51 protein-coding genes and 1 other RNA gene (2 of these 52 only partly in view) are annotated in these 57671 nt (G+C 55.2%); 22 read left to right on the top strand and 30 right to left on the bottom strand.

Annotated elements, in window-relative coordinates; genetic code table 11:
• On the top strand, positions 1-710 hold the 3' portion of the coding sequence (gene citG / locus ACMWJS_RS09445) for a triphosphoribosyl-dephospho-CoA synthase CitG (protein ID WP_414746982.1). 94 nt of this gene lie to the left of the window's left edge; the window shows 710 of its 804 coding nt (coding positions 95-804); the start codon falls outside the window, past its left edge; it ends in the stop codon at positions 708-710.
• An 80-nt stretch (positions 711-790) separates the two neighbouring features.
• Here citG and ACMWJS_RS09440 read toward each other — a convergent pair whose 3' ends face one another.
• From ACMWJS_RS09440 to mutY, 4 genes are all read right to left on the bottom strand, one after another.
• Positions 791-2047: a nucleoside permease gene (locus ACMWJS_RS09440; protein WP_008499767.1), complete on the bottom strand. Its 1257-nt coding sequence runs from the start codon at positions 2045-2047 to the stop codon at positions 791-793.
• A 218-nt stretch (positions 2048-2265) separates the two neighbouring features.
• Positions 2266-3342 carry a membrane-bound lytic murein transglycosylase MltC gene (mltC, locus tag ACMWJS_RS09435; RefSeq protein ID WP_414746981.1) on the bottom strand — a complete coding sequence of 359 codons (1077 nt, stop codon included), beginning with the start codon at positions 3340-3342 and terminating at the stop codon, positions 2266-2268.
• Positions 3343-3466: 124 nt separating this feature from the next.
• A complete protein-coding gene (locus ACMWJS_RS09430; RefSeq protein WP_008499765.1) occupies positions 3467-3739 on the bottom strand; it encodes an oxidative damage protection protein in 273 nt (90 codons plus the stop codon).
• A gap of 25 nt (positions 3740-3764) precedes the next feature.
• Positions 3765-4817, bottom strand: a complete 1053-nt coding sequence (gene mutY / locus ACMWJS_RS09425; protein WP_172644125.1) for an A/G-specific adenine glycosylase — start codon at positions 4815-4817, stop codon at positions 3765-3767.
• Between the two features lie 144 nt (positions 4818-4961).
• Between mutY and trmB the strand changes: the two genes are divergently transcribed.
• The 3 genes from trmB to ACMWJS_RS09410 are packed head-to-tail and all read left to right on the top strand — an operon-like array spanning position 4962 to position 6780.
• On the top strand, positions 4962-5681 hold the full coding sequence (trmB, locus tag ACMWJS_RS09420) for a tRNA (guanosine(46)-N7)-methyltransferase TrmB (protein ID WP_048224819.1): 720 nt from the start codon (positions 4962-4964) through the stop codon (positions 5679-5681).
• Complete coding sequence (locus ACMWJS_RS09415; RefSeq protein WP_003862421.1) at positions 5681-6007, top strand: YggL family protein; 327 nt, start codon at positions 5681-5683, stop codon at positions 6005-6007. Before trmB ends, ACMWJS_RS09415 begins: the two co-directional genes overlap by 1 nt.
• Positions 6008-6063: 56 nt before the next feature.
• The gene (locus tag ACMWJS_RS09410; protein WP_008499762.1) at positions 6064-6780 is read left to right on the top strand and encodes a DUF2884 domain-containing protein; all 717 of its coding nucleotides are present in this window, start codon (positions 6064-6066) and stop codon (positions 6778-6780) included.
• A gap of 82 nt (positions 6781-6862) precedes the next feature.
• Here the strand turns inward: ACMWJS_RS09410 and ACMWJS_RS09405 are convergent, their stop codons facing one another.
• The 6 genes from ACMWJS_RS09405 to ACMWJS_RS09380 form a co-directional block, all read right to left on the bottom strand.
• The gene (locus ACMWJS_RS09405) at positions 6863-7201 is read right to left on the bottom strand and encodes an endonuclease domain-containing protein (protein WP_414746980.1); all 339 of its coding nucleotides are present in this window, start codon (positions 7199-7201) and stop codon (positions 6863-6865) included.
• Positions 7202-7264: 63 nt separating this feature from the next.
• Positions 7265-8407 carry a radical SAM family heme chaperone HemW gene (gene hemW / locus ACMWJS_RS09400; protein WP_414746979.1) on the bottom strand — a complete coding sequence of 381 codons (1143 nt, stop codon included), beginning with the start codon at positions 8405-8407 and terminating at the stop codon, positions 7265-7267.
• Positions 8400-8993, bottom strand: a complete 594-nt coding sequence (locus tag ACMWJS_RS09395) for an XTP/dITP diphosphatase (RefSeq protein ID WP_414746978.1) — start codon at positions 8991-8993, stop codon at positions 8400-8402. The genes hemW and ACMWJS_RS09395 overlap by 8 nt, the downstream gene beginning before the upstream one ends.
• A 3-nt stretch (positions 8994-8996) precedes the next feature.
• Positions 8997-9293, bottom strand: a complete 297-nt coding sequence (gene yggU, locus ACMWJS_RS09390) for a DUF167 family protein YggU (protein WP_045909934.1) — start codon at positions 9291-9293, stop codon at positions 8997-8999.
• Positions 9290-9856, bottom strand: coding sequence for a YggT family protein (locus tag ACMWJS_RS09385; RefSeq protein WP_045909933.1), 567 nt, complete (start codon positions 9854-9856; stop codon positions 9290-9292). The genes yggU and ACMWJS_RS09385 overlap by 4 nt, the downstream gene beginning before the upstream one ends.
• A gap of 21 nt (positions 9857-9877) precedes the next feature.
• Positions 9878-10579 carry a YggS family pyridoxal phosphate-dependent enzyme gene (locus ACMWJS_RS09380; protein WP_045909932.1) on the bottom strand — a complete coding sequence of 234 codons (702 nt, stop codon included), beginning with the start codon at positions 10577-10579 and terminating at the stop codon, positions 9878-9880.
• Positions 10580-10596: 17 nt separating this feature from the next.
• Here ACMWJS_RS09380 and ACMWJS_RS09375 point away from each other — a divergent pair, with 17 nt between their 5' ends.
• A complete protein-coding gene (locus ACMWJS_RS09375; RefSeq protein WP_414746977.1) occupies positions 10597-11577 on the top strand; it encodes a type IV pilus twitching motility protein PilT in 981 nt (326 codons plus the stop codon).
• A gap of 10 nt (positions 11578-11587) precedes the next feature.
• Here the strand turns inward: ACMWJS_RS09375 and ruvX are convergent, their stop codons facing one another.
• The 8 genes from ruvX to metK all read right to left on the bottom strand — a co-directional run bounded on the left by ruvX (position 11588) and on the right by metK (position 18739).
• Positions 11588-12004, bottom strand: a complete 417-nt coding sequence (ruvX, locus tag ACMWJS_RS09370; RefSeq protein ID WP_021242076.1) for a Holliday junction resolvase RuvX — start codon at positions 12002-12004, stop codon at positions 11588-11590.
• Positions 12004-12564, bottom strand: coding sequence for a YqgE/AlgH family protein (locus tag ACMWJS_RS09365; protein WP_008499752.1), 561 nt, complete (start codon positions 12562-12564; stop codon positions 12004-12006). The genes ruvX and ACMWJS_RS09365 overlap by 1 nt, the downstream gene beginning before the upstream one ends.
• Positions 12565-12651: 87 nt before the next feature.
• Positions 12652-13599, bottom strand: a complete 948-nt coding sequence (gene gshB, locus ACMWJS_RS09360; protein WP_063622415.1) for a glutathione synthase — start codon at positions 13597-13599, stop codon at positions 12652-12654.
• 19 nt (positions 13600-13618) lie between these two features.
• Positions 13619-14350 (bottom strand): 16S rRNA (uracil(1498)-N(3))-methyltransferase, encoded by a 732-nt coding sequence (rsmE, locus tag ACMWJS_RS09355; RefSeq protein ID WP_021242075.1) that lies wholly within the window; start codon positions 14348-14350, stop codon positions 13619-13621.
• 52 nt (positions 14351-14402) lie between these two features.
• Positions 14403-15110, bottom strand: coding sequence for a deoxyribonuclease I (endA, locus tag ACMWJS_RS09350; RefSeq protein WP_325818875.1), 708 nt, complete (start codon positions 15108-15110; stop codon positions 14403-14405).
• Positions 15111-15204: 94 nt separating this feature from the next.
• Positions 15205-15702, bottom strand: coding sequence for a SprT family zinc-dependent metalloprotease (locus ACMWJS_RS09345; RefSeq protein WP_021242073.1), 498 nt, complete (start codon positions 15700-15702; stop codon positions 15205-15207).
• Between the two features lie 58 nt (positions 15703-15760).
• Complete coding sequence (gene galP, locus ACMWJS_RS09340; RefSeq protein ID WP_414746976.1) at positions 15761-17158, bottom strand: galactose/proton symporter; 1398 nt, start codon at positions 17156-17158, stop codon at positions 15761-15763.
• A 426-nt stretch (positions 17159-17584) separates the two neighbouring features.
• On the bottom strand, positions 17585-18739 hold the full coding sequence (gene metK / locus ACMWJS_RS09335) for a methionine adenosyltransferase (protein ID WP_014885184.1): 1155 nt from the start codon (positions 18737-18739) through the stop codon (positions 17585-17587).
• Between the two features lie 138 nt (positions 18740-18877).
• Here metK and ACMWJS_RS09330 point away from each other — a divergent pair, with 138 nt between their 5' ends.
• The 3 genes from ACMWJS_RS09330 (at position 18878) to speA (ending at position 21519) form a co-directional block, all read left to right on the top strand.
• A complete protein-coding gene (locus ACMWJS_RS09330; protein WP_045335271.1) occupies positions 18878-19048 on the top strand; it encodes a hypothetical protein in 171 nt (56 codons plus the stop codon).
• A gap of 354 nt (positions 19049-19402) precedes the next feature.
• Positions 19403-19534 carry an acid stress response protein YqgB gene (gene yqgB, locus ACMWJS_RS09325; RefSeq protein ID WP_127312443.1) on the top strand — a complete coding sequence of 44 codons (132 nt, stop codon included), beginning with the start codon at positions 19403-19405 and terminating at the stop codon, positions 19532-19534.
• Positions 19535-19542: 8 nt separating this feature from the next.
• Entirely contained in the window at positions 19543-21519 is a 1977-nt protein-coding gene (speA, locus tag ACMWJS_RS09320; protein WP_008499744.1) for a biosynthetic arginine decarboxylase, read from the top strand.
• 52 nt (positions 21520-21571) lie between these two features.
• Here speA and ACMWJS_RS09315 read toward each other — a convergent pair whose 3' ends face one another.
• The 6 genes from ACMWJS_RS09315 to ACMWJS_RS09290 all read right to left on the bottom strand — a co-directional run bounded on the left by ACMWJS_RS09315 (position 21572) and on the right by ACMWJS_RS09290 (position 36436).
• The gene (locus ACMWJS_RS09315; RefSeq protein WP_414746975.1) at positions 21572-29680 is read right to left on the bottom strand and encodes a hemagglutinin repeat-containing protein; all 8109 of its coding nucleotides are present in this window, start codon (positions 29678-29680) and stop codon (positions 21572-21574) included.
• A gap of 14 nt (positions 29681-29694) precedes the next feature.
• Entirely contained in the window at positions 29695-31428 is a 1734-nt protein-coding gene (locus tag ACMWJS_RS09310) for a ShlB/FhaC/HecB family hemolysin secretion/activation protein (RefSeq protein ID WP_262780186.1), read from the bottom strand.
• 17 nt (positions 31429-31445) lie between these two features.
• On the bottom strand, positions 31446-32357 hold the full coding sequence (locus ACMWJS_RS09305; RefSeq protein WP_262751894.1) for a fimbrial protein: 912 nt from the start codon (positions 32355-32357) through the stop codon (positions 31446-31448).
• Positions 32358-32462: 105 nt separating this feature from the next.
• Positions 32463-35045: a fimbria/pilus outer membrane usher protein gene (locus ACMWJS_RS09300; protein ID WP_414746974.1), complete on the bottom strand. Its 2583-nt coding sequence runs from the start codon at positions 35043-35045 to the stop codon at positions 32463-32465.
• A 32-nt stretch (positions 35046-35077) separates the two neighbouring features.
• The gene (locus ACMWJS_RS09295; RefSeq protein ID WP_048224790.1) at positions 35078-35812 is read right to left on the bottom strand and encodes a molecular chaperone; all 735 of its coding nucleotides are present in this window, start codon (positions 35810-35812) and stop codon (positions 35078-35080) included.
• A 63-nt stretch (positions 35813-35875) separates the two neighbouring features.
• Positions 35876-36436 (bottom strand): fimbrial protein, encoded by a 561-nt coding sequence (locus ACMWJS_RS09290; RefSeq protein ID WP_262751888.1) that lies wholly within the window; start codon positions 36434-36436, stop codon positions 35876-35878.
• 448 nt (positions 36437-36884) lie between these two features.
• Between ACMWJS_RS09290 and speB the strand changes: the two genes are divergently transcribed.
• Positions 36885-37805, top strand: coding sequence for an agmatinase (gene speB / locus ACMWJS_RS09285; protein WP_008499737.1), 921 nt, complete (start codon positions 36885-36887; stop codon positions 37803-37805).
• A 50-nt stretch (positions 37806-37855) separates the two neighbouring features.
• Here speB and ACMWJS_RS09280 read toward each other — a convergent pair whose 3' ends face one another.
• Together ACMWJS_RS09280 and ACMWJS_RS09275 are read right to left on the bottom strand one after the other, a co-directional pair.
• A complete protein-coding gene (locus ACMWJS_RS09280) occupies positions 37856-39124 on the bottom strand; it encodes an OprD family outer membrane porin (protein WP_334756067.1) in 1269 nt (422 codons plus the stop codon).
• Positions 39125-39333: 209 nt separating this feature from the next.
• On the bottom strand, positions 39334-40092 hold the full coding sequence (locus ACMWJS_RS09275) for a M48 family metallopeptidase (RefSeq protein WP_021242066.1): 759 nt from the start codon (positions 40090-40092) through the stop codon (positions 39334-39336).
• Between the two features lie 272 nt (positions 40093-40364).
• On the opposite strand from ACMWJS_RS09275, the gene tkt reads away from it, so the two are divergent.
• The 7 genes from tkt to ACMWJS_RS09240 all read left to right on the top strand — a co-directional run bounded on the left by tkt (position 40365) and on the right by ACMWJS_RS09240 (position 48732).
• Positions 40365-42356, top strand: a complete 1992-nt coding sequence (tkt, locus tag ACMWJS_RS09270) for a transketolase (RefSeq protein WP_414746973.1) — start codon at positions 40365-40367, stop codon at positions 42354-42356.
• Between the two features lie 325 nt (positions 42357-42681).
• The gene (gene epd / locus ACMWJS_RS09265; protein WP_045909922.1) at positions 42682-43701 is read left to right on the top strand and encodes an erythrose-4-phosphate dehydrogenase; all 1020 of its coding nucleotides are present in this window, start codon (positions 42682-42684) and stop codon (positions 43699-43701) included.
• 49 nt (positions 43702-43750) lie between these two features.
• On the top strand, positions 43751-44914 hold the full coding sequence (pgk, locus tag ACMWJS_RS09260; RefSeq protein ID WP_008499732.1) for a phosphoglycerate kinase: 1164 nt from the start codon (positions 43751-43753) through the stop codon (positions 44912-44914).
• A gap of 92 nt (positions 44915-45006) precedes the next feature.
• The gene (gene fbaA / locus ACMWJS_RS09255) at positions 45007-46086 is read left to right on the top strand and encodes a class II fructose-bisphosphate aldolase (protein ID WP_008499731.1); all 1080 of its coding nucleotides are present in this window, start codon (positions 45007-45009) and stop codon (positions 46084-46086) included.
• A 186-nt stretch (positions 46087-46272) separates the two neighbouring features.
• Positions 46273-47127: a small-conductance mechanosensitive channel MscS gene (locus tag ACMWJS_RS09250; protein WP_414746972.1), complete on the top strand. Its 855-nt coding sequence runs from the start codon at positions 46273-46275 to the stop codon at positions 47125-47127.
• Between the two features lie 145 nt (positions 47128-47272).
• The gene (gene argO / locus ACMWJS_RS09245) at positions 47273-47908 is read left to right on the top strand and encodes an arginine exporter ArgO (RefSeq protein WP_021242063.1); all 636 of its coding nucleotides are present in this window, start codon (positions 47273-47275) and stop codon (positions 47906-47908) included.
• Between the two features lie 92 nt (positions 47909-48000).
• Positions 48001-48732 carry an oxidative stress defense protein gene (locus tag ACMWJS_RS09240; protein WP_414746971.1) on the top strand — a complete coding sequence of 244 codons (732 nt, stop codon included), beginning with the start codon at positions 48001-48003 and terminating at the stop codon, positions 48730-48732.
• A gap of 44 nt (positions 48733-48776) precedes the next feature.
• Here ACMWJS_RS09240 and argP read toward each other — a convergent pair whose 3' ends face one another.
• Positions 48777-49670: a DNA-binding transcriptional regulator ArgP gene (gene argP, locus ACMWJS_RS09235; RefSeq protein WP_008499727.1), complete on the bottom strand. Its 894-nt coding sequence runs from the start codon at positions 49668-49670 to the stop codon at positions 48777-48779.
• Between the two features lie 127 nt (positions 49671-49797).
• Between argP and rpiA the strand changes: the two genes are divergently transcribed.
• Complete coding sequence (rpiA, locus tag ACMWJS_RS09230; RefSeq protein ID WP_014885151.1) at positions 49798-50457, top strand: ribose-5-phosphate isomerase RpiA; 660 nt, start codon at positions 49798-49800, stop codon at positions 50455-50457.
• Positions 50458-50723: 266 nt separating this feature from the next.
• The gene (gene serA / locus ACMWJS_RS09225; protein WP_021242062.1) at positions 50724-51956 is read left to right on the top strand and encodes a phosphoglycerate dehydrogenase; all 1233 of its coding nucleotides are present in this window, start codon (positions 50724-50726) and stop codon (positions 51954-51956) included.
• Between the two features lie 154 nt (positions 51957-52110).
• Here serA and ACMWJS_RS09220 read toward each other — a convergent pair whose 3' ends face one another.
• The 3 genes from ACMWJS_RS09220 to zapA all read right to left on the bottom strand — a co-directional run bounded on the left by ACMWJS_RS09220 (position 52111) and on the right by zapA (position 53286).
• Positions 52111-52707, bottom strand: coding sequence for a 5-formyltetrahydrofolate cyclo-ligase (locus tag ACMWJS_RS09220; protein ID WP_063622407.1), 597 nt, complete (start codon positions 52705-52707; stop codon positions 52111-52113).
• A gap of 24 nt (positions 52708-52731) precedes the next feature.
• Positions 52732-52915: non-coding RNA, 6S RNA (ssrS, locus tag ACMWJS_RS09215), on the bottom strand.
• A 41-nt stretch (positions 52916-52956) separates the two neighbouring features.
• Positions 52957-53286 (bottom strand): cell division protein ZapA, encoded by a 330-nt coding sequence (zapA, locus tag ACMWJS_RS09210; RefSeq protein ID WP_006811891.1) that lies wholly within the window; start codon positions 53284-53286, stop codon positions 52957-52959.
• 168 nt (positions 53287-53454) lie between these two features.
• On the opposite strand from zapA, the gene ACMWJS_RS09205 reads away from it, so the two are divergent.
• The 4 genes in view from ACMWJS_RS09205 to ubiI are tightly spaced (at most 31 nt apart) and all read left to right on the top strand, a layout consistent with a single transcriptional unit that may run on beyond the window.
• A complete protein-coding gene (locus tag ACMWJS_RS09205) occupies positions 53455-54033 on the top strand; it encodes a YecA family protein (RefSeq protein ID WP_024906571.1) in 579 nt (192 codons plus the stop codon).
• A gap of 31 nt (positions 54034-54064) precedes the next feature.
• On the top strand, positions 54065-55378 hold the full coding sequence (gene pepP / locus ACMWJS_RS09200; RefSeq protein WP_414747009.1) for a Xaa-Pro aminopeptidase: 1314 nt from the start codon (positions 54065-54067) through the stop codon (positions 55376-55378).
• On the top strand, positions 55375-56553 hold the full coding sequence (ubiH, locus tag ACMWJS_RS09195; RefSeq protein WP_048224774.1) for a 2-octaprenyl-6-methoxyphenyl hydroxylase: 1179 nt from the start codon (positions 55375-55377) through the stop codon (positions 56551-56553). The genes pepP and ubiH overlap by 4 nt, the downstream gene beginning before the upstream one ends.
• Before the next feature lie 12 nt (positions 56554-56565).
• Positions 56566-57671 carry the 5' portion of an FAD-dependent 2-octaprenylphenol hydroxylase gene (gene ubiI, locus ACMWJS_RS09190; protein ID WP_048029109.1) on the top strand. It continues 97 nt past the right edge of the window, so the window shows 1106 of its 1203 coding nt (coding positions 1-1106); the start codon lies at positions 56566-56568; its stop codon lies beyond the right edge, outside the window.

The raw sequence follows: 57671 nt of genomic DNA, 5'->3' as shown, positions 1-57671 counted from the left end.
CGGGGCTGGTGGACAGGCTCAACAACGGTTCCCATCGCGATATGGACCACGCGCTGTTTGTCCGCAGCATCGCGGCGATTACACCGTGGTTTTCGCGCTTTGCCGAGCTGGGCTGCGCGCATGCGGATAAACCCGCTGGCGAACAGCTACGGCTTCTCCGCCCTATGGGGCTGGCCTGCGAGCAGGCCATGTATGCCGCGACGAACGGGGTGAACACCAACAAAGGCGGGATTTTTGCCCTGGGTTTACTGTGCTTCGCCGCCGGGCGTGTGAAAAATATCTCCGCAGAGAGCCTCTGCTGTGAGGTGAGTAACATCTGCCGCGGGCTGGTGTCGCGGGAGCTGGCCGCACGCAGCGGACAGGCGACGGCGGGCGAGCGACAGTTCCAGCAGTACGGCTTAACCGGCGCGCGCGGTGAGGCGGAGAGCGGCTTTGCGACGGTGCGTAAGGCGCTGGCGCAGTGGAATGGACATTCACTTCACGGCCTGCTGTTACGCCTGATGGCCGTCAATCAGGACAGCAATCTGGTATCTCGCGGCGGCATGGAAGGGTTGCGCTATGTTCAGAGCTACGCGCGGGAACTGCTGGCTAACGGCTGGGATCGCGAGGTGTTGATCAGAATGGATAACGCACTGATTGAACGGAACCTGAGCCCGGGCGGCAGCGCGGATTTACTGTCGGTGGGGTGGGTGCTGTCTGCAATAAAATAGCCGGGTGGCGGCTTCGCCTTACCCGGCCTACGGTCTGGTTTTGTAGGCCCGGTAAGCGTTAGCGCCACCGGGCACAACAATCAATGCGCGATCGGCTGCGCACCGTGCGGTTCACGCACGTGCTTGTACTTGAACAGCGCGATGAACGCGAAGAACAGCACCAGCGAGTACGCCGCGAAGATCAGCCACACCGGCTGCCAGTTGGTGATGCCGTTGGTGGTGTACATCTCAACCACTTTACCGCTCACCACGCCGCCCAGAATACAGCCGAAGCCGTTGGTCATCATCAGGAACATACCCTGCGCGCTGGCGCGGATTTCAGGCTTCACTTCTTTTTCCACAAACACCGAACCGGAGATGTTGAAGAAGTCGAAGGCGCAGCCGTAAACAATCATCGACAGCACCAGCAGCACGGTACCGAACGGGCTTGGGTCGCCGTAGGCGAACAGACCGAAGCGCAACATCCACGCCGCGATACTGATCAGCATGACGTTCTTGATGCCGTAGCGGCTCAGGAAGAACGGGATGGTCAGGATGAACAGCGTCTCAGAGATCTGAGAGATGGACATCATCACCGACGCATGTTCAACGATAAAGCTGCCGGAGAACAGCGGATTGTTATCAAAGCTGTGCAGGAAGGTGTTGCCGAACATGTTGGTGATCTGCAGCTCCGCGCCCAGCAGCATGGAGAAGATAAAGAAGATCGCCATGCGTTTGTTTTTGAACAGCGCGAAGGCATCCAGGCCGAGCATGGTGCTCCAGCTCTGGTTTTTCTGCTGGTTAGACACCGGAATGGTTGGCAGCGTCAGGGTGAAGATCGCCAGCAGCACGGAGAGCGCCGCACCGATATAGAGCTGCATATGGCTCAGTTCGAAGCCCGCGAAGCTCACGCCCCACATCGCCATGATAAAGCCTATGGTGCCCCAGATACGGATTGGCGGGAAATCGGTCACGATATCCATATCCGCGGACTTCAGGCGGTAGTAGGAGATGGTGTTGATCAGCCCAAGCGTTGGCATATAGGCCAGCGAGTTGAGCAGAATCACCATGAACATCGCCCCCGGCGTGGTCACCTGGGCTGCCATAAACAGCGTCCCCGCGCCCACCAGATGGCAAAGCATGTACAGCCATTTGGCGCTTAGCCATTTATCCGCCACGATCCCCAGCAGCGTCGGCATGAAGACCGCCGCAATACCGAGCGAGCTGTATACGGCACCGATTGACGCACCATCGAACTTGAGCGTCACAAACATATAGGAGCCGAGTGTAGTCAGCCAGCTACCCCACAGGCAGAACTGCAGAAACGACAATATTTTAAGCTGCAGCTTAAGGTTCATGTTACTTTCCTCACAAGTGAGCGGGAGATATGTTGTTATAGGAACATTCAGGGTTGTTATTTGATGCAATTCTATCAGTTGGCAACGATATGTTTTGTTACCTCCCGCAAAAAAATGCAATCCACATTAATTTGCAGTTTGGATTGTGATGCAAATAACATTTTCGTATGGGTGGGGGGAAGCAGAACACCTTCTCCTTGCAGGAGAAGGTGTGTTGATTAGCGACGACGATAGTTTTTCTGCGCCGTATTCACCTTATACAGGTACCGGCGGGATTCCGCAGACGGGTGGCGGGTGGTGAGGGTGGAGTAAACATCCCCCGGCGCCATGCTGTTGATGATGTTCGCGGCCTGCACTTTGTCATTCGAGAAGACGCGCAGCACGCTGCCCGCGCCGCCGTTATAGGCGGTGATCACCGCATAGCGACGCGACGTTGGGTTATCGATACCGCCGAGATACACATTATTCAGCATCGCCAGATAGGCGGTGCCGGTATCAATGTTGCTCTGCGGGTCGAACAGATAGCTGCGGCTCGGCGTGCCGGATTTCCCCTGCGCGCGGAAGACGTCTTTACCGGCGCTGTGCTGCACCACCTGCATCAGCCCCAGGGCGTCGGAACGGCTTACCGCATACGGGTTAAACGAGGATTCGGTCTGCATAATCGCCAGGATCAGCGACTCATCCACGCCGTACTTACGCGAGGCCTGACGCACCATGCCCAGATACTTATGCGCACGCTTGTCGAGGTGGTTCGGGACGAGGTTGATGGTGACGCTGTAGATAATCTTCAGACCGTTAGAGCGGCTCTTCAGGCGCGTCTGCAGCAGGTAGTCGGCAAATTTCGTGGCGCGACCTTCCCAACGGATCGGCTGACCGGTCTGATCGACAACCTGACCGTACAGGAACGGCTCTTTCGAGATGGTGATATCGTCGGCATCGGAGTAAAGATCGATAGAGCCCGGATCGTCACCCATCAGCAGGGTTTTAATAATCGCCTGACGGAGTCGAGCCGCAGGGTCCGTGCCTGCAATGGTCTCAATCTTGATCGTCCCCTCATCAAAGTTGATGTGGCTACGGGTCAGATAGGCGTCGGTGTACTTAACGTAGTCCTTAGGTCCGGCAATAAGAACTTCGTTAAATCCCCATATATTCTCGATGTTATGGGCAAACTGCCCCATCAAAATGTCAAAACCGTTGGTGTCCTTGATCCAGGCCTCGTTGTAATCATCGCCTTTTTTTGACGAACACGAGACCAGCAACGGCGCAACAAGGGCTAGCGCTAAAAGTTTTTTCATCATTCCGGGAGTGCGTGTTGTGTTTGCCTGGTCGTTGCTGTTGCCCGGCGGCGCTATGCTTGCACGGGCCTACGGTTTTGTAGGCCGGGTAAGCGTAGCGCCACCCGGCAACAGCCGCTCGATATTATTTTTCCGGTGGCGTATAGCCTTCGATGTGCACGTCTTTACCTTCGAACAGGAAGCTCACCATCTCCTGCTCCAGCAGCTTGCGGTGTTCCGGGTTCATCATGCTGAGTTTCTTCTCGTTGATCAGCATGGTCTGCTTTTTCTGCCACTGTCCCCAGGCTTCTTTGGAGATTTCATTGTAGATGCGTTTACCCAGCTCGCCCGGATAAAGCTGGAAATCCTGGCCTTCAGCGTCACGCTGCAGGAAAGTACAAAAAATCGTTCTGGCCATACTCATTCCTCTTTTTTGACCGATGCTAAACCATTGCACCGGCACGTAATTGCTGTAACAGGCGCTCCACGGGAGCCGCCAGCCCGACTGATGGCGGTTGCGCTAAGTTATACCAGAGAGCGGTGCCTTCATCCATGCACGAGGCGAAGGAGGACACGGGAAGCCACATCGGCACAATATCCAGATGGAAATGGCTGAAGGTGTGGCGAAACGCGGTCAGCTGCGTCAGGTTATCGGCAGCAATCCCACGCTGTTTAAGCCATTCACGCAGCAAGTCTTCATCTTCAAACTGTGGGAAGCAGTATAGACCACCCCACAGACCGCTCGGCGGACGCTGGGCCAGGAAGACCTCGTCACCGTGCTGCATCAGCAGCATATAGCCGGTGCGCTCCGGCAGCGTCTGTTTGGGTTTCTTGCCTGGATACTGCGCCCAGGAATGGTTGGCATACGCCACGCAGAGATTATTCACCGGGCAGAGCTCGCATTTGGGTTTTGAGCGCGTGCAGACCATCGCGCCAAGATCCATCATCGCCTGGTTAAAACGCTCCACCCCTTTCGCCGGAGTGACCGCTTCACTGATTTCCCACAGGCGTTTTTCAACGTCCTTCTTCCCCGGCCAGCCGTCAACGGCATAGCAGCGTGCCAGCACGCGCTTTACGTTGCCGTCGAGGATCGGGAAATGCTTGCCTAAAGACAGAGAGAGAATAGCGCCTGCGGTTGAGCGTCCGACGCCGGGGAGATCGGCCACCTCGTCGAAGGTTTCCGGGAATTTCCCGTTGTGGCGCGTCGCAACCTGCTGAGCGGCTTTGTGAAGATTACGCGCGCGGGCGTAATAGCCAAGACCGGTCCACAGGTGCAGCACCTCGTCCAGCGGGGCGTTGGCCAGGTCGGTCACTGTCGGGAAGCGCGCCATAAAACGCTCGAAGTAAGGGATTACCGTGGCGACCTGCGTTTGTTGCAACATCACCTCGGAGAGCCATACTTTGTAAGGCGTTTTTTCAATTTGCCAGGGCAGGGTTTTGCGCCCGTATTTGTCGTACCAGTCCAGCACCTGGGCTGAAAATTGAGAGGCTTGCATGGTCATCGATTCGCATAATCAGGGACGCAGATTGCAGCACAGCGTCAATCTGCTGTAAACCGGATCTTTCCCATGCTTGCATAGAAGCCTTAACTTTGGATAATGCCCGTTTCCCGAACATTCTCACAAGCAGACAACTCTTTTATGAAAAACGACGTCATTTCACCGGAATTTGATGAAAACGGTCGCCCGCTGCGCCGTATTCGCAGCTTTGTCCGTCGTCAGGGCCGCCTGACAAAAGGTCAGCAACACGCGCTGGACAACTACTGGCCGGTGATGGGCGTTGAGTTCAGCGAGCAGCCTCTGGATTTTGCCGAGCTGTTTGGCCGCGACGCACCGATCACGCTGGAAATTGGCTTCGGTATGGGCGCCTCGCTGGTGACCATGGCGAAAGCGCGCCCGGAGCAGAACTTCCTCGGTATCGAAGTCCACTCCCCGGGCGTTGGTGCGTGTCTGGCAACGGCCCATGAAGAGGGCGTTGAGAACCTGCGCGTGATGTGTCACGACGCGGTGGAAGTGCTGCACAAAATGATTCCTGACAATTCTTTAACCATGGTTCAGCTCTTTTTCCCTGACCCGTGGCACAAAGCGCGTCATAATAAACGCCGTATCGTTCAGGCGCCGTTTGCCGAGCTGGTTAAAAGCAAGCTGAAGCTGGGCGGTGTCTTCCATATGGCGACCGACTGGGAACCGTATGCGGAACATATGCTGGAAGTGATGTCGTCGCTGGACGGTTACAAAAACCAGTCTGCGAGCAACGACTATGTACCGCGTCCGGAATCGCGTCCGGTAACGAAATTTGAACAGCGTGGCCATCGTCTTGGTCACGGTGTATGGGACTTAATGTTCGAGAGGGTGAAATAATGGCAAAGAATCGTAGCCGTCGTCTGCGTAAAAAGATGCACATCGAAGAATTCCAGGAAGTGGGCTTCTCCGTTGCGTGGCGTTTCCCGGAAGGCACCAGCGTTGAGCAGATCGATCAGGACGTGGATGCGTTCATCAACGAGGTGATCGAGCCAAACAAACTGGCCTTCGACGGTAGCGGCTATCTGGCCTGGGAAGGTCTGATCTGCACCCAGGAAGTGGGTAAATGCACCGAAGAACATCAGGCTCTGGTCCGTAAATGGCTTGAAGACCACAAGCTCGAAGATGTCCGCGTCAGCGAACTTTTCGACGTTTGGTGGGACTAATTAAGCAGTAAGGGGCCAGCATTAGCTGGCCCGTTTTGTCTGAGGGAGTGTTTAAGATGCGCAAAACGTTGCTGGCAGTTGCTTTAATGGCAACCGGATTCACCGCCCATGCGGATTATCAATGTAGCGTCACCCCGCGTGATGACGTGGTGTTAAGCCCGCAAACCGTGCAGGTCAAAGGCGAGAACGGTAATCTGGTGATTACGCCAGAAGGGAACGTCACCTATAACGGCAAGCAGTACAACCTGACTGCCGCACAGCGCGAGCAGGCGAAAGACTACCAGTCCGAATTGCGTACCGCGCTGCCGTGGATTAATGAAGGTGCCCTGACGCGCGTCGAAAAGAGCCGCGTGGCGCTAGATAAGATCATCACTAAAGAGGTGGGGGAGAGCAGCAACATGCGCACCCGCCTGACGAAGCTGGACAAGCAGCTTAAAGAACAGATGAACCGGATTATCGAGACGCGCTCCGACGGCCTGACGTTCCACTACAAGGCGATTGATCAGGTCCGTGCCGACGGGCAGCAGCTGGTGAACCAGGCGATGGGCGGCATCCTGCAGGACAGCATCAACGAGATGGGTGCCAAAGCGGTGCTGAAAGGCGGCGGTAACCCGCTGCAGGGCGTGCTGGGCAGTCTGGGCGGCCTGCAAACCTCCATTCAGAACGAGTGGAAAAACCAGGAAGATGATTTCCAGCAGTTCGGCAAAGACGTGTGTAAACGCGTGGTGTCGCTGGAAGACAGCCGGAAGGCGCTGGTGGGGACGCTGAAATAAGGTCTCTGCGCACTGGGCCCCTCACCCCGGCCCTCTCCCCATGGGAGAGGGTGTAATCGTTCCCTCTCCCTGTGGGAGAGGGTTAGGGTGAGGGCATCAGGCATTGCAGTCGTTGCAGAATAGCCATCAACACCACCTCCTCATTAGCTCTGAATTCATTATTCCAGAACCGTACGACTTCCCATCCGTTCGCATTCATAAACTCGGTTCGACGTGAGTCATACTTATCTTTGTTCTGATGCTGACCACCGTCCAGCTCGATAATCAGCTTCGCCTTAAAGCAGGCAAAATCGACGATATACGGCCCAATCGGCATCTGACGGCGAAACTTATACCCAAAGAAACGACGACCTCTGAGCAAATACCAGAGGTGCAATTCTTCGGGCGTCATTTGTTTGCGGAGTTGTTTTGATTTTTCCATCCCCACACTCTGCCAGCCTTTCCCTCAGCCGGCAGAGCGGGATGCAAAATCCTGAATCAGCCTTCAGGAATCTTCGGCGAGGAACAGCTCAAGAAGGGAGTTCAGGAACAGTTTGCCGTGCTCGGTGATCTGCCAGTAATCATCACATTCCTTAAGATATCCCTGGGCCAGCGCCTCGTCGATCTGCGGGCGAATCACCGATTCCGGCAGCCCGGTGTACAGCGCAAACTCCGCGCGCGGCGCGGCTTCCAGCAGGCGGAAGCGGTTCATAAAGAATTCAAACGGTTTATCCGCCGCCTCGACGTCGTGCTGACGCTCCAGGTAGCGGCCTTCCATATACCCGCGCGGGTGACGGGTTTTGGCGGTGCGCAGAATGCGCCCATCCGGGAAAGTCACCTTACCGTGCGCGCCGCAGCCAATCCCGAGATAGTCGCCAAAGCGCCAGTAGTTCAGGTTGTGCTGACACTGGTAGCCCGGCTTCGCATACGCCGACGTTTCGTACTGCTGATAGCCCGCAGCGGTTAAAAGCCTGTGACCCTGCTCGAAGATATCCCACAGCGCGTCGTCATCCGGCAGCACCGGCGGGCGCGAGCCAAACAGGGTGTTGGGCTCGATGGTGAGCTGGTACCACGAAAGGTGCGGGGGATTCAGCGCAATGGCCTGGCGCAAATCGTCCAGCGCCTCTTCCAGCGACTGATCCGGCAGGCCGTGCATCAAATCGAGGTTAAAGCTGCGAAGATTAAGCCCGGTCGCCAGGTTTGCCGCACGCTTCGCCTCTTCCGGGCCGTGAATACGCCCCAGGCGCTTCAGTTTCGGCTCGCTAAAGCTCTGCACGCCGATGGAGATGCGGTTAACGCCCGCGCGCTGATAGTCGACAAAACGGTCGGCCTCAACGGTGCCGGGGTTGGCTTCCATCGTAATTTCAGCATCCGCTGCCAGGTTCAGGCGCGCACGCACGCCGTCCAGCAGCGTTTGCATCGCCGGGCCTGACAGCAGGCTCGGCGTACCGCCACCAATGAAAATGGTCTTAACTTCACGTCCCTGTGCGTAAGGTACATCGGCGTCCAGGTCGGCCAGCAGATGCGCAACGTAGTCATCGTGCGGCACTTCGCCCTTCAGCGCGTGCGAGTTGAAATCGCAGTACGGGCATTTCTGCACGCACCACGGGATGTGAATATAAAGACTCAGAGGTGGCAAATTAGCCATTACGCAGTGCTTCCAGTAACAGTTTCAGCGCGCGTCCACGGTGGGATATCGCGCTTTTCTCTTCGCGGGTCAGTTCCGCAGCGGTTTTGCCCTCGGAAGGGACAAAGAAAATCGGGTCATAACCAAAGCCGCCGTTGCCAGCCGCTTCACAGGTAATCACGCCCGGCCAGCTGCCGTGGCAGACGATCGGCGTCGGGTCCTCCGCGTGACGCAGATAGACCAGCACGCAGTGGAACTGCGCGGTGCGCTGCTCGTCCGGGACGTCTTTCAGGGCGACAAGCAGCTTTTCCAGATTCTGCTGGTCGGTAGCGTCAACGCCGGAATAGCGCGCGGAGTAGATCCCCGGCGCGCCGCCAAGGGCGTCTACGGCCAGGCCGGAGTCGTCGGCAATCGCGGGCAGCCCCGTAATCTGCGCGGCATGGCGTGCTTTGAGGATCGCGTTTTCGATAAACGTCAGCCCCGTCTCTTCGGCGGAATCCACGTCAAGATCGGTCTGGGCGACCACGTCCAGACCAAAATCATTTAATAGCGAGGCCAGCTCGCGCACTTTACCGGCGTTGCCGGTCGCGAGAACAACTTTCTGCATGGTTTAGTCCTGTTCTGTCAGAGCCGCGACTTCCGTCGGGATAGATTGCGGATTAAGGATTTTTACCTGTTTATGTCGCCCCAGTTCGCCTTTTTCAATGATGACCTGGCTTTTGGCGACGCGAAACTGTTTTGCCAGATATTTGGTCAGATGCGCGTTCGCCTGGCCGTCAACCGGCGGGGCAGTGATGGCAACTTTTAACTCGTCGCCATGCAGCCCAACAATATTGTCACGGCTGGCTTTCGGCTGAATATACAGCCGTAAAACCAGCCCGTCAGCGCAGGTGCTTACTGCACTCATAGCGCCATCCACAGCCCCGGCAGCAGCATATCGCCCGTGGACTGCAGCAGTTCAGCGATCCCCATGTTGATCACATAGAGCAGCAGAACCAGGATCATCGGCGAAAAATCGATGCCGCCCATAGACGGAAGCAGGTTACGGATTGGACGCAGCAGCGGCTCGGCCAGCTGAATCAAGGCATATTCTACCGGGCTACGGCCCTGGCTCACCCAGCTCATGATCGCCATAACCAGCAGCACCCAGAAAATCAGCAGGCCGATGGTTTTGATCAGAATCAGAACGGCGGCAATCCAGATAATCGGCTGGAAGGTGATGACCATAAACAGCACGATCGCTTTGATAACGCTCAGAATAAACGCCACCAGCAGAGACGAGCTGTCGATGGGACCCATGGCCGGGATAATACGGCGCAGCGGTCCGACAACAGGTTGCGTGATTTTCACGACAAACTGCGAGAACGGATTGTAAAAATCACAGCGGGCCCACTGCATCCAGACGCGCAGCAAAAGCGCCATCGTGTACAGCTCAATGACCGTTGAGAGCAGGAAAGTCAACGTCTTCATGGCGTTCCTCAGGTTTCCTTATTATTTTGAGTAGTCGCGCGCACCGAAAATTGCCGTGCCGATGCGCACCATCGTGCTGCCTGCCGCAATGGCGGCTTCCATATCATCCGACATGCCCAGAGAAAGCGTGTCTACCGTGTGATAGCGCGCTTTAAGCGCCTCAAATGCTACAGCCATTTGCTGTGCCACGGCAAACTGCCTTTCATAACTTGACTCAGGCGCCGGGATTGCCATCAAACCACGCAGAGTTAAGCGCGGCAGTTCGGCCACTTCGGCTGCCAGCGCATCCAGCTCGCTCAGCGCAATGCCGGACTTGCTGTTTTCGTCACTGATGTTGACCTGAATCAGCACGTTAAGCGCTGGCATCTCTGCCGGACGCTGGTCGTTCAGACGCGTCGCAATACGCAGGCGATCAATGGTGTGACACCAGTCGAAGTGCTCTGCCACCAGACGGCTTTTGTTCGACTGCAGTGGGCCAATAAAGTGCCACTGCAGATCCGTCTTCCCCTGTTCCTGGAAGTAGCGAATTTTATCCACGCCTTCCTGCACGTAGTTTTCACCAAACGCCCGTTGGCCTGCGTCAATGGCTTCTGCGATGGCGCTCGCAGGCTTGGTTTTACTGACTGCAAGCAGCGTAATTTCTTCTGAAGCCCGGCCGCAACGCGCTGCGGCGGCTGAGATTTTGTCCCGGACCTGTGCCAGGTTATGCGCAATGTCGTTCATTTTCCGAGGAGTAGTCTATGGATGTGGAAGAAATTGTGGCCCTTAGTGTAAAGCATAACGTCTCCGATCTACACCTGTGCAGTGATTCGCCACCCCGCTGGCGCAGAACAGGCCGCCTTGAACCGGCACCGTTTCCTCCTCCCGATGTCGGGGCGTTGTTAAAAGCGTGGCTCAACGATGAGCAGCAGGGGATATGGTGGGCCAGCGGGCAGGTGGATTTTGCCGCGACGGTGGCGGGAGGCCAGCGCCTGCGCGGCAGTGCCTTTAAGCAGATGCGCGGTGTCTCTGTAACGCTACGGCTGTTGCCGCGTATCTGTCCGCAGCTCGCTTCACTGGGAGCGCCGAGGGTCATCCCGGAACTGTTAGCCAATGAGTCCGGGTTGATTCTGGTGACGGGGGCGACCGGCAGCGGTAAATCCACGACGCTGGCGGCGATGGTCGATTTTCTCAACCACCATACTGACGGCCATATCCTCACGCTCGAAGATCCGGTGGAATTTATCTACCAGAGCGAGCGTTGCCTGATCAAGCAGCGGGAGATTGGTCAGCACAGCCCGTCATTTGCCGACGCGCTGCGCAGCGCCTTACGCCAGGATCCTGACGTGATTCTGCTCGGGGAGCTGCGCGACAGCGAAACGATCCGCCTGGCGCTGACGGCAGCAGAGACCGGGCATCTGGTGCTGGCGACCCTGCATACGCGCGGGGCATCGCAGGCGATCGAGCGGCTGGTCGATACGTTCCCGGCGCAGGAGAAAGATCCGGTGCGTAACCAGCTGGCCGGCAGCCTGCGGGCGGTGCTGGCGCAGAAACTGCTTCCCGATCTTCAGGGCGGGCGCGTCGCGCTGTATGAACTGCTGGTGAATACCGCCGCGGCGGCGAATCTGATACGTGAAGGGAAAACGTGGCAACTTCCCGGCATCATTCAAACCGGTCAGCAGGCAGGCATGCAGAACTTTGACCAGAGTCTGGCGGAGAGACGGGCGCAGGGGCGGCTGTAGGCCCCTGTGCTTAAAAGCCCTGCTCGAAATAGCTTTCGAGGATGATGACGGCAGAAGCGGAGTCCACGCTGCCTTTGTTCAGCGCCCGGAAGCCGCCGTGCTCAAACAGACCCGCGCGCGCTTCGACGGTGCTCAGACGCTCGTCGTGCAGCTTCACGGAGACGCCAAAGCGGCCATGGATTTTATTGGCAAACTTACGCGCCCGGGCGGTCAGCGGCTGTTCGGTACCGTCCATGTTCAGCGGCAGCCCGACAATCACGTCATCCGGCTGCCACTCCTTGAGCAGGCGCTCAATGAGGTTCCAGTCCGGCGTACCGTCGTTGGCTTTCAGGGCCGTAAGCGGGCGCGCGGTACCGGTGATGCGCTGCCCCACGGCGACGCCGATGCTTTTGGTACCAAAATCGAAGGCCAGAAGCGTTCCGCTCATCAGGCGTGCCCCGCTACGCCAGGCATGGTCAGAATATCAATACCAATCAGTTTCGCCGCGTCGCGCCAGCGATCGGCTATCGGCGTTTTAAACAGGATATTCATGTCCGCAGGCGCGGTGAGCCAGGCGTTATCGAGGATCTCCTGCTCAAGCTGGCCTTTCTCCCACGACGAATAGCCCAGCGCCACCAGCACTTCAGAAGGCTGCTCTGCGGTGCCCAGCGTTTCGAGCACGTCACGCGAGGTCGTGATAACGGTGTTGTCGGAGATGCGAATGCTGGAAGAGAATACTGGCGGCGTATGCAGGATAAAACCGCGATCTTCTGCGAGAGGTCCACCCAGCATCACGGGCTTATCAAGCCGGATTTCCGGCAGTCGCGCTTCAGCCGGGATTTTCAGCTTGTCCAGAATCCCTTCAACCTGAAGATTTTCCAGCGGTTTATTAATGATAATGCCCATCGCGCCGTCTTCATTGTATTCACAAATATAAACCACGGCGCGGCGAAAAATCGGGTCCTGGAGAGCAGGCATGGCAATAAGAAAGTGATGCTGTAAATTCATTGTCAGAGGTACTGTTTCCTGGTTTAAAAAGCGACAGCGCCCAGTATGGGGACAAACTCAGGCGCTGTCACTAATAGTATTGTTAGGTTATTTTTGTAAACGTTTTTCGATAGCGTCCATCAGCATGCCGGTGATTGAGACAGGGAATTCCGCCTCAATTTCACGAATGCAGGTCGGGCTGGTGACGTTCACTTCGGTCAGACGATCGCCGATGATATCCAGTCCGACGAAGATCAGGCCTTTGGCTTTCAGCGTAGGGCCAACGCGGCGGGCAATTTCCCAGTCGCTTTCGGTCAACGGACGCGGCTCACCACGGCCACCGGCCGCCAGGTTACCACGGGTTTCGCCACCCTGCGGGATACGCGCCAGGCAGTAAGGGACCGGTTCGCCATCCACCACCAGAACGCGTTTGTCGCCGTCTTTGATCGCCGGAATATAGTTCTGCGCCATGCAGTAACGCGTGCCCAGTTCGGTCAGCGTTTCGGCAATCACGCCAATGTTCGGATCGCTTTCCTTCACGCGGAAAATCGACGCGCCGCCCATGCCGTCCAGCGGCTTCATGATGATGTCGCCGTGCTTCTGCCAGAATGCTTTCAACTGGGCTTTGTTGCGGGTCACCAGGGTTTCCGGCGTCAGGTCAGAGAACCAGGCGGTATAGAGCTTCTCGTTACAGTCGCGCAGACTCTGCGGCTTGTTGACGATCAGCGTGCCTTTCTCTTCTGCACGTTCGAGAATATAGGTGCAGTAGATGTACTCGGTGTCGAACGGCGGATCTTTACGCATCAGAATGACGTTGAGATCGGCCAGCGCAATGTCCTGCTCGGTGCCGAACTCATACCATTTGTCGTAGTTCTGCTCGACGTTAACGATGCGGGTGCGGGCGCGGGCTTCACCATTGATCAGGTAAAGATCGTTCATCTCCATATAGTGGAGTTCATAGCCGCGACGCTGCGCTTCCAGCAGCATAGCGAAGCTGGAATCTTTCTTGATGTTGATGTTTGCGATGGGGTCCATCACGATGCCGAGCTTGATCATCTTTCTCTCCAATAATGCGTCAACCCAGATCGCCAAACCGTACCTGTAGCGCGGTAATGGCCGTGAGTGCCGTTGTCTCAGTGCGCAGAACGCGTGGTCCCAACAGAATATCAGTAAACTGGTAACGTGCCGTCATCGCAATTTCGTCCGCCGACAGGCCACCTTCGGGGCCAATCAGCAGGCGAACGCGCTCAACGGGCAGCGGCAGCGTATTGATGCTGGCGCTGGCGCGCGGATGAAGATTGAGCTTCAGCCCACTGTCCTCTTCTGCACACCACTCCTCCAGGTCCATCGCCGGGCGGATCTCAGGAATCCGGTTGCGACCACTCTGTTCGCAAGCCGCGATGGCAATTTTCTGCCACTGCTGGATCTTTTTGTTCAGACGTTCCGCATCCAGTTTAACGCCACAGCGCTCAGAAAAAAGTGGCGTAATGAGGCTTACACCCAGTTCAATGGATTTCTGGATCGTGAACTCCATTTTCTCGCCGCGCGACATCACCTGGCCCAGATGGATGTGCAGCGGTGATTCCCGGTCATCCACTTCACCGCGCAGGACGTTCACGTGTACGCTTTTTTTATCTGCCCGCGTAATTTCGGCGTCGAAAACCTGGTTCGAGCCGTCGAACAGCTGTATTGCCTGACCGGCGCCCATGCGCAGCACGCGGCCAACGTGGTTGGCGGCGTCATCAGACAGGGCGATTTCGCGGCCTGCGGTAATCAGTTCAGGATGGTAAATGCGGGGAATGCGCATAGTCAGAAATTCCGTGTCTCATACGATGTAAGCGAATTGCCGCTAGTGTAGGTTAGCTCTTTTGCGCCTGGCAAGCCCGCTGGACGTAAGGGTTGTGATTCCCCTGGACTCTGGCGATACGTTCGTCGCGCTGGCATTCCCACTCCGTCACCGGGTACTGCTTGTCCCAGGCGTTGAACAGCTGCGTCTGCTGGCGGGAAAGGTTGAGATCGTAACGGTCACGCATATAGAAATAGGTGCGGGCAATGCTGCCGCGCGCGCGGGCAGGGGGCTCGGCGACTTTCTCTTTAAAATCAATCTTCATACCGCACTGGCCGTACTGGCCTTCGCCACCGTTCCACTGGCTGTACATGAAGTTACCCCGGTCGCCGTTCACTTCACCTACGGCGGGCTGCAGGTTATGCATATCGCTTTCCATCTGGCGGTAAACCGGGTCTTTGGCACAGTTTTTACGTCCGCCATCCTGCCAGCACTGGCGCTGGTGGCCAAACTGCCATGCCGGAACGACATGTTCCCATTCAATACGGCTGGCGCGGTTTTCGTTTTTACGCACCTTGTAGCCGCAGGACTCAAGGTCAACGACCCCTTTTTTACCCTGCCAGTTAATTTTACAGCCGCAGTAGAAATCGCCCGGCACGTCGGCGTTGACCTTAACACCGGCCGCTTTGGCCTGAGAGAAACTGGTGATACCGTCGGCCAGGGCGTGGCCTGAGAGCGCTGTCGTCAAAAAGGCGACCGCAAGAGAAAAATTACGGGACATCTTACACTCCGTGTCAAAACGAGCCCGCAACGTAACGAATGTTGTTCCTGTATGCAATCAGTCAGATCAGGAAAGTTCCTGAAAGTTCAGATAATTATTCCGCCACCAGCGGCTCGCCGCATTTGACGCAGCGGTAGGTCGCCTCGCCGCGCACCACGCGATTATGGCGACGGACGGTAAGCTGGTGCTGCTGGCACTGACAGCGGTAGGGGAAGGTATTGCGGCGTACCGATTCCAGCTCGAACTGATGCGTGCGGCGGGCCGGAACGCCGAGCACCGCCTCCATCATCCACTTCCACTCTTTTCCATGCGGCGCGACGCGGCCAAAGTGTTTCCACACCAGCAGATGCGCCAGCTCGTGCGGCACCACTTCATCGATAAACGCCTGCTGGTTTTCCATCATCAGCACTGGGTTAAGGCGGATCTCATACGACTCAAGCCAGGCGGTACCGGCCGAGGTGCCACGCTGCTGGTAGACGAGTTTGGGTTCAGGGTAGTTGCGACCGAGTTTCAGGTTCGCCTGGGCGAGTTTTTCCCGCAGGCTGCGCATAACGGCCTGCTGAATGGCGATGGGGAGACGGGGTGCTTTCATAGGGGCAGAGCATAAAGCGCGAAGCGGGGAGGCGCAAGAGGCGCCTCCCGTAAGAGGATCAGTCGTGGGCGCCGATTTCGCGCAGAGGACGACCTTTCATCAGGTTACGTTCAATATGTTCCAGAGACACGTGTTTGGTTTCTGGAACCAGCCAGATGGTCAGCACAATAAAGAAGATGTTCAGACCGGCGTAGACCCAGAAGGTGTTTGCATTGCCCAGGGTATTGAGCATGGTCAGGAACGTTGCGCCGACGATCATGTTAGCAATCCAGTTGGTTGCGGTAGAGCAGGTGATACCAAAATCACGCCCTTTCAGCGGCTGGATCTCAGAGCACAGCACCCAGATCAGCGGACCGGCGCTCATCGCAAACCCGACGATAAACATCAGCAGCATGCCTACCGCAAAGTACTGGGCGGTTGGGGAGTGAATGCCCACATGCATCATGGTACCGAGGACGCCCATACCGGCCGCCATTACCAGGAAGCCCAGCGTCAGGGTTGGCTTACGTCCCCAGCGGTCCACCAGACCGATGGCGATAAAGGTTGCCAGCACGTTGGTCAGACCCACGATGACGGTCCCCCACATCTGCTCGGTGGTGTTGGTATAACCCGCCAGCTCAAAGATTTTTGGCGCGTAGTACATGATGACGTTCATCCCTGTGAACTGCTGCATCACCTGCAGCAGTACGCCAAGGAAAACGGCGCGACGGAAGTTGCTGTTCTCTTTAAACAGCGCCCAGCCGGACTGTTTGACCTTCAGGCTTTCGCGGATCTCTTCCAGCTCGTTTTTCGCTTCTGCGCTGGTATCGCGCAGGCGCATCAGCACGCGTTCGGCATCGTGGAAGCGACGTTTTGCAGCAAACCAGCGCGGGCTGTCCGGCAGGAAGAAGACGCCAATCAGCAGCAGAACTGCAGGGATGATGATCACGCCGAGCATCCAGCGCCATGCGCCGCTGTAGCTAAACGCCGTATCGGAAAGGTACGCGCCCAGGATACCGATGGTGATCATCAGCTGGTACATCGAAATCATACTGCCGCGGATTTTCTCCGGCGCAATTTCAGACAGGTAAAGCGGGGCGGTATAGGACGCCACGCCGACGGCCAGACCGAGCAGAATGCGGGAAACCAGCAGGACCTCAACGTTAGGCGCTGCGGCAGAGAAGAGTGAGCCGGCAACGAACAGGATCGCGCCGATCATCAGGCTCTTTTTACGTCCGAGCTTGAAGGAGAGCCAGCCGCTGCCGACGGCCCCGACGGCCGCGCCAAACATCATGGAGCTCACCACCCACTCCTGGGTGTGAGCGCTGATCTGGAACTCGTCAGTGATGAAAGGTAATGCACCGGCAATCACGCCGATATCCAGGCCAAAAAGTAATCCTGCCAGGGCGGCGAGGAAACAGACGAAGAATGTTATCGCCTTGTTGGACGTACGCCCCTGTTTTTTATTGTCAGGCATTATGCCCTCCAGTTGGGTTATCAGTTTTATTGATGTTAAGGGTAGGTGAGCGACCCGTAAAAATATGTGAGATTAATCACATTGGTGTAATCGGTTACACTTGCGTGTAACCGTAAATAAAATTAAGGCTTTGAAAATATAGAGGTAAATGAGGTGATGCGCATCGCGAAAGGACACATTTCAGACTTAACTGAAAGGGAATGTAACAGCAGAAGAAAGGCGATCACGCAAAGAGAATATTCTGAAAGCGGAAGACATCCGCTGCGGTGTAATCGGTTCCAAACGGTGCGCCTTTCAGCCGGGTGGCGGCTGCGCCTTACCCGGCCTACAAAAACTCCGTACCCGTAGGTCGGGTAAGGCGTAGCCGCCACCCGACAAAAAAAAGGCCAGCCCGAAGGCTGGCCTTTTAAAAGCGATGGCAGTCGATTACTTCAGACCGGCAGCTTCACGCAGCAAAGCGGCTTTGTCGGTTTTTTCCCATGGGAAATGTTCACGACCAAAGTGACCGTATGCAGCGGTTTCTTTGTAGATTGGGTGCAGCAGATCCAGCATCTGAATCAGGCCGTATGGACGCAGGTCGAAGAACTCGCGCACCAGCAGGGTCAGCTGTTCTGAAGGCACTTTCTCAGTACCGAAGGTTTCAACCATGATGGAGGTGGGTTCAGCCACGCCGATAGCATAGGAAACCTGAATCTCACAGCGGTCAGCCAGGCCGGCAGCCACAATGTTTTTCGCCACATAACGTGCCGCGTACGCTGCAGAACGGTCCACTTTTGATGGATCTTTACCGGAGAATGCGCCGCCACCGTGACGCGCCATGCCGCCGTAGGTATCAACGATGATTTTACGACCGGTCAGGCCGCAGTCACCCATTGGGCCGCCGATAACAAAGCGTCCGGTTGGGTTGATGAAGAATTTGGTGGCGCTGCTCAGCCATTCGGTTGGCAGAACCGGCTTGATGATCTCTTCCATCACTGCTTCCTGCAGGGATTTCTGATCGATCTCTTCGGAATGCTGGGTGGACAGAACGACCGCATCAATACCGACAATTTTACCGTCGTCGTACTGGAAGGTGACCTGGCTTTTTGCATCCGGACGCAGCCACGGCAGGGTGCCGTTCTTACGCACTTCAGCCTGACGCTGCACCAGACGGTGTGCGTAGGTGACCGGTGCTGGCATCAGCACGTCGGTTTCGTTGGTTGCATAGCCGAACATCAGGCCCTGGTCGCCCGCGCCCTGTTCCAGCGGATCGGCACGGTCAACGCCCTGGTTGATGTCTGGAGACTGTTTACCAATCGCGCTCAGTACCGCGCAGGAGTTGGCATCAAAGCCCATATCAGAATGCACATAACCGATCTCACGCACCGTGTTACGGGTGATCTCTTCGATATCAACCCATGCGCTGGTGGTGATCTCACCGCCAACCAGAACCATGCCGGTTTTGACATAGGTTTCACACGCGACGCGCGCTTTTGGATCCTGCGCGAGGATCGCATCCAGCACCGCATCGGAAATTTGGTCAGCAATTTTATCAGGATGTCCTTCTGATACGGACTCGGACGTAAACAGGTGTTTTGCCATGTTTTATTTCACCTAAGAGGAATTTGGTTAGCTCAAGCTGCTGTGTGGAATAGCCAAAGGAGATAATTCTACCAAGGCCTGCAGGTTTTTGACACTGGCAGTATGAGTGTTAATCAGTATAGATGGATTAACATCTGGATGGCTATTTTAGGTCACTTCTTCACCCGATTTCCAGTTTTTTTTGACTCATCTCTCACTCAGTTGAAATTGCTGCTGGCAAAAATTCCTGACGGTGCTGGCAACACGCGCATTTTTGTTTTGCTTTTTAGCCCCCTTCTCGGTATAAAACGCGGCGCGCGGCTCATATAAAATAAGCGCTCGATGAACTCATCGTGTCGCCACTTCCAGCCGGGTAAAGCAGTGAACTTTTAGCTTTGGCTTGGGGTCCGTTTCAGCAGAGGCGGCCGTGGAGGTGATACGAGATAATGAACCATCGTTTTCCGCTAATTCAGCGCAGCCGTTCTGGCGCGCATTTGATTCCCGCAACCCGCATTTCTAGTCTGCAAACCTGCCGATGTTATACCCATCTCGGCGCTTCTCAGGATTCCAGGGCCGGCCACGCTTTGTGAAAACTGAACAAGGGCGCTCTTGTTAATACAAGAGTTTTCTCGTGGTTTCGCCGAACCTTGTCATACAGAGTTCGGATACGTGTTTTACAATGATATGAATAAGAAACCGGTCGCACGGTCTGGATTTCAGCATACTCTGCTGGGAAACGGAGCCGTTTATGGGTTGTTATCGCCGTATAACGCTGCGATAGTAGTCAACTGTTTTACACTTAATACAAAGAGTTGAGGTTCGCTATGTCTGACGACATGTCTTCTTTTTCGCCTTCGTCAGCGGGCGAACAGGGTGTACTACGTTCTATGCAGGAGGTTGCGATGAGCTCCGAGGAAGCCAGCAAGATGCTGCGCACTTACAATATTGCCTGGTGGGGCAATAACTACTACGACGTCAACGAACTGGGCCACATCAGCGTCTGCCCGGATCCGGACGTCCCTGAAGCGCGCGTGGATCTCGCCAAACTGGTGAAAGCCCGTGAAGCTCAGGGCCAGCGTTTGCCTGCACTGTTCTGCTTCCCGCAGATCCTGCAACATCGCCTGCGTTCGATTAACGCCGCGTTCAAGCGCGCGCGTGAATCCTACGGCTATAAAGGCGACTACTTCCTGGTTTACCCCATCAAGGTTAACCAGCACCGCCGCGTGATCGAATCTCTGATCCACTCCGGCGAGCCGCTGGGTCTGGAAGCCGGCTCCAAAGCGGAGCTGATGGCGGTTCTGGCCCATGCGGGCATGACCCGTTCAGTGATCGTCTGTAACGGCTATAAAGACCGTGAATACATTCGTCTGGCGCTGATTGGCGAGAAGATGGGCCACAAGGTCTATCTGGTTATCGAGAAGATGACTGAAATCGCCATCGTGCTGGAAGAGGCCGAGCGTCTGAACGTGGTGCCACGCCTTGGCGTGCGTGCGCGTCTGGCGTCACAGGGTTCCGGCAAATGGCAGTCCTCCGGCGGCGAAAAATCCAAGTTCGGCCTGGCGGCGAACCAGGTGCTGCAGCTGGTAGAAATTCTGCGCGAGCGTGGTCGTCTGGACAGCATTCAGCTGCTGCACTTCCACCTCGGCTCGCAGATGGCCAACATTCGCGACATCGCGACCGGCGTGCGTGAGTCAGCGCGTTTCTACGTTGAGCTGCACAAGCTTGGCGTGAATATTCAGTGCTTCGACGTGGGTGGCGGCCTGGGCGTGGACTACGAAGGGACCCGCTCGCAGTCTGACTGCTCTGTGAACTACGGCCTGAACGAATACGCGAACAACATTATCTGGGCGATCGGCGATGCCTGTGAAGAGAACGGCCTGCCGCACCCGACGGTGATCACCGAATCCGGTCGCGCGGTCACCGCGCACCATACGGTGCTGGTCTCGAACATCATCGGCGTTGAGCGCAGCGAAACCACCGAAGCGACGCCGCCGGCAGACGATGCGCCGCGTTCCCTGCAGAGCATGTGGGAAACCTGGCAGGAGATGCACGAGCCGGGCACGCGTCGTTCCCTTCGCGAATGGCTGCACGACAGCCAGATGGACCTGCACGACATCCACGTCGGCTACTCTTCAGGCACCTTCAGCCTGCAGGAGCGCGCGTGGGCGGAACAGCTCTATCTGAACATGTGTCATGAAGTGCAGAAACAGCTCGACCCGAGCAACCGTGCGCACCGTCCGATTATCGACGAGCTGCAGGAGCGAATGGCGGATAAGATCTACGTCAACTTCTCGCTGTTCCAGTCGATGCCGGATGCATGGGGTATCGATCAGCTGTTCCCGGTTCTGCCGCTGGAAGGGCTGAACCACGCCCCGGAACGTCGCGCGGTGCTGCTGGACATCACCTGTGACTCTGACGGCGCAATCGACCACTACGTTGATGGCGACGGTATCGCAACGACGATGCCAATGCCGGAGTACGACCCGGAGAACCCGCCGATGCTGGGCTTCTTTATGGTCGGCGCGTATCAGGAGATCCTCGGCAACATGCACAACCTGTTCGGTGATACCGAGGCGGTTGACGTGTTTGTCTTCCCTGACGGCAGCGTGGAAGTTGAGCTGTCTGACGAAGGGGATACCGTGGCGGACATGCTGGAATACGTTCAGCTCGATCCGAAAACCCTGCTGACGCAGTTCCGCGACCAGGTGAAAAACACCGGGCTGGACGATGCGCTGCAGCAGCAGTTCCTGGAAGAGTTTGAAGCGGGTCTGTACGGTTATACGTACCTGGAAGACGAATAACGCACGAATGGGGCGTTAAAAAAGGGTCTGACGAAAGTCAGACCCTTTTGTTTTAGCTGTACTGCTGGTCGGTGAAGGTGATGGTCACCGGGGCATAGATATTAATCGGTCGATCGATTTGCAACGCCTTCCACTGGGGACGCGCGTTCATCGCACCTTTGCTCATGTCGCCATTCCACTGCTTGTGCTCCGGCGTTTTCGGCATATCCATCCCGGTTTGACCGGTGGACGACCCCGGAGAGAGCTTAACGTCATCGCCTTTGGTGTTGCTGGACGGCGCAACGCCGTTGGTCATGTCGCCATTCCACTTCCTGTGGTCCGGTGTTTTCGGCATGTCTTTGCCGGTTTTAGCCGTCGCGGAGCCCGGAGAAAGCACCGGATAGTGAGTTTCCGGTACGGCCCATTTCTTCACTGGTGTGACCGTTGCGGCCTCTGGTTTTGCTTTTGGCGTCAACGGCTGAGACGCTGACGGCACGACTTTCGGCACGGCTTCACTGTGTGCTGTTTCAGACGCGACGGCCTCTTTATGCACCACCGAAGAGGCGGACGTGGAGGTCGTTGACGCCGTCGTTTTCTCAACCGTCATGTGCTGAGAATCGGACGTGGTGCGCGTCGTCGTTGTCGTGGTCTGCTGCGCTGAGCCCGGCTTAGTCGGCGTACACTTGTGTGGACAACCGCCACCGCCCGTATGGCCGTCATCCGGCACCGCTGGCGTATCGCTGTCTGCGTCAGCGCCGTTTTTCTTCTTCTTGCGGATGCCTGGATCGGCGAGCGTGTAGGAGATGTTATTTCCTGCTTCTTTCTCATCACGCGTCACGGTCGACATTGCCTCTTTATCGGCGTTGAGCTCACCGTTTACCGCCGCGCTGGTCGTGTCACCCACTGCGATGGTGGATTTCTGCGTTTCGTTGTAGTGAATTTCATCCACGGTATCGACGTAGATGTTCGCAGACGGCACGACGGCCTTTTTGTCCTTCACGCTCAGGCCGATACCGCCGCCGCCGTACAAACCATCCTGCTCAACGTGGTCTTCCAGCGTTTTCGCATTGATATCGCCTGCAACGTTCACCGAGCCCGAGCCGTCCTGAGACACCAGGTTGGCCCCGGTCATGTTCAGGTCGCCGCCGGTTTTGACATTCAGTTCGCCCGAGGTATTGATACCGGATTGCTTCGCTGTTTTAACCGAATCGTAACTCTCGGAGCCTCCGCCCCCGTTTACGGATACGTTAGGGATAACGCCTGTCGACGTGCCCGATATGCCCACCGAGGCGCCCCAGTTACCGCGGCTGCTTTCGGTGTGCTCGGTATCCTGCACGGAGGTGACACTCATGTCGCCCGCGACATTCACATCGGCCTTCGCAGCATCAATGTTAGCGCCCTTCATGTGCATATCACCGCCCGCATTCACCGTCACATTTTCGCCGGTAAGGGTACTGTTCTGGTACGACGTCGAGCTGCCGGAGCCGTGCTCCGTGCTGCCGTTGTAATCGACCGAAACGCCGCCGCTTACGCCGGTAATATCCACGCCGACGCCTGCGGTAATACCGCCTTTGTGTTTGTCGGTTTCACTGGTGTAAGAGGTCGTTGATTTCGCCGCGTTGATATCCACATCACCACCCGCATTGATCTCCGTATTCTGCGAGTTCACATTCACGCCGTTGAGCGTGGTATCGTTGGTCGAATTAATGCTGACGTTTTTAGCATTGATATTGGTGATGTTCTCCGCCGTTGTGGTGCTCGTTTCTTTCGTTTTCGTCGTATTACCGCCGATAGTGACGGAGGCGCCAGCAAGATCGTTCAACAGGATGTTGGACACATCGCCCAGCACTTCCGCCGTCGTGGTTCCGCCGTTAATTGACTGACCTTTCTGCGATTTATCAATCAGATTACCGGTTTTGTCGATCGCGTCAGCTACGGCACTGTGGGCCTCACCTGAAATACCGATAAAGCGGTCTTTGTGTGTGGTGGTGGTTTTGGTTTCATCCTCGTATTTGGTGCTGGCGACATCCTGCGCGTTAATGCTGAGCTTATCGCCGGCTGAGAGGTCAGCGCCGCCAATATCCGCCGTTTTTCCTGCATTCACGGAGCCGGAATCGGCAAAATTAATGGACGCGTTGGTGTTCTGCTTGCTCTGGGTCGACACGGTATCGGTCGTGTCTTCTATACCCACCCTGAAACCTGCCGTATCGGTGATCGGCGCGCGGCCTGGTTTGTCGCCAACCGCGGAGGTTTCAGAGCTACCGCCCGCGCTGGAGTAGTCGCCAGAAGTGGTATTTTTTGTAGTGCCCTCGTTTTTGCCGTAGGACACCGAGGCGGATTTACCGCCACCGCTGATTGAGGCATCAGCAATAAACTGGCGAGACTGCGTGGTTTGTTCCTGAACGGACACGTTTTCAGAGGTTTTTATCTCAACGTTTTCTGCCGCATTGATGGCGCCGCCGTTGGCGTTAATGCTGCCGCCTTCCATGACCACATTCTTGCTGGCATCAATCTGAAAGTTACCGCCAGCCTTAACGGTTGAGCCGATAGCTTCCCCGCTGACCGTTTTGGTGTCGGTGGTGGTATAGCTGGACAGACCGGTGATCTCGGTATTGATGGTACGGGTAGAATCAATCTGATGCAGGTCGTTGAAGGTGACGTCACCTTCGCTTGCCTTCATGTTCACATCCTGGCCTGCCGTAATATCCGCCGCGTTGGAGGTGATAGTTTTCGCCTGCATATTGATACTGCCGCCAGCGGTGACGCCGTCATCGTGCGCATGAATCATCTGTTTGCCGTCTTCGCCGTGGCCGACAGACGCGGTCAGAGTGATGTCGCCTTGTTCAGCCTTCATGTCAATGTCGCCACCGGCGTTCACTGCCGCACCGTTAGAGGCAATGTTGCCCTTTTCCGACGTCATTGAGACGTTATTACCCGCAGAGATGCCGGCATTCGTCGCGTTGCTGATATTTTTGATATCACCCTCAGCCACCAGCGTAACGTCACCCCGGGAGGAGAGGGTACCGTTCACGTTGTTGATGGCGGTGGCATCAACAGACAGGCTATTCCCGGCAGCGATGGACGCTGTGCCATTGCTGATATCACCGGAAGCCAGCTGGCGAAGGGTTTCAGGGCAAAGGTAGACCACCGGCACCAGCACTTCCGTCCCTTTGATGTTCTGGCTCACGAACCAGACGATATCCTGGGTCAGCCCATTGCGCTGCTCTTCGCTCAGGGGCTGGCCCACCACCAGATTCAGATCGCTGTTTTTCGCCGCAATACCGGCGTTATCCATCAGATTCTGCACCAGCGCATCGCCTTCGAGACCGTCTCGTATCGCAAACATGCTGCCCACGGAGCGGCTGATCTCTCGACGAATCAATTCGGAGATGAAGTAGTTATCCCCAATGACGTTAACGGTTTCGGTGGTGGTGTAATCCACCTTGTCGAAATAGTAGTCAGAGCCGCTGTACTGGCTCTGGTCGATCATTTCCGGGCGCGTTTCGAAAATTGGAATGATGTGGTTAGTCGGGCCGCTGTATTCGGTACCGTTTTTCGCCGCCGCGGAGGCTTTTTTGAATTCGTCAGTGACTTCAAACATGCCCGGCAGGGAGACCAAATCCTTTATGGTCGGCAGCGGGCTAATCCCCATGGCCAGCTCTTCCAGGGTTTTGGTATTAACGGCAACATCATACCCTGCAATGACCGTATCTACGCTGTAGTCACCCACGTCGATATTCTGAATAGTGGCGTTCTCTCTGATCGTACCCGCGTTCGCCAGGCCGTTATCCAGGGTGCCGCCATTGTGCGTGAAGTTACGACCCGCTGTGATTTCGCCTTTTTCAGACGGCACAAAGTAGATCATATTTTTCTTCAGTGAGTTAGTGCTGGCATCACCGTCGGTCAGACTATGCCATGCCGTGCTCAGGGTGGCGTATTCCTGCGCACTCCACGTTTCGCCAAACACTTTGCTCATGACATAGCTGAGCTGGGTTGAGGTATTCGCGGCGTCGATCAGGGATTTATAGCTACGATTTCTGTTCGGATCCTCGCTGCCGCTTTTGGTCTCGGGCTCACCGTTGCCGAAGACGAAATCGAGATATTGATACAGCGAGTTAAAGGTCAGCGTCGTGTAGTGTCCTGCAGCCACCTTCCAGAAGTCGGTCAGCACGATCGGTTCATTGAGCGGGAGGCGCAGATAATCATACATCGATTCTGACGTATATTTTGGCGAGTTCAGGAGATTACCGGTAATGGTGATATCACGTCCCGCCTGGATCAGGCCGCCTGTATTTTTGATCTCTTTGTCCGCGAAGAGATCGCGCTGGTTGATATTGATATCTTTACCCGCGCTGATTTCGCCAAGTTTGTCCATGGCGATATCAGAGCTCAGAACCGGAATGTGTAGCACCGTGGTGATGCTGACCTGCGTCATCACGTTATCTACACCGGACCATTTGCCCACCGCATCCTGCGTTTGGGTTTGCGAAATCGTGCCGCCCGTATAGGTGCTTTGGTTTTCCAGATAGGCAGCATCAATATTAATATTTTGCTCGGAGCGAATGATCCCGGCGTAGTTAATCAGGCTTTTCGCGATGAGCGACATGTCGCCCATGCTCAGAATGTTGCCCGTAAAGTCGTTCACAAAGGTGCCATTGCGGACGTCAATATCCATCTGCCCCAGCGACCAAAGCAGGCTGTTACTGTTGTTCGTCATCCCACCGGCATGGATGTGCATATCCCCGCCCGTCACGACAGACTTGCTGTTGACAAATTTACCGTCTGCCTGCAGCGTCAGGTTGCCAATCACTTCCATCATGGTGTTATTGAACAGGGAGCCTTCGGTGCTCAGCGTCATATCATGACCCGCGCGAATATTGCGGGTCATGTCATCCAGGGTGAGGGAATCTTTAACCCTGAGCATTAAATCATGACCCGCTTCGAGGATGCCGCTGGTGTTATTAAGCGTGTCAAGGTTGAGATTCATGTCGTTTCTGGCGACCGTTACGCCAGATTCATGATTATTCAGTTTCGACGCGTTGATCGTGACGTTATTACCGGCGATCAGACCATTTCTTTCGTTGGTGATCGTTCCTCCGGCCACATTAAGGGTAGTGTTATTTGCCCCAGAGATCACTGCCGCGTCAGAATTGATCGCATTGTGAGCGACGTTAAGAGACAAGTCGCTTTGCGTCGACACAATCACCGCCTGTTCGGTGTTGGTCAGGTTTTGCGCGTTAATCGTGATGTCGCCGCCCGCCACGATAGTGGATACTGACTGCTGTCCATCATCAGCGGTGATACTGCCGAGATTACTCAGCGTGTCGGCAACAATCTCCAGCGGTCCATTAACGGCCTGGATGATGCCCGCCGTGCGGTTTGTCACAACGCCAATGGCGTTCAGGACCGTTTTCATATTGGCGGAGATCACCGCGCTGTCGCTGTTGACGAGGGACTCAACGTCTTCAATCGTCAGATTACGCAGCGCAACCAACACATGATCTTCGCCTTTGTTGGTCAGGTTTTTAACGTTGCGGATGATCAGATCCAGGCCCGCCTGAACCACACCTTCGTTTTTCAGATCGTCAACGTCGTCGATCGCAATGGTCCCATTGCCGATCATAACGGCGCGGTTGTTTAACGTCTTCACGCCGCTGATGTTCATATCGCCAGCCGAGGCAATCACCGCATCGCTGCTGTTGTTAAGCGTGGTTGCTCCCGCGATGGAGAGGGCGGCATCCGATTTAATCATCGAGGCGCCGCTGTTATTCAGGGTACCTACGTTTCTCAGCGTGGTGTTTTCTGCGCCGAACAGGGTTGCACCTTCAGTGTTATTGAGGGTGTTCACATCGGACAGTGACAGTGTGCCGTCAGAAATCACAAAGCTGCCGGTGTTATTGAGCGTGTTGAGATGGGTCAGTTGCAGCGTCTTGCTGGCATACAGCGTGGCGGCGTTCAGGTTATCGACGGCGCTAACGCGATCGAGCGTCAGGCTACCGGCCTGAATCGTTGAGGCGTCGTTAAGCAACGCTGTTGCTGAAACGGAGAGGTTTTCTCTTGCCGCGATCAGCGCGTCATGCGTGTTGGCGAGGGTGGAAATTCCGCTGGCATGGACATTTTCGCCCTGGATCAGCCCATCGTTATTGTTTACAGCCAGCGCGCCGTCGCCATTTAGGGTCAGATTCTTTCCGGCAACAATGCTGCCTTTTTGACTATTCAGCAGCGCTTTTTTGACCTCAAGCTGCATGTCTGTGGCCGCACTCAGCGTGCCGCCCTGGTTTTTCAGATTCTCGGTGGCGATGGTCAACTTCTCGCTCGCGCTGACGCTGCCGCTGTTACTGACGGTTGCACCGGCCTTACGGGTACTGGCGGAGACATTACGCCCTGCAATACGTCCGGTATTGCTGAGGGTGTCACCGCCGGATGTCAGCGTCACGTCATGCTTGTTGCTGGCAATGGTGCCGTCATTGACGATATTACCGTCGGCATCAATAAAGATCAGCGCATCGTTACCGCTCAGGGTACCGCTGTTTGACACATCACCGTTGACGTTAATGCGCATCTCACCGCTATCCGCACCGATATGACCACTGTTATTAAGGGCGCTGGCGGTCATGACCAGATTGTTATCCGCGTAGAGGCGGCCTGCATTGTCAAGATGACCAACAGACAGCGTCTGGGCGTTGCTGGCATAGAGAATGCCATTGTTCTTCATCGAACCTGATGCAATCCGGATATCCCCTGTGGAGCTGACGGAACCCTTGTTTTCAAATGCGCCGGTGAGGTTGAACTGAAGCGTTCCTTTCTTCGCGAGAATAACGCCTTCATTGTTGGTCATGCTGCCCGCAGTGATGTTGATATCACCACTGTTGCTGACGACCTCCGCGTCGGAGACGAGAGTGCTGAATGGCACCTGCTGGCCATTCTGAATGACGACAAAATCGCCATTTTTTAACGTAACGACGCCACCGGAAATGACGGCTCCGTTAGCATCCAGCGCCTTGAGTTTGCCGGAAAGGGTGTACTGCCCGGCAACATTAATCTGAATCGCGGGAACCGCTGTCGTCGCACTGTTTTGCGCGAGGATTGCCGCCGTGTTTTGCAGCAGGGTAGACGCATCAATGCGGATGGTACCGGTACGGGAGATCAGGTCGTTATTCACCGTCAGGCCGGAGAGGGCATGCAGGATAATATTATTCTGCGCTTCGGTACTCCCGGCGCCGCTGCTGTTTTTATTGAGGGCAATATTGTTGCCGCTGACGGTGACGTTTTTGTCGCTGCGTATGCCCGTCAGCGTCACGTCGCCGTTAGCGCTGATCTCAATATCATCCGTGGCTATGATACTGCCCTGGTGACGGACGCCCGCACCGGACTCGGTACTGATAAGCTGAATTTTACCGCCGTACATCGACCCCATTGCCCGACCATCAATCGCGACATCCGGTGCGTGTCCGTCACCCGCATTGCGAACGGTATGCACGCGGCTGGAGAGGTCGTAATCGTTCTGGCCCGCAACAACCTTGATGTCGGCCTGACCCGCAATTTCACCTTCCAGTTGAGCGCTGCGGCTGACGATGTCGAAGTAAGTCAGCCCTTCGGTAGAAATACCTTGTCCCGTGACAGAAACGTTACCTTTCTCAACCGCAAGCTTATAGTTGCCGTCCTCTTTCATCTGTACCTTACCGGTACTCAGCGTCAGGCTGTTGGCATTAATGGTGGTGGCGCCGTTAACGCTAATGCCGTTTTCGTTGGCAACGATCACGTCCGCTTTTCTGCCAAAGACTTCCATCGTGCCGTTAATATAGGACGCCTGGGCACCTGTCACTTCACTGATAATGGCTTTTGCTTCATGCTCAAGCTGGGCGTTTTTAACCGTATAGCCCCCGATCTTAGACACGCCATCCTGCATGTTGTTGTTAAAGATCAGACCATTTTTATCAACGTTAAACTGGTCAAATTTATTCAGTGAAACACCTTTCGCATTCGGATCGGTGATATTCACGACTGGCGTGCCGTTAGCCGCCTGGCCCATGGTTGGCCCTTTGCTCTGGCTGGCATCCGGCACCGTCGCGGCTTCGGCATTAGCGGCGAGGATACCCGCTATCGAAATAAAAAGGGGACAAAGGTGTTTATGTAAATTCCCAGCGGTTAGCTTCGTTTTTGAAGTTTTATTATTGCTCATAAAAATTCCTTAAATTAGAAAGTTACTTCCATCTTGTAATAAACGACCGTGTTATCGACGGTATTCTCTTCCAGTGAATCTGGTTTTTTTATAGGCCAGCCCGCGAGGACATATGTTGAGAAATGGCTACCGGTAGCTTTAATTCCGACCGAGCCACCCATCATGAATTGGCTGTCACATACGTTGACACCTTTAGGGCAATTATCTTTGGCAAAGCCCAGGTCATAACCTAAATAGGGAATAAGCTGATAAATACCGCCGATGCCAATATCAAAAGGAAACTGCAGCGTATTGGCGATCCAGCCGCCGCTATCAACCAGCAGGCTATCGTCCTTAAAGCCGCGCACGGTGAATTCATCCCCCAGCGTTAATTTGGCATCGCTGACCAGGACGTGCGGGGTGTACTGGAACCCGGCGTTGAGTTCATAGACGCCACCCAGTCGGCCAGCCTGAAAAAGCGGACGCGTCCAGCTGGCAATGCCGTTGTACTTGACGTAATCAAGGTCAAATCCTTTGAGATCGGCATCGTTTTTCCAGGCAGAACCGAACCAGGGAACCGCCGCCGTCACGCCCACATCGCCATAGAACCAGCCGTTCATCAGGGCACCGACCCACGTTGCGCCTGACGACATCGCGGTATAGGTTTTAGAGCTGACGTCTATACGGTGGTTTTCAATGCTGTTGTCGCTGTTACGTCTTTCGACTTTTGCCCACCAGCTGGTTTTACCCGTGGCGTTACGGCCCAGCATGCGGCTGATACGCAGTGAAGCGCGGTCTGAATCTCCGTCAGACGCGTAGCTGGCGTTATTGCCGGCAAGGGTTTTATCGTAGCTGGATTTGTAATAAAGCGCGTCGAATGACCAGTAACCCAGCGGGATGCTGTAACTCGTTGACCACGAATCCTGATTATCCTGGTTATTTTTCAGGTTATTCCATGAATAATATACGTTGAAAATATCATTGATACCGGCAATGTTTTTAGCGGTTACGCTGCCATAATACTGCTGCCAACCGTCAGCCTTAATGCCAGAGTTGTTAAGGCCCGCGGCAACAGAAAGGGGGAACTCAGGCTCGTGCAGCAGATTAAGATCGGAATAGCTGTTTACAATCGACGGCTGAATATCAATATTGTCTTTGGGATAAACGCGCAGCAGGTTTTCGACCATCTGATCGATATCCTGCATGTTCAGAATCTTGTCTTTCGCAAAGGGGTAGGCAGTGAACAGGCGCGTGCGTTCACGGAGAGACGGTTCATGCCCGTTAACCTTAAGATCGTTTATTTTTCCCCACAGCACGCGTAGAGAGAGCGTACCCGTTTTGATATTGCCTGGCTCAATACCAATCAGCGTTGTGGCATAACCGCGAGAAATATAAAAATCGGTCAGCTCTTTAACCAGTTCAAATATTTCTGTTCTGCCGAGCATTTTGCCCTCATAGCGATCGATAATCGCCTGACGCAGTGGTGAATCGTCAAACAGCGTATCATCAAGAATAGCGATATGATTGATCTGAAAGCGCCAGCTCGAGTCGCTGCTGGTCAGGGTTTCTTCTCCGGCTTCACGCAATTTTTTTTGTTGCTGGATTAACCGTTCTGTCCGCTTGGCTTCTTCTATTAATGCCTGGCTGGTTTGTCTTTCGAGACGATCCAGTTCCTGTTTATTTTGCTGGCCGGGAAGTGCCGCCGTAGCGTGAGCCAAAGGAATGAGCGGCACTAATAAAAGCGCATATTTTGAAAAACGCTGAAGCACGAATCTCTCCTGGATAATTATTTTATAGCCATGGTGTATTGAATTGCGCCGACTACCCTGCCAGCACTTAATGAATTTGCGCGATTAACTTCTGTAGGAACGTAAATCTGAGCCTGATAGTTTTTCGTTAATCGGGATGAAACCGGGAAAACAATTTCTTTCCCAAGAACAAGGGATGTTGAGACATATGGACTTGATTTTTCGTAAATCATAATCGCGAAGTTTTGGGCATAGCCTTCGCCGGTCTCAACGCCCAGCAGACCACTCGATGAGGCGAATTTTGTCCCGATCATAGAAGAGATTGTTAAGCCAACTTGTTCCGCTTCCGGGCAGGTGATGGTAATAGAAAAGTCTTTTTTATCGCCCTGGTAATTTTGCGTGTTCTGGAATGAGGCAATACTGTAGGTCCCTAAATTGACGTTGGTCGACGAGGGATAAATGGAGCATGAACGCGTATTCACTTTAATCGGTACTGATAAATTGATAGTAAGAATACGAAGCTCATCCTCTGGCGTGAGCAAAGGTTTGACTTTTACGTTAACCATTTCACCGGCAGGGATCTCGGTTTCACCCTGATTAATGGTGCCGGTCTGAACAAACTCCAGCAGCACCGTGCTGTTATCGATTGAACAGCTCGGACTACAGGTCACAGGAGAGCCGGAGTTACCCGGCACCCAGGTGTTTCCGGTATTGGCTGGCCATTTCATCCGAATACCAATCCCCGGAATTTCGGTTGCATAGACTTTATCTATCGAGGAAGAGAGATAATTTCGGCTGTATGCAGTGTGCCACTGCGTTTGCGTTGATTCATCACAGCTATATTTGATGTTAGGTGCGGTATAGGTTTTAGACCATAATACCGTTCCTGCGGAACCTTTATCCGCAGGGTTCAGCGTAATGTTGTCTGTGATATTTAACACCTTTTCCACACCGTCGATTCTGCACGCTGAGGCTTTTGCTTCAAGGCTAAATATCCATAACAGTGATAATATAAGGAGATAAAGCAGAGTCGTAATGTATTTATTCATTTTCTCTTAAAGGCCTTTGCAGATAATCTCTATTGCATCAAAGGAGGCGGCTTTATTCATGTTGCGGTTTTTTCTGTCATCAGAAAGGTGATTGACCTCTGCTGAGCACGTATTCATCACTTTATTGCTATTCCATTTAATAACGATCGGCTTGCCAGATTCAGGCAAGGTCAACATTGCCAGTCCACCCTGGCCGACCATACCGAGCGTGGCGTCGCTACCGTCGGTAATGGATGCGCCGAAGGGGATCTTCTGCCCGGAGGCATGCGTGAAGCGCACAAAGGTCTGTTGCTTCTGCTGCGTTTCCATTTTGATATGCACGGCGGCACCCGCGGTGGGCACAATGCTCTTACGCGTATCTTCGACGTCGACGCTCATTGATGTACCTTTTGGATCAATGAAGACATCGTTGTATCGGTAAGGCGTCAGATAGCCGACAATGCCATAGCCGTTATCTTTAATGACCGCATTTGAATCAGGGTAAACTCTTGCCCCTTCAGCGCCTTTGGCCTCGATTACGCCAATGGTGTCGCCTAACGTTGGGGTCAAATTGATGCCGCCACGGTGCACAACCACGCCACCGTTCATATTCAGACCACCCATGAAGCTGTGGAGGGACTGGCTGAACGCGACGCCGCCGGAAGCGCTATCGCCCACGTAAGAAAGGTTGGTACCGAAGTTGGTTTCCGGCCTGCTGGACTCACTGAAGTAGCCGCTGAAGCCATACTGTGAACGCTCGCCAGCCGAGCCGCTGAGCGAGGTGCGGATGGTGGCCTCATCGCTGTTGTAGCTAAAGTTCACCCCCAGGCGGGCCTGTTTTTCATAACGATGGCCAAGCGGCATGGATACGCTCAGGTAGATCGTATCGTCATGACCACCGTCTTCATTATTGGTTCGGCCAAGTGAAATACCCCAGGTCGACGTGCCAAACCGGTTGTTGTATCCCAGCGCGTAGTTGGATTTTTCCGTGCGGCCCAGTTCATCGTTCCAGACGTTGCCGATGAAACCACTGACGTAAAAACTTCCCCAGCCGGCAGGCAGCATCTGGTTGATGTTTGCTTCCAGGCGTTCACGGTAGCGCTCGGGTAAATATCGGTCGTTACCGTGCTCCAGCGCCTGCTTCACGCTGACGGCATCCGCCAGCGAGTAGTAATCTTTACTGGAGTAGCGGTAACCTACCAGGCTGAAGTTTGTACCGGTTTCTGAAAGGTTTTTAGCAAGACTGATCCGCAGGGACATGTCACACAGTGAACCGCAGTCATCGCTCCTCATACCTGTGTTAAAGTTCGTATAAGAGCGGGTAACGTCCAGACCTAATGCCCCGAGCGGGGTATTGATGGCCACACCACCCAGCAGGGCGTTGTAATCGCCATCAAACGCGGTTTGCGCACCCACGTACCCCGTCAGATTATTCAGCAGACCGTACTGAAGCGTGCCCTCGGTCATCCATGGCGCATCGGCAAGATACGTATTACGCATTTCCCCCGACGAGAGCGAATAGCGGAAGTAACCTTCGCGCAGCAGCTGCGGAACGCTGGAGTAGGGGACCGTAAAGGTGTTGATGGTGCCATCCGTCTCTTTGACGGTGACCTCCAGATCGCCGTTGTAGCCTGTTGCATAGAGATCGCTGATGGCAAACTCACCTGGCGGCACCACTTTTTCGTAGAGGGTGCTGCCGGACTGCTTGATGGTGACCGTGGCGTTGCTGTTGGCAAAACCCCGTACAACAGGCGCGTAGTAGCGCACGGAGTCCGGCAGCATGCGATCGTCGGTGGCAAGCCTTGCGCCGCGAATGGCCGTTGTATCAAACATCTCCCCGCTGGTATTGAGATCGCCCAGCACCACTTCAGACTGCAATGCTGCAATCCCCCGGCTGGCAAATGCCTGCAGATGATCGACCCCCTCATCGTCAATATCATTGCCGAGGTTCAGGGTGTCATAGGTCACAAAACGCCACGCCCCGAGGGTCATCGCCGTTTGCAGGTTACCAAAGAGATAGTTACTGGTTTCGCCCAACTCACGGTTGCGCGTGCTTGAACCACTCAGCGCATAGGAGGCCATGAGGGTAGGTTCACCGTCGTCCCATAGCTCAGGGCTGATGTATCCCTCCGGCGTATTAAGCAGCATTGCCTGCGGGACGGTGACGTCCAGACGCTCATCATCCTGGTTGTAGGTCACGGTTGCGCCGGGCACAAGCGTTTCAAGGATCAGGCAGCGGCCCGTCTTCCAGTTTTCCGGCAGTTTGCGGGTGTCGACGTCAAAGCGGATAATCATTTCCGGCGTCATGCAGGCATTTACGCCCTGCTTATTTTTTGCCGGAATAAATGAAATGGGCCAGGTGCCTAATTTCCGCAGGTTGCTAAATACTTCCAGTTTGTAATCTCCGGGCTGGATTTTATCTACCCCGTCGAACTGGCTAAGGTCTAACCCACTGTTATAGAAATTCATAAAGCCGCGAGAAAAGTTTACCGCTTTTTTCTCTGCTTCGGCGTTAGCCTGGCCTGAAACGAACAATGCCAGAATAATGATCTGGCCAAGGGTACTTTTCGCTTTTTTGAGAAGCCTGTATTTATTATGGCGTGCGGACATTTAACCTTCCCAAAGGTAGAACGTATAAAATATTAAAAGTTATAAGTGCGCTTAATATATGCGCCTAAATCAGTGATATAGTTGTATTTGAATATGCCGCGTCCACTCACTGCGCTGACCTGCGGAAAGTGATAAACCAGCGTTCCATAAGGGACAATCATGTCACCCGGGATCTCAATGTCTTTATTGTCGGCATTCGTCAGCCATACGCTGGTCATACTCACGTGGAAAGGTGAGTTATTGGTTCCCACCACGTCGTAGCCTTTTGCCGCTTTACGCAATTCCCACTTCAGATCGTCGCCCGCCTGCATGGGATTGCCCTTCAGACCCGCTGGGCGATAGAAAAATTTGATCATTGTGCGGAACGCCATTTTGATCTGGTTCTGATCCGCCTCTTCAGGCAGTTCTGGTGGAATATCCAGCACGTTTAGCCAGAGCAGCGTTTCGCGATCTTTCGGGTATTTTCCTGCGGCTTCCGCTGTCTGGAAGATACGGAAAACTTTCCCTTTTTGACCGTTAACGCGCGCAGCGGGAGGGTTGATAAAGAACGGAAGGCTCTCCTTCTCTGTTCCATCGGTTTTATCGGTGCTGGAAAGCCATACCTGCACCAGCTCCGGGTTTTTGCTGAGGTTATTCACGCGAACGGTTTGTTCACTCTCGTTTGCATTGAATGCCACGCGAGTCGTTAAAATTTGTATAGTGGCGTTGGCGCAGGGGAACCACGTCAATGTCACCATTAACATCACTTTGAAAATATTACTGACCATCAGGCTCAACGTTCCTATATGTGGCAGGGAAAGCAGTGGGATAAATCCCACTGCTTAGAGGTATTACTGGTACTTAATGGAATAAACGACGTCAGTGGTGACTTTACCGGCCGTAGCCGCACCGCCGGTGGCAACGTATTGCGCCCAGTAGTCGAAGCGAGCGGTATTACCCGAAATGGTCGCGGTTTTTGGGCTGTTGTTTGCGGTGTTCAGGTTCATAACCGCTTTGCTGGAATCTAACAGGCCGATTTCAACTTTATCGGCACCGCCCGTCGTGACGGTGTTTTTCAGGTTACCAGTGGTGGCGTTGATATTGGTGCTCTGTGCCAGTTCGAAGAAGACGCTGGCGACTTTGTTATTGGTGCAATTTGCACCGCTCAGTTTAATGAAGAATGGCGTGTCACCCGCGCGTTGACCAGCTGTTGCCAGCGCGGTGGTGCTGACGCTAGGCAGATGCACGGTGAAATCAGGAGAGGTGGATTCACCCTGTGCATCACCGCCTGTAATAGTACAGGTTGCGTCACTGATAGTACCGTCAAAGGTAATCGTGCCATCATCTGCCGCTGCTGCAGTACCTGTTCCCGCCAGAATGGTAAAAAGACCAATTTTTAAATATTTGTTCATAGATAATTCCATTTAGAAATAAATTTTAATAAAGCGGCGGGATTGTAGGGAGTAAAAAAAGAGAAAACTACACGCTATAACTAAATAAAATCCGAATTCGGACTATCACATGCTGTTTATGTATGTATGAATGTTTTATGGAAAGACTTTACTCTTGAATTATAAGGGGTGAGCCCGTAGCGGGAGTATTTAAATATTCATTGGGAAAATATTAAGAATGTAAAGATTATAATATTTTTATGGCTATTGTTTTATTCGATGAATGGTAAGAGGTGGCTATATAATTTGTATTTATGAGTCGCTTGAATTTAAAGGATTCAGGCGCTATTCTTAGCGCCATACAGCATTACGATATGAAACGATCCCTTCCTCGTCGGGCTTAACGACGCGGAAGGGATTTTTTTTCACCTTTAGCAACGATCGTCTATCTATGATACGAGGACAGGACATGAGCACTTTAGGTCATCAGTACGATAACTCTCTGGTATCTAACGCGTTTGGTTTTTTACGCCTTCCGATGAACTTCCAGCCGTACGACAGCGACGCGGACTGGGTGATCACCGGCGTGCCGTTCGACATGGCAACGTCAGGCCGTGCGGGTGGGCGTCATGGCCCGGCGGCGATCCGTCAGGTTTCCACTAACCTGGCCTGGGAGCACAACCGTTTCCCGTGGAACTTCGACATGCGCGAGCGCCTGAACGTGGTGGACTGCGGTGACCTGGTGTATGCCTTTGGTGATGCGCGTGAGATGAGCGAAAAGCTGCAGGCCCACGCCGAGAAGTTGCTGGCTGCCGGTAAGCGCATGCTCTCCTTCGGCGGCGACCACTTTGTGACCCTGCCGCTGCTGCGCGCCCACGCGAAGCACTTCGGTAAAATGGCGCTGGTACACTTTGATGCGCATACCGACACCTACGCGAACGGCTGTGAGTTTGACCACGGCACCATGTTCTTTACCGCGCCGAACGAAGGTCTGATCGACCCGAATCATTCCGTGCAGATTGGTATTCGCACTGAGTTCGACAAAGATAACGGCTTCACCGTGCTGGATGCGGGTCAGGTTAACGACCGCGGCGTGGATGACATCCTCGCGCAGGTGAAGCAGATCGTGGGTGATATGCCCGTGTATCTGACCTTCGACATCGACTGCCTCGATCCGGCATTTGCACCGGGTACCGGTACGCCGGTGATCGGCGGCCTGACCTCAGACCGCGCCATCAAGCTGGTGCGCGGCCTGAAGGATCTCAACATTGTCGGGATGGACGTGGTGGAAGTGGCGCCTGCGTATGACCAGTCCGAGATCACTGCGCTGGCCGCAGCGACCCTGGCACTGGAAATGCTCTACATCCAGGCAGCCAAAAAAGGCGAATAAGTCTCTTCTGGTGTAAAAAAACCTCTCCCTGGAGAGGTTTTTTATTGCCTTTAGAACACGTTAAACGGGTATTCCACGTAAGCGCGGATCTCGTCCCCGCCCACGTTATAGTCGCTGGCGTTGCTGGAGACGCGCAGCACGGAATAGCGCAGTTTCAGTTTCAGATCCTTCGCCGGGCCATCCTGCACCTGGTACTGGATCTGGTTAAACCACTCGTGCTCTTTGCCGTTGCTGGTTTCCGCGGTTTTGATGTTGTCCCCGCGCACGTAGGCGGTGGTCCAGCTCAGACCCGGCAGGCCAAGGCCGCCAAAGTCCAGACCGTAAGATGCCTGCCAGGAACGTTCATCTTCGCCGTTAAAATCAGACCAGTAGGAGTTTGCCAGCCAGATGGTGTTACCGCCATCACCCACGCCGCCCTGATCGCGGTAGCCGCCGTAGTTGTAGCCGGTGCTGCCGCTGCTCTGCTGGTACGCCACTTTGAACGTGTGAATATCCCAGATGTAGCTCGCCGCCAGGCTCCAGATAGCGTTGCTGCGGCCTGTATCGAGGCTGTCCGCGTAACTCTGGTCGAGACGGGAGTTATAGCCGTTGAAGTCGAGCACCAGCTGCTGCCCGGTGCTGAACGGCTGTTTGAAGTTCAGGCCCAGATACTGCTTGTTCATCACCTCTTCATTGTGAGAGGCGTAAAACGCGCCGCTGAACTGATCGTTGAACTGATAGCTCGCGCCGCCGAAGGAGAGGCTCTTCAGCCCGCTGTCGTGGCGGTCGTCACTTTTACGCTGCTCGTCGGTGAAATAACCGGCGTTAATTTCCAGACCGTCGATCTCTTTTGAGGTCAGCAGGGTGCCGGTGTAGCTTTCAAAGAGCAGGCGAGAGCTGTCGGCATTGACGATGGGCAGCTCAGGACGCTGATTCCCGTAGCTCAGTACGGTATTCGAGATGCGCATTTTGGCGGTTGCGCCAAACTTTGCCAGATCGGATTTTGCCCGGCCGTCGTCTTCCTGCTTAAAGAAGTCGATGCCGCCTGCGCCGCTCTTGCCGCGACCGCCGTCCAGGCGCACGCCGTATTGAGCAATGCCGTCCACACCAAAGCCCACCAGCCCTTCGGTATAGCCGGATGCAAACGTGGCGATGATCCCCTGACCCCATTCGGCTTTGTCCTGCTGGCCCTGATGATAATCACGGCTGATATACGCATTGCGTAAAAACAGGTCCAGATGGCTGTCGTCAATAAAACCCTGGCTGTCGGATTGCTGGCTTGCAGCGGCAGGTAATGCGGAAAATAAACTTAAAGCAATTAATGATAATTCTTTTTTCACGGAGGGAACGTCTCTGTCTGGATATATTAATTGAATAACTGCAGGGGTGATAATTACCGGAAAAAGTGACCTTTGCAATAATTATGTGACCAGACATTTCAATGTAACAGGGTAGATTTGGCGGGGCTTTCAGAGGTGTTATCGATACGTGCTGTTAAGTTAACAATTCATGCGAAATAAAAAGGAGGCAAAACTGCCTCCTTCTGAAATTATTTAATTCCGTCTGCGGCCATACGGTCGCGAATATGCTGTGCGCGCTCTTCTGAGGCAGGGTGATCGTCAAACATTGAGCTTTGACGTCCTGCTTCCAGTTTGGCCAGTTTTTCAAAGCTGGTGGCTAAACCGGATGGATTAATGCCGCGTTTGCGCAACAGATCGTAGGAGTAGTCATCCGCTTCGGACTCCTGACGCTGGGAGAACTGGGAGTTCACCAGTTTTTCACCCACGTCGCCAAGCTGTGACTGGGACAGGCTGCCAACGATACCGCCTGCTGAGGCCGCCGCTGCGCGGATGGCATTGGTGCCTAAGGCAACCTGCATCCCTTTCTTCACGTGGCCCAGCGCAACGTGGCCCATTTCATGGCCGATGACCGCTTCCACTTCGTTGTCGGTCATCATATCCATCAGGCCGCTGTAAACGCGGATACAGCCGTTCGCCATCGCGAAGGCGTTGACGTCTTTCGCCATGTAAACCTTGTAGTTCACCGGCTGGCCGTTGATGTTATCGCCCAGCGCGGAAGCAATCTTATTCAGACGCTGCGTGTAGGTACTGTTAGCCGGCGCAAGCGTGGCTTTTCCGTCCATATCTTTACAGGCCTGGTCGCTCAGCGCTTTTACCTGCGCATCGCTCAGGGAATAGGCCTGAAAGGCCTCTGCGCCTGAGGTCATCAGGCCGTTAGAATCCATATTCTGACAGCCGCTCAGCAGGAGCGTTGTACCCAGGGCCAGCACTATTGCACGCATTTTCATGAGGTTGCTTCCGTACTCGTTAATCTGAATAAAATCCGAAAAGTGCACCGTCAGCGAAGCCGGTGTCGGGCTAAGTATAAGGAATATCTACAGGGCCGGGCGAGCAGATTGCGCAACATGCGAGCATGATCCAGAGATTTCTTAAGCTGCAAAAGAATGGTCCATGTACATGGCATGCCGCTTGGGTTACATTGTTGGCACTTTTTTCCGGCGTAGCCCAAAACGCGCTGTCGTCAAGGGCATGGCCTTTAACAGTCCGATCTGGAGTTAAAATGTCCTCACGTAAAGAGCTTGCTAATGCTATTCGTGCGCTGAGCATGGACGCAGTACAGAAAGCCAAATCCGGCCACCCAGGGGCCCCTATGGGTATGGCTGATATCGCCGAAGTCCTGTGGCGCGATTTCCTGAACCACAACCCGCAGAACCCGTCATGGGCTGACCGCGACCGTTTCGTACTGTCTAACGGCCACGGCTCTATGCTGATCTATAGCCTGCTGCACCTCACCGGCTACGATCTGCCTATCGAAGAGCTGAAAAACTTCCGTCAGCTGCACTCCAAAACTCCAGGTCACCCGGAAGTGGGCTACACCGCTGGCGTAGAAACCACCACCGGCCCGCTGGGTCAGGGTATTGCTAACGCTGTGGGTATGGCGATCGCTGAGAAGACCCTGGCGGCGCAGTTCAACCGTCCTGGCCACGACATCGTTGACCACTTCACCTACGCGTTCATGGGCGACGGCTGCATGATGGAAGGCATTTCTCACGAAGTGTGCTCCCTGGCAGGTACCCTGAAGCTGGGTAAACTGGTTGCGTTCTATGACGACAACGGTATCTCCATTGACGGTCACGTTGAAGGCTGGTTCACTGACGACACCGCTAAACGTTTCGAAGCTTACGGCTGGCACGTTGTGCGTGGCGTTGATGGTCACGATGCTGACTCGATTAAACGTGCAGTAGAAGAAGCGCGCGCTGTGACGGACAAACCGTCCCTGCTGATGTGCAAAACCATCATCGGCTTCGGTTCCCCGAACAAAGCGGGTACGCACGACTCCCACGGCGCGCCGCTGGGCGACGCGGAAATTGCACTGACCCGCGAAGCGCTGGGCTGGAAATACCCTGCATTCGAAATCCCATCTGAGATCTATGCTCAGTGGGATGCAAAAGAAGTAGGCCAGGCGAAAGAAGCGGCGTGGAACGAGAAGTTCGCGGCTTACGCGAAAGCCTTCCCACAGGAAGCGGCTGAATTCACCCGTCGTATGAAAGGTGACATGCCGTCTGACTTCGACGCGAAAGCGAACGAGTTCATCGCTAAGCTGCAGGCGAACCCGTCTAAAATTGCGAGCCGTAAAGCGTCTCAGAATGCCATTGAAGCGTTTGGTCCTCTGCTGCCTGAGTTCCTCGGCGGCTCCGCTGACCTGGCGCCATCTAACCTGACCCTGTGGTCCGGTTCTAAGCCAATCAATGAAGACACTGCCGGTAACTACATCCATTACGGTGTACGTGAATTCGGTATGACTGCGATTGCCAACGGTATCTCCCTGCACGGTGGTTTCCTGCCGTACACCTCTACCTTCCTGATGTTCGTCGAATATGCGCGTAACGCCGTGCGTATGGCAGCGCTGATGAAACAGCGTCAGGTGATGGTTTACACCCACGACTCCATCGGTCTGGGCGAAGACGGTCCAACTCACCAGCCGGTAGAGCAGGTGGCTTCTCTGCGCGTAACCCCGAACATGAGCACATGGCGTCCGTGTGACCAGGTTGAATCCGCAGTAGCGTGGAAATACGGCGTTGAGCGTCAGGACGGTCCTACCGCGCTGATCCTCTCCCGTCAGAACCTGGCACAGCAGGAGCGTACGCCAGAGCAGCTGGCGAACATCGCTCGCGGTGGTTACGTGCTGAAAGATTGCGCGGGCCAGCCAGAGCTGATCTTCATCGCTACCGGTTCTGAAGTTGAACTGGCCGTTGCCGCATGGGAAAAACTGGCTGCCGAAGGCGTGAAGGCGCGCGTGGTTTCCATGCCGTCTACCGACGCGTTCGACAAGCAGGATGCCGCTTACCGTGAATCCGTACTGCCTAAAGCGGTTTCCGCGCGTGTGGCAGTGGAAGCGGGTATCGCTGACTACTGGTTCAAATACGTGGGCCTGAACGGCGCTATCGTCGGCATGACCACCTTCGGTGAGTCTGCTCCGGCAGAGCAGCTGTTCGAAGAGTTCGGCTTCACCGTTGAGAACGTTGTCGCAAAAGCGAAAGAACTGCTGTAATCGCCGTTTTGCCCGGTGGCGCTACGCTTACCGGGTCTACAAATGGCTCGAAAGTAGGCCGGGTAAGCGCTAGCGCCACCCCCGGCTTTTTTTGCGTCATTATTCCACCGAAAATGTGACGCAAGTCATATAGCTCGCTTATTCATCTGGACAGACATTCCTTTTATTCCCCGATTCGCTTATTCTTGCTGAAGCGTTTCAGTCGATTAAATGTTCGACAATTGACCAATCAATCGCAGTTTGTGACAGCAAGGATTCCCCTTCGGGCGTAGCTGGATTACTCTTTCAGCCACCTCACACTCAGGGATTGCTTTGCAGGAGATCTATGACCGTACGCGTAGCGATTAATGGCTTCGGTCGCATCGGGCGTAATGTGGTTCGTGCTTTGTATGAATCCGGACGTCGGGCGGAAATAACCGTGGTGGCAATCAATGAACTGGCGGATGCTGCGGGCATGGCGCATTTATTGAAGTATGACACCAGCCACGGACGCTTTGCCTGGGATGTGCGCCAGGAAAGAGATCAGCTTTTTGTGGGTGATGACGCGATTCGTGTGCTGCATGAGAACAGCATCTCCGGGCTACCCTGGCGTGAACTGGGTGTGGATGTCGTACTTGACTGTACCGGTGTGTATGGCAATCGCGAACATGGCGAAGCGCATCTGACAGCCGGCGCGAAAAAAGTTCTGTTTTCTCATCCCGGCAGTAACGACCTCGACGCGACCGTCGTGTTTGGCGTCAACCAGCATGAGCTGCAGGCCGAACACCGCATTGTTTCCAACGCCTCCTGTACCACCAACTGCATTATTCCGGTCATCAAACTGTTAGACGATGCGTATGGCATTGAGTCCGGCACCGTGACCACGATTCACTCCGCCATGCACGATCAGCAGGTCATTGACGCTTACCACCCGGATTTACGGCGCACGCGTGCAGCGAGCCAGTCAATCATTCCGGTGGATACGAAACTGGCGGCAGGGATCACCCGAATTTTTCCGCAGTTCAATGACCGTTTTGAAGCGATTGCCGTGCGCGTCCCAACAATCAACGTCACCGCAATCGACCTTAGCGTAACGGTGAAAAAACCGGTAAAAGCCTGTGAAGTCAACCTGTTGCTGCAAAAAGCGGCACAGGGGGCATTTCATGGTATAGTTGACTATACGGAATTACCGTTGGTCTCAGTAGATTTTAACCACGACCCGCACAGCGCCATCGTCGATGGCACGCAAACGAGGGTCAGTGGCGCACACCTTATCAAGACGCTGGTCTGGTGTGATAACGAATGGGGCTTTGCTAACCGAATGCTCGACACCACGTTAGCAATGGCTGCTCAAGGTTTCAGGTAAGGCGCATCGTGCGTCTGCAAAACTTTAAGAATCAACGAGAGGATTCACCATGTCTGTAATTAAGATGACCGATCTGGATCTGGCTGGTAAACGCGTTTTCATCCGTGCCGATCTGAACGTACCGGTTAAAGATGGCAAAGTGACCAGCGACGCGCGTATCCGTGCATCTCTGCCAACCATCGAGCTGGCTCTGAAGCAGGGCGCTAAAGTGATGGTCACCTCCCACCTGGGTCGTCCAACTGAAGGCGAGTACAACGAAGAGTTCTCTCTGCTGCCAGTGGTTAATTACCTGAAAGACAAACTGTCCAACCCGGTTCGCCTGGTGAAAGATTACCTGGACGGCGTTGACGTTGCAGCCGGTGAACTGGTTGTTCTGGAAAACGTTCGCTTCAACAAAGGCGAGAAGAAAGACGACGAAACCCTTTCCAAAAAATACGCTGCACTGTGCGACGTATTCGTGATGGATGCCTTCGGTACGGCGCACCGTGCTCAGGCGTCTACCCACGGTATCGGTAAATTCGCAGACGTTGCGTGTGCCGGTCCTCTGCTGGCTGACGAACTGGAAGCGCTGGGTAAAGCACTGAAAGAACCTGCTCGTCCAATGGTGGCTATCGTTGGTGGTTCTAAAGTTTCTACCAAACTGACCGTTCTGGATTCCCTGTCTAAAATCGCTGACCAGCTGATCGTTGGCGGTGGTATCGCGAACACCTTCGTTGCCGCTCAGGGCCACAACGTGGGTAAATCCCTGTACGAAGCAGACCTGGTTGACGAAGCCAAACGCCTGCTGGGTACCTGTGATATCCCGGTTCCAACTGACGTTCGCGTCGCGACCGAGTTCTCCGAAACCGCAACCGCGACTCTGAAGTCTGTCAACGACATCAAAGACGAAGAGCAGATTCTGGATCTGGGCGACGTTTCTGCACAGAAACTGGCTGAAATCCTCAAAAACGCAAAAACTATCCTGTGGAACGGCCCGGTTGGCGTGTTCGAATTCCCGAACTTCCGCAAAGGGACTGAAATCGTTGCTAACGCTATCGCAGACAGCGAAGCGTTCTCTATCGCAGGCGGTGGTGACACCCTGGCAGCAATCGACCTGTTCGGTATCGCTGACAAGATCTCCTACATCTCCACTGGTGGCGGCGCATTCCTCGAATTCGTGGAAGGCAAAGTACTGCCAGCAGTAGCAATGCTCGAAGAGCGCGCTAAGAAGTAAGCCATTCAAGGGCAGGGAAACCTGCCCAATTTTCAGCGCGCTTTTAAGAGCTCGCACCTTTTCTAACGGCCGAAGATACAGGACTAAGCAACATGTCTAAAATTTTTGATTTCGTAAAACCTGGCGTTATCACTGGTGATGACGTACAGAAAGTGTTCCAGGTAGCTAAAGAAAACAACTTCGCTCTGCCAGCAGTTAACTGCGTGGGTACCGACTCCATCAACGCCGTACTGGAAACCGCTGCAAAAGTTAAAGCACCGGTTATCGTTCAGTTCTCTAACGGTGGCGCTGCGTTCATCGCAGGTAAAGGCGTGAAAACTGACATTCCTCAGGGTGCTGCAATCCTGGGCGCTATCTCTGGTGCGCACCACGTTCACCAGATGGCTGAGCACTACGGTGTTCCAGTTATCCTGCACACTGACCACTGCGCGAAGAAACTGCTGCCGTGGATCGACGGTCTGCTGGACGCGGGTGAAAAACACTTCGCGGCAACCGGTAAGCCACTGTTCTCTTCTCACATGATCGACCTGTCTGAAGAGTCACTTCACGAAAACATCGAAATCTGCTCTAAGTACCTGGCGCGCATGGCCAAAATGGACATGACCCTGGAAATCGAACTGGGTTGCACCGGCGGTGAAGAAGACGGCGTGGACAACAGCCACATGGACGCTTCTGCACTGTACACCCAGCCAGAAGACGTTGATTACGCTTACACCGAGCTGAGCAAAATCAGCCCACGCTTCACCATCGCAGCGTCCTTCGGTAACGTACACGGCGTTTACAAACCAGGTAACGTGGTTCTGACCCCAACCATCCTGCGTGATTCTCAGGAATACGTTTCCAAGAAACACAACCTGCCGCACAACAGCCTGAACTTCGTCTTCCACGGCGGTTCCGGTTCTTCTGCTCAGGAAATCAAAGACTCCGTAAGCTACGGCGTTGTGAAAATGAACATCGATACCGACACCCAGTGGGCAACCTGGGACGGTATCCTGCAGTACTACAAAGCGAACGAAGCTTACCTGCAGGGCCAGCTGGGCAACCCGAAAGGCGAAGACCAGCCGAACAAGAAATACTACGATCCACGCGTATGGCTGCGCGCAGCGCAGACGTCCATGGTGACCCGTCTGGAGCAGGCTTTCAAAGAACTGAACGCGATCGACGTTCTGTAATTTGAGCTGCTAACAGCATCAGAAGGCCCGCAAATGCGGGCCTTTTTTTATGCTTTTTCAATACCCTGCCAGACCTGCTTTTGTGATCTGTTTGGCAAAACCAGTGCTTTTTGTTTACCCTTTACAGACCTGCCTGTCTCCATGGGGGATGGATTTTGTGTTTTGGTTTAACAAAAGGAAGAATAAATGGAACAACTCGATGTTGTAGACAGCATCAATAACGCCGGTAACTGGCTGGTGCGCAACCAGGCCCTGCTGCTGAGCTATGCCGTGAACATCGTCGCGGCGATTGCCATCATCATCGTCGGGATGATCGTGGCACGTATTGTCTCGAGTACGGTTAACCGCGTGATGCTGGCCCGTCACATTGACGCCACGGTGGCTGACTTCCTCTCCGCACTGGTGCGTTACGGCATTATCGCCTTTACGCTGATTGCGGCGCTGGGCCGTGTTGGGGTGCAAACCGCCTCCGTCATCGCCGTTCTCGGTGCCGCCGGTCTGGCTATTGGTCTGGCGCTGCAGGGCTCGCTTTCAAACCTGGCGGCAGGCGTTCTGCTGGTGACCTTCCGTCCGTTCCGCTCCGGCGAGTACGTTGACCTTGGCGGCATTGCCGGAACCGTGCTGCAGGTACAAATTTTCTCAACGACCATGCGCACCGTCGATGGCCGCATCGTGGTCGTGCCGAACGGGAAAATTATCGCGGGCAACATCATTAACTTCTCCCGTGAGCCGGTGCGTCGTAACGAACTGATTATCAGCGTGGCATACGACTCCGACATCGATCAGGTGAAGTCGCTGATTACCAACATCATTGCTTCAGACGAGCGTATCCTGAAAGACAAAGAGCAGACGGTTCGCCTGAATGAACTCGGCGCTTCCTCCATTAACTTTGTGGTGCGTATCTGGAGCAAAAGCAGCGATCTGCAAAACGTGTACTGGGACGTGCTGGAACGCATTAAGCGCGACTTCGACGCCAACGGCATCAGCTTCCCGTACCCGCAGATGGACGTAAACGTCAAAAAAGTCAAAGAAGCAGAATAACGTCACCCGTAGGCCCGGTAAGCGCTAGCGCCACCGGGCTTTACTTTCATAAGCTCCGCTAATACCCAATTAATATTATCCATTTCCTCTTATGTGATTCGCGCAGTATAGTCGGCTTCCAGAACAACACTGCGAGAAAATCGTCATGCTATCTTATTATTTTCAAGGGCTTGCCTTAGGTGCAGCCATGATCCTTCCTCTAGGACCGCAAAATGCGTTCGTGATGAATCAGGGCATTCGCCGCCAGTACCATCTGATGATTGCCCTGCTGTGCGCGGTAAGCGATTTACTGCTGATCTGCGCCGGGATTTTTGGCGGCAGCGCGCTGCTGATGCAGTCTCCGTGGCTGCTGGCGCTGGTCACCTGGGGCGGCGTGGCGTTTCTGCTCTGGTACGGCTTCGGCGCGCTGAAAACGGCGATGAGCAGCAACCTCGAACTGGCGAGCGCGGAGGTCATGAAGCAGGGCCGCTGGAAGATTATCGTCACCATGCTGGCGGTGACCTGGCTAAACCCTCATGTCTATCTCGACACCTTCGTCGTGCTGGGCAGCCTGGGCGGTCAACTGGACGTTGAACCGAAACGCTGGTTTGCGCTCGGCACGGTCAGCGCCTCTTTCCTGTGGTTCTTCGGTCTCGCCATTCTGGCGGCATGGCTGGCTCCTCGTCTGCGTACGGCCAAAGCCCAGCGCATCATTAATACCCTGGTCGGCCTGGTGATGTGGTTTATCGCTTTCCAGCTGGCGAAAGAGGGGATTCATCATGTCCAGGAATTGTTCAACTAATCCTTGTCTTATGGACAACTGAACAAGACCCGCTAAGCTTGCTGGCATGCGCCCTGTTATTGGGGCACTCTTCGCAACATGGAGGAATGACAGTGAGGTTTAAAGTGATGGCCCTGGCGGCATTAGTGAGTTTCGGTGCGGTGTCGGTGCAGGCAAGTGAACTGCCGGATGGCCCGCACATCGTCACGTCAGGCACCGCAAGCGTGGACGCGGTACCCGATGTTGCAACCCTGGCAATTGAGGTGAATGTGGCGGCGAAAGATGCGGCGACGGCCAAGAAGCAGGCTGACGATCGCGTTGCGCAATACCTCTCTTTCCTCGAGCAGAACGGTGTCGGTAAAAAAGATATCAACTCTGCGAACCTGCGTACTCAACCCGATTACGACTACCAGAATGGTAAAAGCATCCTGAAAGGCTACCGTGCCGTGCGTACCGTTGAAGTGACTGTGCGTCAGCTGGATAAGCTTAACTCGCTGCTGGACGGTGCGCTGAAGGCGGGCCTGAACGAGATCCGTTCCGTGTCGCTGGGCGTTGCGCAACCGGAGAAATACAAAGACGAAGCGCGTAAAGCGGCGATTGATGATGCCATTCACCAGGCGGAACAGCTGGCTTCTGGCTTTAAGAGCAAGCTCGGTCCGGTTTACAGCGTGCGTTACCACGTCTCTAACTACCAACCAAGCCCGATGGTTCGTATGATGAAGGCTGATGCCGCCCCGGTATCCGCTCAGGAAACTTACGAGCAGCCAACCATTCAGTTCGACGATCAGGTGGATGTGGTCTTCCAGCTGGAACCCGTTGCAGCACAGCCGAAACCGGCTCAGTAATCTGTAGGCCGGGTAAGGCGTAGCCGCCACCCGGCTTTTCTTTTTTAATCCTGTCTCAATACTTTATGCCCGTACGCCAGCAGCGCGTCGGTGACGTTGCGCATCATCCGGCTTTCCGGCGCAAAACGGTGCCAGTAGAGCATCCGGCGCTGATACAGCCCCGGCGTCAGGTCAATCAGCTCACCGCTTTTCAACTCTTTCTCAATCTGCAGATGCGGGATCATGCAGCAGGTGGTGCCCTGGCGCGCAAGCTGCACGAAGGCTTCAGACGAGTTAACGATATGGCACGGCACGCTACCCGGCGGCAGATCGAAGTTTTGCTGCAGGAACGCCTGATGCATATCGTCCAGATGGTCGAACGCCACGGCAGGGGCTTTCAGCAGCGCCGCGCGGGTGACGCCGTTCGGGAAGTAGCGCTCGGCAAAGGCTTTTGAACCCACAAACAGGTAATCCAGGGCGCCTAACTGATCGACAAGACAGCTTGGCAGCGCCTGAGGCTGGATACTGACCGCCCCAACTACCTCACCGCGACGCAGGCGCTCCTGAGTACGGGTTTCGTCTTCAACCTGCAAATTCAGGCGGATAGGGGAGTCCGCGAGGACCGGCGCAAGGGCCGGCAGCAGCCAGGTTGCCAGACTGTCGGCGTTGACCGCCAGAGAGAGCAGCAGCGGCGTAGAGCCCGTTTGCTCGTCACCCAGCCACTCGTCTTCCAGCAGTTCAACCTGGCGCAGCAGGGCGAGGAGCTTTTGTCCTTGCTCGGTTGGACGTGGCGGTACGGTACGTACCAGCAGCGGCTGGCCGAACATATTTTCAAGCTGTTTGATACGCTGAGAGACGGCGGACTGCGTGATGCAAAGCTTTTGCGCCGCGCGCTCAAAACCTCGTTCACGAATAACTGCATCAAGTGCCTGTAGTGTTCTGTAGTCCGGACGTTTCATTGCTCTGGCTGGCTCCTTAATTTTGCTTATTCTGCACTATGACACAATTTTCCCTTTGTGGCAGACGAATTCCATTCGACGTGTTCTATAATGCGCCCTGAGTTTTCACACCACAGGCAAAACGATCATGACGCAGGATGAACTGAAAAAAGCAGTAGGATGGGCCGCTCTCCAGTACGTACAGCCGGGTACCATTGTCGGTGTCGGTACGGGATCAACCGCGGCACACTTTATCGATGCGCTGGGCACGATGAAGGGGCAGATCGAGGGCGCGGTTTCCAGCTCTGATGCTTCCACGGAAAAGCTGAAAAGCCTCGGCATTACCGTTTTCGATCTCAACGAAGTGGATCGTCTGGGGATTTACGTTGATGGTGCGGATGAAATCAACGGCCACATGCAGATGATCAAAGGCGGCGGCGCGGCGCTGACGCGTGAAAAGATCATCGCCTCCGTTGCGGACAAGTTTATCTGCATTGCCGACGCCTCCAAGCAGGTGGACATTCTGGGGAATTTCCCGCTGCCGGTTGAAGTGATCCCGATGGCCCGCAGCGCGGTTGCCCGTCAGCTGGTGAAGCTGGGCGGTCGCCCGGAATATCGTCAGGGCGTAGTGACCGACAACGGTAACGTGATCCTCGACGTTCACGGTCTGGAAATTCTCGACGCGATTGCGCTGGAAAATGCCATCAACGCCATTCCTGGCGTCGTAACCGTAGGGCTATTCGCCAACCGTGGCGCGGATGTGGCGCTGATCGGCACCGCTGATGGCGTGAAAACCATCGTAAAATGATCTGACGGGGGGAGTCCTCCCCCCGCTAAAAAATTTTTGATACGCTAAATTCGGTGACTTGTGTCACGTTTTTATGCCTCTTTTGCCGATCCTTCCGCGTTTGTAAATTTCCATAGCATTTTCCTCTGCCATTTTGCGCTGTATGACTTTCCTTCAGCGTGCCGACGCAAACGTTCATATTGCTGCAATAGTTTTTTTTGATATGTTGGCTACAGCGGATTTATATCCAGCACAACATCAGTTCAGACAAAAACAGGGTCGGGTAAATGGCAAAGGTATCACTGGAGAAAGACAAGATTAAATTCCTGCTGGTCGAGGGCGTGCATCAAAAAGCAATCGATAGCCTTCGTGCGGCAGGTTACACCAACATCGAATTTCACAAAGGCGCGCTCGATACCGAAGAGCTGAAAGCGTCCATCCGTGATGCCCACTTCATTGGCCTGCGATCCCGTACTCACCTGACTGAAGATGTGATTGCCGCGGCGGAAAAGCTGGTGGCTATCGGCTGCTTCTGCATCGGTACCAACCAGGTTGACCTGAATGCTGCCGCGAAACGCGGTATTCCTGTCTTCAACGCCCCGTTCTCCAACACCCGTTCCGTGGCGGAGCTGGTGATTGGCGAACTGCTGCTGCTTCTGCGCGGCATTCCGGAGGCTAACGCCAAAGCACACCGCGGCGTCTGGAACAAACTGGCTGCGGGTTCCTACGAAGCCCGTGGAAAAAAACTGGGTATCATCGGCTATGGCCACATCGGTACCCAGCTGGGGATTCTGGCGGAATCTCTCGGTATGCATGTCTATTTTTACGATATCGAAAGCAAGCTGCCGCTGGGCAATGCCACCCAGGTTCAACACCTGTCTGACCTGCTGAACATGAGTGACGTGGTGAGTCTGCACGTGCCGGAAAATGCGTCCACCAAAAACATGATGGGTGCAGAAGAGCTGGCGCTGATGAAGCCGGGCTCACTGCTGATTAACGCCGCGCGCGGCACGGTTGTCGATATCCCTGCGCTGTGCGATGCGCTGAAGCGTAAGCACCTGGCGGGCGCCGCCATCGACGTTTTCCCGACGGAGCCTGCGACCAACAGCGATCCGTTTACCTCTCCGCTGTGCGAGTTCGACAACGTGATCCTGACGCCACACATCGGCGGTTCAACTCAGGAAGCGCAGGAGAATATCGGTCTTGAAGTGGCGGGTAAGCTGAGTAAATACTCCGACAACGGTTCTACGCTTTCTGCGGTGAACTTCCCGGAAGTGTCGCTGCCGCTGCACGGTGGCCGTCGTCTGCTGCACATCCACGAAAACCGTCCAGGCGTGCTGACCGCGATTAACCAGATCTTTGCCGAGCAGGGCGTTAACATTGCCGCGCAGTATCTGCAGACCAACTCGCAGATGGGCTATGTGGTTATTGATATCGAAGCGGATGACGATGTGGCCGAGAAAGCGCTGCTGAGCATGAAGGCCATTCCGGGGACGATTCGCGCGCGTCTGCTGTACTGATGGTGCGGTCTGTGGTGTCGGGTGGCGGCTGCGCCTTACCCGACCTACAACGGTCGTGCGGTCTGTGTGTCGGGTGACGCTTACGCTTACCCGACCTACAATGTTCGAGGATTTATGTAGGCCGGGTAAGGCGTAGCCGCCACCCGGCTTTATTCTACCAGGTCCAGGTTTTACTGGGCGTCACCACCGCCGGTAACGGCACATCCCATTTTTCTACCGGCAACGCCTCCACGCCCTGGCAATCATGCGCGTAGCCCACCGGCTGCAACCCATACTGCTGCCAGTTTTGCAGCGTCCGGTCGTAAAATCCACCGCCCATTCCCAGGCGCTGTCCCTGCTCATCAAACGCGACCAGCGGCGTAATCAGTACATCCAGCTGTGACAGCGGGAGCACGTCGCGCACGTCGAGTTTCGGTTCGGTGATTTTCAGACGATTCACTACCAGCTCGCTGTGCGGGTGATAGTGCAAAAACAGCAGATTGCCTTCACTGAACGGGTGTAGCACCGGCAGGTATACCTTCTTCCCGGCGCGCCAGAGTTGCTCTATCAGCGGTTGGGTATCCAGCTCGCCGTCAAACGACAGAAACAGGGCAACCGTGCGCGCCATCACGACAGGAGGATACGCCATCATACGGGCGGCGGCCTGCTGGGCAAAATGCGCTTGCTGAACGGGGGTTAACGCACGACGGCGTTGACGAATGAGCTGACGAATGTCCTGGCGTGAAGCCGAAACTTCAGGGAATTGAGTCATGGTAGTCGGTAGAAGAAAAGAGAGGGAATCTCCGAGATGCCGCCGCAGGCTGTAACCCTTGAACCCTTGGTTCAAGGTGAATGTGTCGTCATAGTTTTAAGGCTTCTCGGACGGACCGAGCATGCTCACCAACCATGGAGCGCCACATTCTTGTGGTATGAAATATCGGCTCAGGGGACTGGCCCGCTTGCGAACATCTCAGAGAAATTTTGTCTTCACAGTTACTCTACCATAGTCAACTGAGAAGTGTTATTCAAACTTGGGTCCCGGTCTTTCGGGATTGCGACCTTGATCAAGCAATGCCTGTTCTATGGTCTGCTGGAGCATTTTAATGCGCTGCTCCATGCTTGCCGCGTAGTCGCGGGTCTTCGCTTTTTCCTGAGTCAGTTCATAGCTGATGTTCAACGCGGCGATGAAAACCAGCTGCTCAGTATTTGTGACTCTAGTGCGTTCTTTTAGATCTTGCAACCGCTGATTCAAATCGTCCGCAGCCTGATTCAAAGCATCCCTTTGTTCAGGCGGACAATTCACTCGCAGTGAACGGCCAAAAATCTGGAGATCGACGGGTTGTGCAGACATGCCACCTTCCTGCTGATTGACTGCGCTGCCTTCGCCTGATGCCCCGGGGGCTGCGAAGGGGCGACACTATAGCTACCCTGATGTGAAGATACAAGCCCTTTTCTGGTATCACCAGGGTCCAAAGTGGTAGCATATCATGAAACTTCCCCCCAATGATGACGAATGCGCATGTCTATACAGAACGAAATGCCTGGTTACAAGGATTTAAACCAGTTACTGAACCAGCAGGGAGTCGGTTTAACCCCTGCCGAAATGCACGGTCTGATCAGTGGCATGCTGTGCGGCGGAAACAGCGACAGCTCATGGCAGCCGCTGATCCACGACCTCACGAATGAAGGGCTGGCGTTTGGTCACGAGCTGGCGGAAGCGCTGCGTAAAATGCATGCCGCCATCAGTGATTCGCTGGAAGACGATGGCTTCCTTTTTCAGCTTTATCTGCCTGAAGGCGACGACGTCAGCGTGTTCGATCGCGCCGATGCGCTGGCGGGGTGGGTAAATCACTATCTGCTGGGTCTGGGCGTCACCCAGCCTAAACTGGATAAAGTCACCGGTGAAGCGGGTGAAGCGATCGACGATCTGCGCAACATCGCCCAGCTTGGCTACGATGAAGACGAAGACCAGGAAGAGCTGGAAATGTCTCTCGAAGAGATCATCGAGTACGTGCGCGTGGCGGCACTGCTGTGCCACGACAACTTTACGCGCTCACAGCCGACTGCGCCGGAAGTCCGCAAGCCAACCTTACATTAAGAAAAATAACGCACAGGAGGGTGTCATGGTTATCTCGAGTCAAGAGTATTCGCGCCGCCGTCAGGCGCTGCTGGCAAAAATGCAGCCGGGCAGCGCCGCGCTGATTTTTGCCGCGCCCGAAGTGACGCGCAGCGCCGACAGCGAATATCCCTATCGCCAGAGCAGCGACTTCTGGTACTTCACCGGCTTTAACGAGCCGGAAGCGGTACTGGTGTTGATTAAGAGCGATGACACCCACAACCACAGCGTGATTTTCAACCGCGTGCGCGATCTGACGGCCGAAATCTGGTTTGGTCGCCGCTTAGGGCAAGAGGCCGCACCGGAAAAGCTGGGCGTCGACCGTGCGCTGGCGTTTAGCGAAATCAACCAGCAGCTCTACCAGCTGCTTAACGGCCTCGACGTGCTCTATCACGCGCAGGGCGAATATGCTTACGCCGATGAGATTGTCTTCACCGCGCTGGATAAGCTGCGCAAAGGCTCGCGGCAGAACCTGTCCGCACCGGCCACGCTGACGGACTGGCGTCCGGTGGTGCATGAGATGCGCCTGTTCAAGTCTGAAGAAGAGCTGAACGTGATGCGCCGCGCGGGCGAAATCAGCGCGCTGGCGCACACCCGTGCGATGGAGAAATGCCGTCCCGGGATGTTCGAATACCAGCTGGAAGGCGAAATTCACCACGAATTTAACCGCCACGGCGCGCGCTATCCCTCCTACAACACCATTGTCGGCGGCGGGGAAAACGGCTGCATTTTGCACTACACCGAAAACGAAAGCGTGCTGCGCGACGGCGATCTGGTGCTGATTGACGCCGGTTGCGAATATCAGGGCTATGCGGGGGACATCACCCGGACCTTCCCGGTGAACGGTAAATTCTCGCCGGCACAGCGCGCGATTTACGACATTGTTCTCGAATCCCTTGAGACGGCGCTCAGGCTGTATCGTCCGGGTACCTCCATCCAGGAAGTGACCGGTGAAGTGGTGCGCATCATGATTACCGGTCTGGTCAGGCTCGGTATCCTGAAAGGGGACGTAGATACCCTGATTGCTGAAAATGCGCATCGACCGTACTTTATGCACGGCCTGAGCCACTGGCTGGGGCTGGACGTGCATGACGTTGGCGCCTACGGCACCGACCGTTCGCGCGTGCTGGAGCCGGGCATGGTGTTAACCGTGGAGCCGGGTCTGTATATCGCGCCGGATGCCGACGTGCCTGAAGCGTACCGCGGGATTGGTATTCGTATTGAAGATGACATCGTGATTACCGAGACCGGTAACGAAAACCTGACCGCCAGCGTCGTGAAAAACGCTGACGATATCGAGGCGCTGATGGCAGCGGCGCGCGCATGAGCGTGATTATCGTTGGCGGCGGCATGACCGGGGCCACGCTGGCGCTGGCCATTTCGCATTTGACGCAGGGGCAGCTTCCGGTGCACCTGGTGGAAGCCGTTGCGCCAGAGGCGTCCAACCACCCCGGGTTTGATGCCCGCGCCATCGCGCTGGCGCAGGGCACCTGCCAGCAGCTTTCGCGCATTGGTATCTGGCAGGCCATTGCCGACCGTGCCACGGCGATCGGGACCGTACACGTCAGCGATCGCGGCCATGCAGGTTTTGTCACGCTGGACGCGCAGGATTACCGGATTGATGCCCTGGGTCAGGTTGTTGAGCTACACGACGTCGGATTGCGTCTGTTCCGCCTGCTCCAGGACGCGCCGGGCGTCACGCTGCATTGCCCCGCGCGCGTGGCCAGCGTGAGCCGAAGTGAAGCGTCGGTCAGCGTGACGCTGGAAAGCGGCACCGTCCTTGAAGGCCAGCTTCTGGTCGCTGCGGACGGTTCGCGCTCCTCGCTCGGCACCCAGTGCGGCGTGGAGTGGCGCCAGCAGCCTTACGGCCAGGTGGCGGTCATTGCGAACGTCGCTACCGCAGCTGACCACAACGGCAGGGCGTTTGAGCGCTTTACGCAGCATGGCCCGCTGGCGATGCTGCCGATGTCGGATGGACGCTGTTCCCTGGTGTGGTGTCATCCGCAGGATAAGGCTGAAGAGGTGAAGGCCTGGTCCGACGAACGTTTTTGCACCGAGCTGCAGAAAGCCTTTGGCTGGCGGCTGGGGCGTATTACCCATGCCGGCAAGCGGACGGTCTATCCGCTTTCGCTGACTACGGCATCTCAGTCCATCTCCCATCGTCTGGCGCTTGTCGGTAACGCCGCGCAGACGCTGCATCCCATCGCGGGGCAAGGCTTTAACCTTGGCTTACGCGACGTCATGAGCCTGGCCGAATCACTGGCGCAGGCGTGGGGCGAGCAAAAAGACTGCGGGGCGTATTCGGTGCTGAGTCATTACCAGAAGCGCCGTCAGGCGGATAAAGAGGCTACCATCGGTGTGACCGATGGCCTGGTCCATCTTTTTGCCAATCGCTGGGCACCGCTGGTTGCGGGTCGTAATCTCGGGCTGATGGCGATGGAACTATTCATTCCGGCACGTGACGTGCTGGCGCAGCGGACCCTGGGTTGGGTCGCGCGTTAAGGAGTTATCACCGTGCAAAATGTTGATGTCGCCATCGTTGGCGGCGGAATGGTCGGACTGGCATTGGCCTGTGGATTACAGGGCAGCGGCCTGCGCGTGGCGGTGCTGGAGCAAAAACAGCCCCAGCCCGTTGCCCCGGATGCGCCGCCGGAACTCCGCGTCTCGGCCATTAATGCGGCCAGCGAAAAGCTGCTGACGCACCTTGGCGTCTGGTCAGATATTGTGGCGAACCGCGCCAGCTGTTATCACGGCATGGAGGTGTGGGATAAAGACAGCTTTGGTCATATTGCTTTTGATGATGAAAGCATGGGCTATAGCCATCTGGGCCACATCGTTGAAAACGCGGTGATCCACCACGCGCTGTGGCAAAAAGCACAGCAGTGCAGCGACGTGACGCTGATTGCGCCTGCGCAGATCCAGCAGGTGGCGTGGGGCGAAAACGAGGCGTTTATCACCCTGCAGAGCGGCGACATGCTGACCGCGCGCCTGGTGGTCGGTGCTGACGGTGCCAACTCCTGGCTGCGTAATAAAGCCGATATCCCGCTGACCTTCTGGGACTATCGTCATCACGCTCTGGTCGCGACGATCCGCACCGAAGAGCCGCACGGCGGCGTGGCGCGCCAGATTTTCCACAACGACGGCATACTGGCGTTCCTGCCGCTTGCCGATCCGCACCTGTGCTCGATAGTCTGGTCCCTGGTGCCGGACAAAGCCCGGCAGATGCATGAGGCGACGCCGGAGGCCTTTAACCAGGCGCTGTGCGTGGCCTTTGATAACCGCCTTGGCCTTTGCACGCTTGAAAGCGAGCGTCAGGTGTTCCCGTTAACCGGCCGCTACGCGCGTCAGTTTGCGGCGCACCGTCTGGCGCTGGTGGGGGATGCGGCGCATACCATTCATCCGCTGGCCGGGCAGGGCGTTAACCTTGGCTTTATGGACGCGGCGGAGCTGGTCGAGGAGCTGCGTCGCCTGCATCGCGAAGGAAAAGACATCGGCCAGCATCTCTATCTGCGTCGCTACGAGCGCAGCCGCAAGCACAGTGCGGCGATGATGCTGGCGGGCATGCAGGGCTTCCGCGAGCTGTTTGCCGGGGCGAATCCGGCAAAAAAACTGCTGCGCGA

Source organism: Enterobacter sp. HK-058-C-ECC (genome assembly GCF_047531125.1).
In the GTDB taxonomy this organism is placed as follows: Bacteria; Pseudomonadota; Gammaproteobacteria; order Enterobacterales; family Enterobacteriaceae; genus Enterobacter; species Enterobacter quasiroggenkampii.
This window is presented reverse-complemented; position numbering and strand designations above follow the sequence as displayed.

Coding starts and splice junctions, on each gene's coding strand:
- argO (WP_021242063.1), top strand. CDS start 47,273: ATGCTATCTTATTATTTTCAAGGGCTTGCCTTAGGTGCAGCCATGATC.
- speA (WP_008499744.1), top strand. CDS start 19,543: ATGTCTGACGACATGTCTTCTTTTTCGCCTTCGTCAGCGGGCGAACAG.
- mutY (WP_172644125.1), bottom strand. CDS start 4,817: ATGCAAGCCTCTCAATTTTCAGCCCAGGTGCTGGACTGGTACGACAAA.
- rpiA (WP_014885151.1), top strand. CDS start 49,798: ATGACGCAGGATGAACTGAAAAAAGCAGTAGGATGGGCCGCTCTCCAG.
- endA (WP_325818875.1), bottom strand. CDS start 15,110: ATGTCCCGTAATTTTTCTCTTGCGGTCGCCTTTTTGACGACAGCGCTC.
- ACMWJS_RS09395 (WP_414746978.1), bottom strand. CDS start 8,993: ATGCAGAAAGTTGTTCTCGCGACCGGCAACGCCGGTAAAGTGCGCGAG.
- ACMWJS_RS09385 (WP_045909933.1), bottom strand. CDS start 9,856: ATGAAGACGTTGACTTTCCTGCTCTCAACGGTCATTGAGCTGTACACG.
- gshB (WP_063622415.1), bottom strand. CDS start 13,599: ATGATCAAGCTCGGCATCGTGATGGACCCCATCGCAAACATCAACATC.
- ACMWJS_RS09440 (WP_008499767.1), bottom strand. CDS start 2,047: ATGAACCTTAAGCTGCAGCTTAAAATATTGTCGTTTCTGCAGTTCTGC.
- ubiH (WP_048224774.1), top strand. CDS start 55,375: ATGAGCGTGATTATCGTTGGCGGCGGCATGACCGGGGCCACGCTGGCG.
- tkt (WP_414746973.1), top strand. CDS start 40,365: ATGTCCTCACGTAAAGAGCTTGCTAATGCTATTCGTGCGCTGAGCATG.
- ACMWJS_RS09365 (WP_008499752.1), bottom strand. CDS start 12,564: ATGAATTTACAGCATCACTTTCTTATTGCCATGCCTGCTCTCCAGGAC.
- ACMWJS_RS09275 (WP_021242066.1), bottom strand. CDS start 40,092: ATGAAAATGCGTGCAATAGTGCTGGCCCTGGGTACAACGCTCCTGCTG.
- galP (WP_414746976.1), bottom strand. CDS start 17,158: ATGCCTGACAATAAAAAACAGGGGCGTACGTCCAACAAGGCGATAACA.
- ACMWJS_RS09205 (WP_024906571.1), top strand. CDS start 53,455: ATGTCTATACAGAACGAAATGCCTGGTTACAAGGATTTAAACCAGTTA.
- pgk (WP_008499732.1), top strand. CDS start 43,751: ATGTCTGTAATTAAGATGACCGATCTGGATCTGGCTGGTAAACGCGTT.
- epd (WP_045909922.1), top strand. CDS start 42,682: ATGACCGTACGCGTAGCGATTAATGGCTTCGGTCGCATCGGGCGTAAT.
- yqgB (WP_127312443.1), top strand. CDS start 19,403: ATGAATAAGAAACCGGTCGCACGGTCTGGATTTCAGCATACTCTGCTG.
- ACMWJS_RS09290 (WP_262751888.1), bottom strand. CDS start 36,436: ATGAACAAATATTTAAAAATTGGTCTTTTTACCATTCTGGCGGGAACA.
- ACMWJS_RS09375 (WP_414746977.1), top strand. CDS start 10,597: ATGGATGTGGAAGAAATTGTGGCCCTTAGTGTAAAGCATAACGTCTCC.
- metK (WP_014885184.1), bottom strand. CDS start 18,739: ATGGCAAAACACCTGTTTACGTCCGAGTCCGTATCAGAAGGACATCCT.
- trmB (WP_048224819.1), top strand. CDS start 4,962: ATGAAAAACGACGTCATTTCACCGGAATTTGATGAAAACGGTCGCCCG.
- ACMWJS_RS09415 (WP_003862421.1), top strand. CDS start 5,681: ATGGCAAAGAATCGTAGCCGTCGTCTGCGTAAAAAGATGCACATCGAA.
- ACMWJS_RS09405 (WP_414746980.1), bottom strand. CDS start 7,201: ATGGAAAAATCAAAACAACTCCGCAAACAAATGACGCCCGAAGAATTG.
- ACMWJS_RS09250 (WP_414746972.1), top strand. CDS start 46,273: ATGGAACAACTCGATGTTGTAGACAGCATCAATAACGCCGGTAACTGG.
- ACMWJS_RS09380 (WP_045909932.1), bottom strand. CDS start 10,579: ATGAACGACATTGCGCATAACCTGGCACAGGTCCGGGACAAAATCTCA.
- ACMWJS_RS09315 (WP_414746975.1), bottom strand. CDS start 29,680: ATGAGCAATAATAAAACTTCAAAAACGAAGCTAACCGCTGGGAATTTA.
- zapA (WP_006811891.1), bottom strand. CDS start 53,286: ATGTCTGCACAACCCGTCGATCTCCAGATTTTTGGCCGTTCACTGCGA.
- ACMWJS_RS09220 (WP_063622407.1), bottom strand. CDS start 52,707: ATGACTCAATTCCCTGAAGTTTCGGCTTCACGCCAGGACATTCGTCAG.
- rsmE (WP_021242075.1), bottom strand. CDS start 14,350: ATGCGCATTCCCCGCATTTACCATCCTGAACTGATTACCGCAGGCCGC.
- yggU (WP_045909934.1), bottom strand. CDS start 9,293: ATGAGTGCAGTAAGCACCTGCGCTGACGGGCTGGTTTTACGGCTGTAT.
- ruvX (WP_021242076.1), bottom strand. CDS start 12,004: ATGAGCGGAACGCTTCTGGCCTTCGATTTTGGTACCAAAAGCATCGGC.
- serA (WP_021242062.1), top strand. CDS start 50,724: ATGGCAAAGGTATCACTGGAGAAAGACAAGATTAAATTCCTGCTGGTC.
- ACMWJS_RS09430 (WP_008499765.1), bottom strand. CDS start 3,739: ATGGCCAGAACGATTTTTTGTACTTTCCTGCAGCGTGACGCTGAAGGC.
- ACMWJS_RS09345 (WP_021242073.1), bottom strand. CDS start 15,702: ATGAAAGCACCCCGTCTCCCCATCGCCATTCAGCAGGCCGTTATGCGC.
- ACMWJS_RS09410 (WP_008499762.1), top strand. CDS start 6,064: ATGCGCAAAACGTTGCTGGCAGTTGCTTTAATGGCAACCGGATTCACC.
- ACMWJS_RS09295 (WP_048224790.1), bottom strand. CDS start 35,812: ATGGTCAGTAATATTTTCAAAGTGATGTTAATGGTGACATTGACGTGG.
- fbaA (WP_008499731.1), top strand. CDS start 45,007: ATGTCTAAAATTTTTGATTTCGTAAAACCTGGCGTTATCACTGGTGAT.
- argP (WP_008499727.1), bottom strand. CDS start 49,670: ATGAAACGTCCGGACTACAGAACACTACAGGCACTTGATGCAGTTATT.
- speB (WP_008499737.1), top strand. CDS start 36,885: ATGAGCACTTTAGGTCATCAGTACGATAACTCTCTGGTATCTAACGCG.
- ACMWJS_RS09330 (WP_045335271.1), top strand. CDS start 18,878: ATGGCTATTTTAGGTCACTTCTTCACCCGATTTCCAGTTTTTTTTGAC.
- ACMWJS_RS09300 (WP_414746974.1), bottom strand. CDS start 35,045: ATGTCCGCACGCCATAATAAATACAGGCTTCTCAAAAAAGCGAAAAGT.
- mltC (WP_414746981.1), bottom strand. CDS start 3,342: ATGAAAAAACTTTTAGCGCTAGCCCTTGTTGCGCCGTTGCTGGTCTCG.
- hemW (WP_414746979.1), bottom strand. CDS start 8,407: ATGGCTAATTTGCCACCTCTGAGTCTTTATATTCACATCCCGTGGTGC.